This window comes from Clostridia bacterium, from assembly GCA_034926675.1.
In the GTDB taxonomy this organism is placed as follows: Bacteria; Bacillota; DTU025; order DTU025; family DTU025; genus JAYFQW01.
On record JAYFQW010000006.1, the window covers coordinates 1 to 57,671 of the forward strand.

General features: G+C 59.3%; 47 protein-coding genes and 1 tRNA gene (1 of these 48 running past the window's edge). 12 read left to right on the forward strand and 36 right to left on the reverse strand.

The window, feature by feature from the left end:
* On the forward strand, positions 1 to 219 hold a 219-nt coding region (locus tag VB144_02345; GenBank protein ID MEA4882496.1), incomplete at its 5' end, for a hypothetical protein.
* A gap of 92 nt (positions 220 to 311) precedes the next feature.
* Here the strand turns inward: VB144_02345 and yunB are convergent.
* The 3 genes from yunB to tyrS form a co-directional block, all read right to left on the reverse strand.
* Positions 312 to 995 (reverse strand): sporulation protein YunB, encoded by a 684-nt coding sequence (gene yunB, locus VB144_02350; protein MEA4882497.1) that lies wholly within the window; start codon positions 993 to 995, stop codon positions 312 to 314.
* 396 nt (positions 996 to 1,391) lie between these two features.
* Positions 1,392 to 2,321, reverse strand: a complete 930-nt coding sequence (gene fba / locus VB144_02355; GenBank protein ID MEA4882498.1) for a class II fructose-1,6-bisphosphate aldolase — start codon at positions 2,319 to 2,321, stop codon at positions 1,392 to 1,394.
* A 19-nt stretch (positions 2,322 to 2,340) separates the two neighbouring features.
* The gene (gene tyrS / locus VB144_02360) at positions 2,341 to 3,561 is read right to left on the reverse strand and encodes a tyrosine--tRNA ligase (GenBank protein MEA4882499.1); all 1,221 of its coding nucleotides are present in this window, start codon (positions 3,559 to 3,561) and stop codon (positions 2,341 to 2,343) included.
* Between the two features lie 130 nt (positions 3,562 to 3,691).
* Here tyrS and VB144_02365 point away from each other — a divergent pair, with 130 nt between their 5' ends.
* Positions 3,692 to 5,974: a PBP1A family penicillin-binding protein gene (locus tag VB144_02365; protein MEA4882500.1), complete on the forward strand. Its 2,283-nt coding sequence runs from the start codon at positions 3,692 to 3,694 to the stop codon at positions 5,972 to 5,974.
* A gap of 239 nt (positions 5,975 to 6,213) precedes the next feature.
* On the opposite strand, the gene VB144_02370 is transcribed toward VB144_02365, so the two are convergent.
* The 7 genes from VB144_02370 to VB144_02400 form a co-directional block, all read right to left on the reverse strand.
* Complete coding sequence (locus VB144_02370; GenBank protein MEA4882501.1) at positions 6,214 to 8,688, reverse strand: endonuclease MutS2; 2,475 nt, start codon at positions 8,686 to 8,688, stop codon at positions 6,214 to 6,216.
* Between the two features lie 77 nt (positions 8,689 to 8,765).
* On the reverse strand, positions 8,766 to 11,054 hold the full coding sequence (locus VB144_02375; protein MEA4882502.1) for a DUF3656 domain-containing protein: 2,289 nt from the start codon (positions 11,052 to 11,054) through the stop codon (positions 8,766 to 8,768).
* A gap of 88 nt (positions 11,055 to 11,142) precedes the next feature.
* On the reverse strand, positions 11,143 to 11,697 hold the full coding sequence (locus tag VB144_02380; GenBank protein ID MEA4882503.1) for a hypothetical protein: 555 nt from the start codon (positions 11,695 to 11,697) through the stop codon (positions 11,143 to 11,145).
* A gap of 22 nt (positions 11,698 to 11,719) precedes the next feature.
* Positions 11,720 to 12,424 (reverse strand): DUF421 domain-containing protein, encoded by a 705-nt coding sequence (locus VB144_02385; protein MEA4882504.1) that lies wholly within the window; start codon positions 12,422 to 12,424, stop codon positions 11,720 to 11,722.
* Between the two features lie 105 nt (positions 12,425 to 12,529).
* Positions 12,530 to 14,293, reverse strand: coding sequence for a DNA polymerase/3'-5' exonuclease PolX (polX, locus tag VB144_02390; protein ID MEA4882505.1), 1,764 nt, complete (start codon positions 14,291 to 14,293; stop codon positions 12,530 to 12,532).
* Positions 14,259 to 14,828 carry a CvpA family protein gene (locus VB144_02395; GenBank protein ID MEA4882506.1) on the reverse strand — a complete coding sequence of 190 codons (570 nt, stop codon included), beginning with the start codon at positions 14,826 to 14,828 and terminating at the stop codon, positions 14,259 to 14,261. The genes polX and VB144_02395 overlap by 35 nt, the downstream gene beginning before the upstream one ends.
* Before the next feature lie 17 nt (positions 14,829 to 14,845).
* The gene (locus VB144_02400; GenBank protein MEA4882507.1) at positions 14,846 to 15,148 is read right to left on the reverse strand and encodes a cell division protein ZapA; all 303 of its coding nucleotides are present in this window, start codon (positions 15,146 to 15,148) and stop codon (positions 14,846 to 14,848) included.
* Between the two features lie 211 nt (positions 15,149 to 15,359).
* Between VB144_02400 and glnA the strand changes: the two genes are divergently transcribed.
* Entirely contained in the window at positions 15,360 to 16,691 is a 1,332-nt protein-coding gene (glnA, locus tag VB144_02405) for a type I glutamate--ammonia ligase (protein ID MEA4882508.1), read from the forward strand.
* A gap of 79 nt (positions 16,692 to 16,770) precedes the next feature.
* Here the strand turns inward: glnA and pheT are convergent, their stop codons facing one another.
* From pheT to VB144_02445, 8 genes are all read right to left on the reverse strand, one after another.
* Positions 16,771 to 19,206, reverse strand: a complete 2,436-nt coding sequence (gene pheT, locus VB144_02410; protein ID MEA4882509.1) for a phenylalanine--tRNA ligase subunit beta — start codon at positions 19,204 to 19,206, stop codon at positions 16,771 to 16,773.
* 27 nt (positions 19,207 to 19,233) lie between these two features.
* A complete protein-coding gene (gene pheS / locus VB144_02415) occupies positions 19,234 to 20,253 on the reverse strand; it encodes a phenylalanine--tRNA ligase subunit alpha (GenBank protein ID MEA4882510.1) in 1,020 nt (339 codons plus the stop codon).
* Positions 20,246 to 21,145 (reverse strand): TlyA family RNA methyltransferase, encoded by a 900-nt coding sequence (locus tag VB144_02420; protein ID MEA4882511.1) that lies wholly within the window; start codon positions 21,143 to 21,145, stop codon positions 20,246 to 20,248. Before VB144_02420 ends, pheS begins: the two co-directional genes overlap by 8 nt.
* Before the next feature lie 332 nt (positions 21,146 to 21,477).
* Positions 21,478 to 21,554, reverse strand: a tRNA-Pro gene (locus VB144_02425).
* 13 nt (positions 21,555 to 21,567) lie between these two features.
* Positions 21,568 to 22,209 carry an XTP/dITP diphosphatase gene (locus VB144_02430; protein ID MEA4882512.1) on the reverse strand — a complete coding sequence of 214 codons (642 nt, stop codon included), beginning with the start codon at positions 22,207 to 22,209 and terminating at the stop codon, positions 21,568 to 21,570.
* Positions 22,206 to 22,955, reverse strand: coding sequence for a ribonuclease PH (gene rph, locus VB144_02435; protein MEA4882513.1), 750 nt, complete (start codon positions 22,953 to 22,955; stop codon positions 22,206 to 22,208). Before rph ends, VB144_02430 begins: the two co-directional genes overlap by 4 nt.
* A gap of 180 nt (positions 22,956 to 23,135) precedes the next feature.
* Positions 23,136 to 23,981 carry a glutamate racemase gene (gene murI, locus VB144_02440; protein MEA4882514.1) on the reverse strand — a complete coding sequence of 282 codons (846 nt, stop codon included), beginning with the start codon at positions 23,979 to 23,981 and terminating at the stop codon, positions 23,136 to 23,138.
* A gap of 100 nt (positions 23,982 to 24,081) precedes the next feature.
* Entirely contained in the window at positions 24,082 to 26,196 is a 2,115-nt protein-coding gene (locus VB144_02445) for an N-acetylmuramoyl-L-alanine amidase family protein (GenBank protein ID MEA4882515.1), read from the reverse strand.
* A gap of 143 nt (positions 26,197 to 26,339) precedes the next feature.
* On the opposite strand from VB144_02445, the gene VB144_02450 reads away from it, so the two are divergent.
* Positions 26,340 to 27,410: a GreA/GreB family elongation factor gene (locus VB144_02450; protein ID MEA4882516.1), complete on the forward strand. Its 1,071-nt coding sequence runs from the start codon at positions 26,340 to 26,342 to the stop codon at positions 27,408 to 27,410.
* Here the strand turns inward: VB144_02450 and VB144_02455 are convergent.
* Positions 27,407 to 27,823: a hypothetical protein gene (locus VB144_02455; GenBank protein MEA4882517.1), complete on the reverse strand. Its 417-nt coding sequence runs from the start codon at positions 27,821 to 27,823 to the stop codon at positions 27,407 to 27,409. The genes VB144_02450 and VB144_02455 overlap by 4 nt on opposite strands.
* Complete coding sequence (locus VB144_02460) at positions 27,781 to 28,266, reverse strand: hypothetical protein (protein MEA4882518.1); 486 nt, start codon at positions 28,264 to 28,266, stop codon at positions 27,781 to 27,783. The genes VB144_02455 and VB144_02460 overlap by 43 nt, the downstream gene beginning before the upstream one ends.
* 181 nt (positions 28,267 to 28,447) lie before the next feature.
* On the opposite strand from VB144_02460, the gene VB144_02465 reads away from it, so the two are divergent.
* On the forward strand, positions 28,448 to 28,840 hold the full coding sequence (locus tag VB144_02465) for a helix-turn-helix transcriptional regulator (GenBank protein MEA4882519.1): 393 nt from the start codon (positions 28,448 to 28,450) through the stop codon (positions 28,838 to 28,840).
* 14 nt (positions 28,841 to 28,854) lie between these two features.
* Here the strand turns inward: VB144_02465 and glgA are convergent, their stop codons facing one another.
* The 12 genes from glgA to VB144_02525 all read right to left on the reverse strand — a co-directional run bounded on the left by glgA (position 28,855) and on the right by VB144_02525 (position 41,011).
* Positions 28,855 to 30,051, reverse strand: a complete 1,197-nt coding sequence (gene glgA / locus VB144_02470) for a glycogen synthase (GenBank protein ID MEA4882520.1) — start codon at positions 30,049 to 30,051, stop codon at positions 28,855 to 28,857.
* Positions 30,048 to 31,595 carry a phosphotransferase gene (locus VB144_02475; protein ID MEA4882521.1) on the reverse strand — a complete coding sequence of 516 codons (1,548 nt, stop codon included), beginning with the start codon at positions 31,593 to 31,595 and terminating at the stop codon, positions 30,048 to 30,050. The genes glgA and VB144_02475 overlap by 4 nt, the downstream gene beginning before the upstream one ends.
* 107 nt (positions 31,596 to 31,702) lie before the next feature.
* On the reverse strand, positions 31,703 to 32,890 hold the full coding sequence (locus tag VB144_02480) for a PLP-dependent aminotransferase family protein (protein MEA4882522.1): 1,188 nt from the start codon (positions 32,888 to 32,890) through the stop codon (positions 31,703 to 31,705).
* Positions 32,891 to 32,948: 58 nt separating this feature from the next.
* Positions 32,949 to 33,509 carry a 2-oxoacid:acceptor oxidoreductase family protein gene (locus VB144_02485; protein MEA4882523.1) on the reverse strand — a complete coding sequence of 187 codons (561 nt, stop codon included), beginning with the start codon at positions 33,507 to 33,509 and terminating at the stop codon, positions 32,949 to 32,951.
* Positions 33,506 to 34,330: a 2-oxoacid:ferredoxin oxidoreductase subunit beta gene (locus tag VB144_02490; GenBank protein ID MEA4882524.1), complete on the reverse strand. Its 825-nt coding sequence runs from the start codon at positions 34,328 to 34,330 to the stop codon at positions 33,506 to 33,508. Before VB144_02490 ends, VB144_02485 begins: the two co-directional genes overlap by 4 nt.
* 3 nt (positions 34,331 to 34,333) lie before the next feature.
* Entirely contained in the window at positions 34,334 to 35,476 is a 1,143-nt protein-coding gene (locus tag VB144_02495) for a 2-oxoacid:acceptor oxidoreductase subunit alpha (protein ID MEA4882525.1), read from the reverse strand.
* Positions 35,466 to 35,723, reverse strand: a complete 258-nt coding sequence (locus VB144_02500) for a 4Fe-4S binding protein (GenBank protein MEA4882526.1) — start codon at positions 35,721 to 35,723, stop codon at positions 35,466 to 35,468. The genes VB144_02495 and VB144_02500 overlap by 11 nt, the downstream gene beginning before the upstream one ends.
* A 23-nt stretch (positions 35,724 to 35,746) precedes the next feature.
* Positions 35,747 to 37,027: an adenylosuccinate synthase gene (locus tag VB144_02505; GenBank protein ID MEA4882527.1), complete on the reverse strand. Its 1,281-nt coding sequence runs from the start codon at positions 37,025 to 37,027 to the stop codon at positions 35,747 to 35,749.
* A gap of 275 nt (positions 37,028 to 37,302) precedes the next feature.
* The gene (locus VB144_02510; GenBank protein MEA4882528.1) at positions 37,303 to 37,668 is read right to left on the reverse strand and encodes a hypothetical protein; all 366 of its coding nucleotides are present in this window, start codon (positions 37,666 to 37,668) and stop codon (positions 37,303 to 37,305) included.
* A 49-nt stretch (positions 37,669 to 37,717) separates the two neighbouring features.
* Positions 37,718 to 38,407: a histidine phosphatase family protein gene (locus VB144_02515; GenBank protein MEA4882529.1), complete on the reverse strand. Its 690-nt coding sequence runs from the start codon at positions 38,405 to 38,407 to the stop codon at positions 37,718 to 37,720.
* On the reverse strand, positions 38,404 to 39,708 hold the full coding sequence (locus VB144_02520) for a pitrilysin family protein (protein ID MEA4882530.1): 1,305 nt from the start codon (positions 39,706 to 39,708) through the stop codon (positions 38,404 to 38,406). The genes VB144_02515 and VB144_02520 overlap by 4 nt, the downstream gene beginning before the upstream one ends.
* Complete coding sequence (locus VB144_02525; protein MEA4882531.1) at positions 39,701 to 41,011, reverse strand: pitrilysin family protein; 1,311 nt, start codon at positions 41,009 to 41,011, stop codon at positions 39,701 to 39,703. The genes VB144_02520 and VB144_02525 overlap by 8 nt, the downstream gene beginning before the upstream one ends.
* 819 nt (positions 41,012 to 41,830) lie before the next feature.
* Here VB144_02525 and VB144_02530 point away from each other — a divergent pair.
* The 6 genes from VB144_02530 to VB144_02555 all read left to right on the forward strand — a co-directional run bounded on the left by VB144_02530 (position 41,831) and on the right by VB144_02555 (position 49,457).
* Positions 41,831 to 43,765, forward strand: coding sequence for an ABC transporter substrate-binding protein (locus VB144_02530; protein ID MEA4882532.1), 1,935 nt, complete (start codon positions 41,831 to 41,833; stop codon positions 43,763 to 43,765).
* A 128-nt stretch (positions 43,766 to 43,893) separates the two neighbouring features.
* Positions 43,894 to 45,183: a DUF1343 domain-containing protein gene (locus VB144_02535; protein MEA4882533.1), complete on the forward strand. Its 1,290-nt coding sequence runs from the start codon at positions 43,894 to 43,896 to the stop codon at positions 45,181 to 45,183.
* Between the two features lie 4 nt (positions 45,184 to 45,187).
* Positions 45,188 to 46,171, forward strand: coding sequence for an ABC transporter permease (locus tag VB144_02540; GenBank protein ID MEA4882534.1), 984 nt, complete (start codon positions 45,188 to 45,190; stop codon positions 46,169 to 46,171).
* A gap of 11 nt (positions 46,172 to 46,182) precedes the next feature.
* Positions 46,183 to 47,319, forward strand: coding sequence for an ABC transporter permease (locus VB144_02545; GenBank protein ID MEA4882535.1), 1,137 nt, complete (start codon positions 46,183 to 46,185; stop codon positions 47,317 to 47,319).
* Between the two features lie 67 nt (positions 47,320 to 47,386).
* Positions 47,387 to 48,409 carry an ABC transporter ATP-binding protein gene (locus VB144_02550; protein ID MEA4882536.1) on the forward strand — a complete coding sequence of 341 codons (1,023 nt, stop codon included), beginning with the start codon at positions 47,387 to 47,389 and terminating at the stop codon, positions 48,407 to 48,409.
* On the forward strand, positions 48,399 to 49,457 hold the full coding sequence (locus VB144_02555; GenBank protein ID MEA4882537.1) for an ABC transporter ATP-binding protein: 1,059 nt from the start codon (positions 48,399 to 48,401) through the stop codon (positions 49,455 to 49,457). The genes VB144_02550 and VB144_02555 overlap by 11 nt, the downstream gene beginning before the upstream one ends.
* A gap of 97 nt (positions 49,458 to 49,554) precedes the next feature.
* Here VB144_02555 and VB144_02560 read toward each other — a convergent pair whose 3' ends face one another.
* The 4 genes from VB144_02560 to VB144_02575 form a co-directional block, all read right to left on the reverse strand.
* Complete coding sequence (locus tag VB144_02560; GenBank protein MEA4882538.1) at positions 49,555 to 51,288, reverse strand: NADH-dependent [FeFe] hydrogenase, group A6; 1,734 nt, start codon at positions 51,286 to 51,288, stop codon at positions 49,555 to 49,557.
* A 24-nt stretch (positions 51,289 to 51,312) separates the two neighbouring features.
* Positions 51,313 to 54,369, reverse strand: a complete 3,057-nt coding sequence (gene nuoF, locus VB144_02565) for an NADH-quinone oxidoreductase subunit NuoF (GenBank protein ID MEA4882539.1) — start codon at positions 54,367 to 54,369, stop codon at positions 51,313 to 51,315.
* 37 nt (positions 54,370 to 54,406) lie between these two features.
* Positions 54,407 to 54,901 (reverse strand): NAD(P)H-dependent oxidoreductase subunit E, encoded by a 495-nt coding sequence (locus tag VB144_02570; GenBank protein MEA4882540.1) that lies wholly within the window; start codon positions 54,899 to 54,901, stop codon positions 54,407 to 54,409.
* A gap of 283 nt (positions 54,902 to 55,184) precedes the next feature.
* On the reverse strand, positions 55,185 to 57,473 hold the full coding sequence (locus VB144_02575) for a sigma 54-interacting transcriptional regulator (protein MEA4882541.1): 2,289 nt from the start codon (positions 57,471 to 57,473) through the stop codon (positions 55,185 to 55,187).
* 151 nt (positions 57,474 to 57,624) lie between these two features.
* On the opposite strand from VB144_02575, the gene VB144_02580 reads away from it, so the two are divergent.
* Positions 57,625 to 57,671, forward strand: partial view of a diaminopimelate dehydrogenase gene (locus tag VB144_02580; GenBank protein MEA4882542.1) — the beginning only. The gene runs 865 nt beyond the window's last position; only the first 47 of its 912 coding nucleotides appear in the window; the start codon lies at positions 57,625 to 57,627; the stop codon falls past the right edge of the window.

Below are 57,671 nucleotides of genomic sequence, written 5' to 3' on the forward strand. Positions count from 1 at the left end.
ATCAAACTCTCCAAAAAACCATCTCGCGATGACTCTTTCGAGTTTGTCGCGCTCTTATCTTCTCTAGTCGCCCGCAATTTCAAACTCTTGCTATCGACTTCAGGCTCCACGCTGTTTGGTTTTCAAGGAACATCCGCCGCTCATCGCAGGCGGCAATCGTTACTATACCATGCTGGTCTGCGGCGCGCAAGGGGGCCGGTGCGAAAAAGTGCTGAATGATCGAGGAAGCCAAGGCAATCCCTTCCGTCGCCGTCCCCAGGCCCCTTGCGCGAGCGTGCTCACGCATGCCATGAACCTATCACTCTGAGGGCCTACTTGCTGGGTGTTCCTGACCCTCCCGCGCTGCTCCCGTCCACCACCCCCGGATTGAGAACTCCCGGGATGATCTCGCCTACATTACCCGCATGAACGTAGAAGTTAGGAACGTCTCCTAGGATGATGGCCTCGGCAATCGGCATGCTCGATGCCACAATCACACTCGAGCTCACCAGCGGCACTAGTATCTTCACGTATGCTTCGATCTCAAGGAATATCCTGTGTCGGAGCTGGTTGATCCCTGCCGTGTCAAACTGGTCAGTCACTGTGGTGCTGACTACTCCTATGGGTATCATCCTAACCGTAAGCCAGGGGCCCATGTGAGCAAGAAGAGTGCTCCCGAGCACCTGCCCGAACGGAACCGAGATCTTCACGCTCTCGATGCCCCGCAGAGCGTCCTGTACCCTTGTTGTGGTGGTCGCGGCAATTCTGTTGATCTCCCCAGTATTCGGCTGAACCGCCACGATGTTGCCCTGGCCATCAGTTTTCCAGTCCATGAGGTCCTCGTACTTTATCTCCATCGCCCCGGCTTCTGAGAGAGCATCGTTCAGTGCCGATGTGGCGATTACCCTCGCCCGCGCCTCTGCGAGTTCCAATAGAGTCGGTTTCAGCCGGATTTCAACGAATACGAAGCCCGCGAAGCCAATCGCAATCAGTGCAGCGAACGCGAGGACCAGCATCCTCCTCACTCCAGCGCTGCCGCCACGCCGGAATCGAGTGCCTGAGAACGACCGGTCTAGGTCCTCCGTATCTTCGCGAAGACCGCCGCTTCCACTACCTCTGCCTCCGCTTCGTGCTCCATCTCTATGCCTTCCAAACGATCCTCTCCAGTGCATTCCTGATCGCCGCGCCTGTCTCCGCCAATGTCCCCCGCTGCGAAAGCGAGGCCTAAACCGGGGTGTCCTCGTTAGGCAAGACGTCAGCCTGATGAGCCAGGCTGGAGCCGGGAAACCCATCGGAAGTCTCATACACAAAAAAGACCACCCCTCCTGAGCCTATGCCGGAGGGGTGGTTTATCTGCATGTCTATATCCGTGTCTACATGCATGTCTGCGCGGGATCAGACACGCGCGGGGTTTAGGCAGCGCGCCCGCTGCTTCCGAACAGCTTCATCTTCGATGCCGCCACCGATTTGACCATGGCCATCGCTGGCTTCATGATGTCTCGGGGATCGGTCACCTCTGGCCTGACCGACAGGATCTCCCTGATGCTGGCAACGAACGCAAGCCTCATATCAGTGTCGATGTTGACCTTGTTTATGCCGCGCGAAATCGCCTCGACTATGCTGCTGTCGGGAATACCCTTGGAACCGGCCCAACGGGCTCCGAACCTCTCAGCAAGCTCCGTCACATCTGTCGGAACCCCTGAGGCGCCGTGCAGAACCAGAGGCATGCCCCCGACTTTCTCTTTGATCCTGGAGACCAGCTCAATGGCAAGAATAGGCTCGCCTTTGAACTTCCGTGGACCATGGGACGTGCCGATCGCCACTGCGAGAGAATCGACGCCAGTCCTGCTCACGAACTCCCGAGCCTCATCAGGATCGGTAAGGAGAGCATCACGCTCCGCCACCGCTACATTGTCCTCAATCCCCGCGAGTTTCCCGAGTTCCGCCTCTACGCTCACTCCGACCGCATGCGCGATCTCAACGGTCTTCTTTGTGATAGCCACATTCTCCTCGAAGGGTAGGTGGGAACCGTCGATCATCACAGAGGTGAACCCGTGCCGGATGCACCTGATGATAGTATCGAAATCGCGACCGTGATCCAGGTGAAGCACAACTGGCACATCCGCGCTCTCTGCGAGAGACCTGACCAGCCCGGATAACTCCCGAATTCCTGCGTAGGCAATGGCGCCCTCCGAGGCCTGAATTATCACCGGCGACCTCTGCTCCACGGCCGCCGCCACGACTGAACGGGCGAACTCAAGGTTGTTTACGTTGAAAGCGCCCACTGCGTACTTTCCCTCGTTCGCGCAGCGGAGAACCTCCACACCCGACACTAGACCCATGTTTCGCCACCCCCGTTGGTTATTTCGCGATGACCTTGGCGAATCGCCTTTTCCCCACCTTGATTATCATCCCATCCCTGGGCTCGATCTCAGAGGCAGGATCATCCACGCGAGTGTCATCGATCCGCACCCCACCCTGATCGATCAGGCGCCTGGCCTCCCCATTGCTAGCAGCAAGCCCGACTGCCACAATCAGCTTGGCAACGGGAATCTTCCCATTGGCGTACTGATCTTTTCCTAGGCTGACGGAAGGAATGTCCTCTGGGAGTTCATGCTTGCAGAACACCCTGTCGAACTCCTGCTCCGCCCCTCGGCTGGCCTCGACTCCGTGGAACTGCATCACTAACCTCGAGGCTAGCCGCCGCTTGGCCGCCATGGGATGAAGCGATCCCGACTTCAGGCCCTGCTCTATCTCTATCTTCTCCTCTAGCGGCATCGTGGTCGCAGAGTCGACGTACGGCACGATCAGCTGATCGGGAACGGACATGGTCTTGCCGAAGATCTCAGCGGGGGACTCGTTGATCCCGATGTAGTTTCCCAGGCTCTTGCTCATCTTCTGGACACCGTCAAGGCCAGGCAGGATCGGCGTCAGGACAACGCACTGCCCTTCCTGTCCATATTCACGCTGAAGCGTCCGGCCCATAAGGTTGTTGAACTTCTGGTCGGTTCCGCCGAGCTCCACATCAGCCTCGAGCGCAATGGAATCGTATGCCTGCATGAGCGGATAGAAGAACTCATGAATCCCTATTGGCCTGCCCTCTCGATACCTGTTTTCGAAATCGTCGCGTTCGAGCATTCGGGCCACAGTCACTTTGGCAGCAAGCTCAATCACATCGGCGAACGTAAGCTTCGCAAGCCATTCGGAGTTGAACACGACCCTGGTCCGCTCGCAGTCGAGGATCTTGAAGATCTGAGTCTCATACGTCTTGGCATTCGCCTTCACTTCATCCTCAGATAGCTGCCTGCGGGTCTCCGACTTTCCAGTCGGATCTCCGATTCTGCCTGTGAAATCACCGATTACTATGATGGCCTCATGCCCCATGTCCTGGAACTGACGCATTTTCTGGAGCACAACAGTGTGGCCTATGTGGATGTCGGGCGCTGATGGATCCAGGCCCAGTTTCACTCGGAGAGGCCTGCCACTCTTCTGCGACTTCCTGAACTTCTCCGCTAGGTCCTCTTCAGAGATGACCTCTGCAGCGCCTCTCTTGATTATGTTCAGCTGCTCTACGGGATCCATAAACTGACACGCCCCCTGCACCCCAACTGTATCCTTAGTCTAGCACAGCGCTGCGCTGAGGGTCAACGAAAGCGCCCTGGCTATGTTATAATGGGTCGTAATTCTAAGCTGAGGAGGCCCCGAGTCAATCATGCATTCCAACACGCGGGGTTCATTTCAGATAATCGGGATAATGCTTGTGATCTTGCTTCTTGTCACGGTCGGTGCGGCCGCCGCCGTGATGTCGAGTTATCTCAAGAACGCCCCGAGCCTTGACGATGTGCGGGACGTGAAACAGCGTGCTAGCCTTCCTACCGTCGTTTACGACGCGAACGGGAAGGTGCTCACTAAGCTGATGATCGAAAACCGGATCTGGGTGCCGCTCTCCAGCATATCCCCTGATCTGATCGACGCAGTGATCGCAGTTGAGGACCATACGTTCTATGAGCACCACGGAATCAGCGTCAGGCGAATCCTGGGCGCATTGTGGTACGACATCAGGCACATGTCCACTGACCAAGGCGCAAGCACTATCACCGCGCAGCTGGCCAGGAATGTGTTCCTTTCCATGGAGAAGACACTCAATAGGAAGATATACGAGGCCATGTACGCGTTCCAACTCGAGCGGAAGTACACCAAGGACGAGATCCTTGAATACTACCTGAACTGGGTGTACTTCGGCCACGGCACATATGGAGTTGAGGCAGCCTCACAGCTCTTCTTCGGGAAGCATGCAAGCGAACTGAGTACGAACGAGGCAGCGCTTCTCGCTGGAGTCCCGAAGGGCGCCGAGATCTACTCTCCATTGAAGAACCCCGAGAAGGCCAATGGGCGCCGCAAGGTAGTGCTCCGCCGCATGGTGGAGGTATTCCAGGACGATCCGAGGCCAGCCAAGCGGGAAGCGGCCCAGCGGGCAGCCCTTGCGCTGGCAGCCGATAAGGATCCTGTATTGGCTGACCAGAAGAAGCCGAACACCGTGGGCAGGTACGCGGTATTCATGATCCGTGACTATCTGATCTCCCAGTACGGCTCCGAACGAGTGTACCGAGGCGGAATGAGCGTAAAGACCACCATAGACCTGAACGCTCAGCGCGCAGCGGAACAGGCGTTCGCGTCTCTCCTGCCTAAGGGCAGGGTCGAGTCGCGCAAGGACGGCCGCGGCGACATCACGTACCCGCAAGGCGCACTCATAGCGATCAACGCCCAGACCGGGCAGATACGGGCCATCGTTGGTGGACGTGGCGAAGATGAGTACAACAGGGCGATTAGGGCAGAGCGTTCCCCTGGCTCCACAATCAAGCCCTTCGTATACTCCGCCGCGATTGACGCCGGGTACACCCCTGCAAGCATAGTGACAGATCAGCCCCTCTCCTTTCCGATGGGCGATGGAGGGGTGTGGGCCCCCAAGAACTTCAGCGGGAAGTTCCAGGGGCAGATGACGCTCAGGCATGCTCTGGAGCAGTCGGTGAACATGATTGCGATCCAACTGCTCCGCGACTTAGGCCCCAAGCGTGTGATCGATCTAGCCAAGAAAATGGGCATAACGTCCCTCGTTGAGTCGGGCCAAAGGAACGACGTCGGGTTGGCCCTGGCCCTTGGAGGCCTCACCCGAGGAATCAAGCCTATAGAGATGGTCGAAGCCTACAGCGCCCTCGCGAACGGCGGAGCCAAGGTGAAGCCGTACTTTATCATCGAGGTCCGCGGCGCAGACGGCGGATTGCTAGAATCGTCAGTTCCCAAAAGAGAGATAGTGCTCGACGAGCGCACCGCCTACATCATGGTGGACATGATGAAAGGCGTCATCTCCAGCCCTAAGGGGACCGGGAAGCGCGCCAGCATTGGCCGACCCGCAGCAGGGAAAACCGGCACGAGCGACAGCAACACCGATGCCTGGTTCGTGGGTTTCACCCCGGACATGGTGACAGCGGTCTGGATCGGCGAGGATACCACGAGGGAAATGAGATACCCCGGCATAGGGGTAGTGGGTAGCTCCAAGGCAGCGGAGATATGGGCGGCATTCATGAAGAAGGCCCTCAATGGAGTTCCGGCCCGCGATTTCCCGATGCCACAGGGCATATCCACCGGGGTTAGGATATGTGAAAGCTCTGGCAAGCTCGCGTCTAGCAACTGCCCTGCCGACCGCGTGGTCGAGGAGAAGTTCGTGTCAGGCACTGAGCCTGTAGAGGAATGTCCAATTCACGGTCGTGGCGGGTATTCGGGTACGCCAGATGGCAATACATGGGGTGATAGGAGTGTACCAGGCCTCAATCCTTCTCAGCCCCAACCCACTTCGCCGACTGATGCTCTCGAGTCTGATAAGCAGCCCGTTGCCGAGCTGGCTCCGAACCCTCCCGCCGAAAGCGAAACGTGGACTCTTGGTCAGCCACTATCTGAGCTGAACCAGCAGACCACAGTTCCGCCCACAGAGCCCTAGGCCAGCGGGATCAGTCACCTGCTAAGTGATTCAGCCAAATCCCGTCCCGATCCCATCTTCGGCGCCCTTGATGGGATCGGGACGGACGTTCTTTCACCCGAAATACTTGGAGCCAGACAAAGCGAGATAGGGATTCAGCAAGCTGCAGCCGGGAGCTGTATACGGGGCTTCCTGGCTGCGCGGCTGTGAGCGGCGGGAGAATGGACGACGTGCGTGTGCTTCGCCCATCTCCATCCATGCTACGACCGCTGGAATGATACGACAGTGACGCCATCGCCGCCTTCGCCCGCCTCGCCGCTCCTGATGCTCACTGCCCTGCGGTCCCCGGCCAGCTGCGAGCGGACAGCCTCACGAAGTGCTCCTGTGCCCTTCCCGTGTATCACCCTCGCTCTGGGAATGCCCGAAAGCACCGCATCGTCTAGATACTTGTCCACCGCGTCGAGAGCCTCGTCTACTCGCATCCCTCTCAGGTCAAGTTCTGAAGAGATGGTACGGGCGCGATCAATCTCCAGCATCGCGACGCCCCCCACTGGCTCGCGGGGCAATCCGGCGCCTCTCTCGCCCCTAGCTCGCGGGAGTGGCTTGGCCCTCCTGAGAGATGCGCGCGCAACGTTCACGCGCATCGGACCCATGGCGACGACGAACTCGTCCTGCCCAGATGCGTCCAGAACAACGCCACGCTGACCCAAGGAGATGATCTCCACCTCATCTCCTGGCTGGATCCGCGTGGACTCATCCCACGCGCCTTCAGCCTCGGCTGAGAGGGCCTCGTCTGACGAAGATGTCGCGATTCCGCCCTCATTCCCCGGGGATAGCTCTCGACCTATGTCACGCAGGGCATCGAGATCCCGTCTGCTTGCACGTATGGCCTCATCCAGGTCAGCCCGGCTGCTTCCTGAGCCCGCTGCAGCAATCGCGCTTGCCCGTTCTGTCTGCACGGCACGGATCTGCGCGATGATCTGCTCGGCCTCCCTCCGGGCATACTGAACCACCGAGTCTGCCTCGGCCCGCGCCTTCCTGGCAATCTCGGCCTTTTCCAGCTGGAGCTTTCTCATCTGCTCCTCGTATTTGTCCTTCAGCTGAAGGTATCTTGAGCGGAGCCCTTCCGCATCGGATCGTGCCGCGGCCGCCCGGTCGTGCTCCTCTTTGAGAGTGGTTATCATCTCCTCTACTCTCTGACCACTGGCGCCAACGTGCGATCTGGCGGATCCGATTATGTCACCTGGGAGCCCCAGCCTCTCAGCAATCGCAAAGGCATTGGATGAACCGGGAACCCCAATGGACAGCCGATACGTGGGCCTGAGTGTCTCAACGTTGAACTCGACGCTGGCGTTGCTCATTCCCTCAGTCGTGTGGGCAAACACTTTGAGCTCGCTGTAGTGGGTAGTCGCTACAGTCCGAGCTCCGGCGGCGTGAAGGCGTTCAAGTATCGACATGGCCAGAGCGGCGCCCTCCTGTGGATCGGTTCCCGCCCCAAGCTCGTCGAGGAGCACGAGCGAACTGCCTTCCACCCTGCCGAGTATGTCCACGATATGTGTGAGATGCGAGGAAAACGTGGACAGGCTCTGCTCTATGCTTTGCTCATCCCCGATGTCCGCAAATACCTGCTCGAACACAGCGGCTTCACTGCCCGGCTCTGCCGGGATATGCAACCCCGACTGAGCCATGAGGGTGAGCAGCCCGATGGTCTTCAGAGTAACCGTCTTTCCTCCAGTATTCGGCCCAGTGATGACGAGCGTGTTGAAGGTCTTCCCTAGGTACGGATCAATTGGGACTACATCCCCTCTCAGGAGAGGGTGACGCGCCCCGACGAAACTGATTACGCCCTCCTCGTTGATCTCGGGCCGGACTCCATCCATATTCTGAGATAGCTTGCCTCGGCCGACCATGAAATCGATGCGTCCGACAGCCTCCAGGGTCCTCGTAAACCGGTCTCCCATGGCCGCCACTCGGCTGGAGAGGTCAGCAAGAATCCGCTCTATCTCAGCCTCCTCTTCAGCAATTGCCTGCCTCAGGTCATTGTTCAGCTCCAGCACAGACATTGGCTCCATGAACACAGTCGCCCCTGATGCCGACTGGTCGTGGACAATTCCGGACACTTGCCCGCGCATCTCTGAGCGAATCGGGACAACGAAACGGCCATTCCTGATGCTGACGACCGGATCCTGAAGGAGTTTGCCCCACTCGGGGGATCGTACGATAGAGTCCAGAGTCTCCCGAACCTTGCTGTTCAGGTTGCGAATCTTCAGCCTTATGCTTCGGAGCGCAGAACTCGCAGAGTCAAGCACGTCTCCAGAATCAGATATGGCGGCGCCGATGGCGTGCTCGAGGTCTCCGAAGGTCTCGATTCCCGCGGCAGCATCCACAAGTATTGGGTAGTCAGGCCCCAGCTCTGCAAGGGACTTCTTCAGGCGCCTCGACGAGGAAATGGTGGACTCCACCTCCAGCAGTTGTCCACCTGTGAGCGTAGCGCCTCGGATTGCCCTTTCCACGTCTTCGCGGATATCGCGAATCCCGCCAAGAGGTATCTGCTTTCCTAGGTCCAAAACCGCCCTGGCCTCTGTGGTCTCCGACTGCATCTCATCAATCATGGCCCGCTCAGCCAAGGGCAAGAGCTCCCGTGCGCGTTGCTTGCCAAGCCCACAGGCCATGCACTCTTCGAGCATTACCTTAACCTTCTCGTATTCCAGAACGCGGAGTGAACGTTCGTCCATTCGACTCCCTCCGTACTCCAAGCTAGACGCATCTAAAGCGGCATTGCCCGACCGCGCCGCCGCTTCGTGTCACATAATCAAACCCCCGGCTCCAACGTAAGTCCCCCGCCGGGCTCCGCCTTCCGAGCCTCCACATACGCACTTGCGACAGCCCTTACCAGTGATGAGCTGCAACATCGCAGATCTAGCCACGCAGAGCCTATCCCCATATTCCGTAACCTGGGAATCTGCTCCACAATGCATAGATCCACGCTGTTTCGCAGGTGCATCCTGCATGATAGATCACACAGAATAGGGAATCGCGCCCCAGTCCGGTCCATCAGTGAGTATCGTGCTTTGGTGCATGGCGCGGAACATGGGTTGCTGCCCGTCCTTCCCCCGAGCACTGCGCCAAGCACGCACTGCTCCGACACCATGAGCTCCAGCGCTCCATGGGCCATCACTCCACACTTCCATGGGACAGTGGCCTCGGCGATCACCCCAACGTCGTCCAGTGTGAGCCCAGGCGGGAGAAGGAAGTACTCCACACCGCGCTCCGCAAGCTCTCCCATGGCCACTGAGTTCATCACCGGCATGGTCCAATCGGAAACGACAAAGCCCCCGTATAGCTCCGACGCGAAGCCAACCAGGCCAAGGTTCGCCACGAACGCTCCATCTGCCCCTGCGTCGTGCGCTCTGCGCATGTCTTCGCGGACCTGTGGAATCTCGCAATCGCTGACTATTCGCGGGGTAGCCCACAGCAATCTCGCGCCATCACGTTCTCGGTGAACCGCATCCACAGCTTCCGCGATATCCGCTGCGGTTAGCCTCTGCGCCGGCTCGAACACCTCTCCGCCGACGGAAACCCAATCCGCGCCTGCATCAACCGCAGCGTGCACACCACCTAGATCTGAGACACGCACCGCAACCGTCAGTTGTTCGTCAGCACCCCAGTCGGCATCACGGCGTTCACGACCGTCCCTCGCGATTCCGGTGACCAAGCGCGCCGCCGCCTCCGCCGACTCGCTCTCAGGGATCGGCGCCCGCCTGTGCCGGCAGATTCTCAAGTCAGCCAGGGACTTCACAGCTGTCCTCCTGACCTCATTGATCTCACGTATCGGGACTATCACGCGTCCATCCAGCTCGCACAGAAGCTCGTGGAGGACAAAGGGGGTATTGCCAAGGCGCGATAGCTGCTTGTGCACGTAGTCGTATGTCAATGGGGTGCGATCCGCAGCGATGCCCTCGATGCTGCCCTCAGTTGTGACGCAGTTTCCGTCGGAATCAGTGACACTCAGCAACAGCCTGTGCCCAACTGCCGCCTTCGCCCGTGCACTTATCGGGACCTTCCTATCTGATTCGCCGACTCCGCTTGCCCTGCCGAACGACTCCACCCGGTCAACACGAACCCCGCTGCCGCCGCACCTGCTCACGCTCATCATGTCGGCGCCCTGGTTTCGGTCGAGGTATCCAGTGGTAAGATCGCAGCCACATGCCGCTTCCAGTTCGTCCACTTCGGCTTCGATGACCCCGAAATCATCCGGCGCCTCCGCGAGCCGGTCAAGGGCCGCCCGGTACACTCGGGTTGCGGCCCATATCTCCTCAGGGTTTCCGGAAGCTCCTTCGAGCGTAATCCCTGCCACTCCGGAAACAGCAAGCTCTCTGAGCAGCGGCAATGCAGCAAGATGCTTGGCCTTCAGCAACTGAGTTCCAGGCTGTCGCAGATCAGAGCAGGCATCTGAACCGCACACCAGCGAGTAATCCTGCCGGCATGGAGCGGCACATCGCCCACGGACTGCTCCACCGTGGCCATTGGCGCCGCCAATGAGGCATTGCCCTGAGTAGCCCGCACAGAGACCACTGTATATGGGCGCCTCAAGCTCCATGGACGTACTTCGGCAGAGCACGGAGATCTGGGCTATTGAGAGTTCAGCGCCAAGAATCGCCCTGACAAATCCCATGCCCTCAAGAGACGCAAGAGCATCAGAGTTGTTGACCGTCATACCGGCGCTTGCATGCAGAGGCAGCTCTGGATATGCCGCCCTCACAATCGCAGCCATGCCCAGATCCCGCAGCACCAGGGCATCTGCGCCCCATGTGTGGAGCAGCCCTGCAAGGCGCCTCGCGTCATCGAGGTCGTTCTGGCTTATCAGAGTGTTCAGAGCGATGTATGCCCGAACGCCGCGGAGGTGGCAGTGGTTGATGACCTGTTCCACTTCCCCTTCCCTGTCACCGAAATCGGCTGCGCCGTGCACCCTGCCGGGTAGAGTGACGCCTATGAGAATGGAGTCTGCTCCGGCGGCCACAGCCGCTGCCATGGAGTCCCACGATTCCACCTGCGCCAGGAGTTCCGGAACTGGCTGAACCGCGCAATGCATTATCCCCATCCAACTCGCCTCCGGATGAGCGTCCATATGAAAAACGGGCCAGGGCAGACGCCCCGGACCCGTCATGAGTCTGAGAGGCTCCACTACATTATAGCAGAACACTCGCCGCCCGACGGACATCATCCTCCCTGGCATTCTGGCTGAGCCACTCCACGTACCCTCTATCAGCAGAGAGAATCTCCCCCAGAGTGCGTCCGGAGTATTTGCCGAATCTGATCATGGTGTCCTCAGGAGAGGAGTCGCCGTCGCCTGCGTCGACAGGGGAGTCGTCAATGGCGGCGTCATCCTCAGGTTCGGAACCGCCCAACTCCTCTACTGCTGCCATGTCAACTCCTACCGCGTCCCGCATCGCCCGGGCCTTGGCCCTTGTGGCGGCCATGCGAAGCAGGTGCGGCTGAATGGACCTTGACACATTCTCCGGAGATGCATCGCCAACCTCCGTGAACACGCCATCGCTTGTCTCGACCTCAGCCGCGACCACCGCATACATCGAGTTCTCTTTCGAAGGCAGTTGCACTATCCTCGTGGTGATTCGCCTGAGCCCTCGCTCCCGGGCAAGCTGCAGCACTCCCCCGTAAAGGATGAAATCGCGTCCTGAGAGACTCCTGACGAACTTCTCCCGAAATTCGTGCGTCAGTTCCATTCTCCCCACCCCGCCTTCATCTCTACTGGCCTCGTTCTAGCTCATCCAGGGATATCTCGTTCTTCAGGGTAACGTACAGCTCTCCGTCGCTGGAAATGCTTGCGAGGAAGACATCACTTAGGTCATGAACATCCTTCTGCTCCAGCCTGTCTTTGAGCTGCTTCACGGTGAGATCCACCATCTTCAGGTAGTGATACTGAATCCTGCCATCGGCGACCAGGGGATATGCCGGCCCCTCGTAGTCAGTCGCCATGGATAGATCCTCCGGAGTCACTGGCCTCTTCTGCGACTTCAGCAGAACGGACAGCCTCCCGGATGGCTCAAGGAAAGCGGACTCCACGTCAGCCACATCGAACACGTCTTTGTCGCGGAGCTGAGTCATGAGGTCGTTGATATTATACCGGAGCTTCCGCATGTTCCCTTCCATGAGTTTCCCATCCTCGACTATGACGGTCGGCTCACCGATTACAATCTTCCTGATCCCCGGGCACTTCAGGCATGTCGCAGCCACCAGCACTTCTACAGCTGCGAGTATCCCTATGGGAACAAGGCCATGGCCCAGGGGAATGTCGTGATTCTGAAGGGGAATGGCGCCAAGCTCAGCAATCATGATCGCAACAACTAGGTCGAATGGGGAGAGGTTGCCGATTTCGCGCTTGCCCATGAAGCGCATGGCCACCAGGACGAAAAAGTAGACCACAAGTGATCTTACTATCGCGTGAAGCATTCATGCCTCCAGAAAGAAGAACTCGCGCGCAGCGCATACAATGAGTATGCCCATACGCGCACCGGGGGCATTCCAGGGAAAGCGCAGCCTGTCCCTCTCCTCCTGCTACTGGCCTGACGTAGATCTGTGCGATGACAACCATGCCAAGAGGTCGGGGCAGCTTAAGGTGTTGAGCACGTTCCGAGGCTCGAGCCACGCCCTCCTCCCAACCCACACTCCGTATTCGATGTTCCGAAGCTCATCAGGCGAGTGGGAATCGGTATCGATGGATATCATGACCCCTGCGTCTCGGGCGGCCTTCGCATGTTCATCGGAGAGATCGAGCCTGTCCGGATAGGAGTTGATCTCCAGAGCGGCGCCCGTGGCTGCGGCCTCCCTAATGATAGCGTCCATGTCCACGTCATATCCAGGCCGCTTGCCCAGGAGTCGTCCAGTGGGGTGCGCAATGATGTCCACATTTGGGTTGTTCATCGCTCGGATGATGCGTCGGGTGATCGTGTCCCGATCCTGCTGGAATCCGCTGTGTATTGATGCGATCACTACGTCGAGCTGCGAGAGGATCTCATCGGAGAAATCCAAGCCGCCGTCTTTGAGGATATCTACTTCCGTTCCTGCCAGCACCCGTATTCCTCCGGATCCCTGCTGGCCTGCCCTGTCGCCCGCACGCCTGTCCATCCTTCGAACCTCGTCAAGCTGTTCGAGAAGGCGCTCCCCTGCCAGCCCATGGGCTACGCCCAGAGAATGCGAGTGATCCGTGATGGCCAGGTATTCATGCCCCATGGATCTGGCTGCCTCCGCCATTTCCGAGATGGACGCGACTCCATCACTCCAGCTGGTATGTGCGTGGAGATCACCACGAATGGAGCTCCTCTCAATCAAGTGCGGAAGCGCGTGCGATGCGGCCGCCTCGATCTCACCCCTGTCCTCACGCAGCTCCGGAGGAATGTAGTCCATCTCGAGGAGTGCATACAGCTCCTCTTCGCTTTCGACCGGCAGTCGCTCGGCGACGCCATCCCGAAATACCCCGTATTCGTTGATCTTGAGCCCGCGCCGTCCGGCTACTCCCCTCAGCCTCACGTTGTGCTCCTTGGACCCTGTGAGATGATGCAAGGCTGAGGCGTACTCCTCTAGGGAGACGACTCGCAGGTCGCAGCTGATCCCTTTCTCGGTGACCCCTGTCGCTTTCGTCTCGCCCATCGCAGTGATCTCCCGGAACACGTCGATGGAAGCGAAGGCCTTCATGGCGGATCCACCATCGCTTCCGGCCGCCACCACATCGATGTCGCCGACTGTGTCCCGCCTCCTCCTGAGGCTTCCAGCAATGCTGACACGTTCAACGCCAGCCGCAGCTGCAAGATCTGCCACAATCCGTTCTGCCAATGGGATCACGGAGTACAGCGGGTGGCGTCCTCCAGTTGACTGCATTGCTCTGATGGCCCTGATGATGTTCGCCTCAGTCTTGGCGCCAAATCCAGGAACCGCCCGGATTCTGTGAGCGCGCGCTGCCTCGGCAAGCTCGGCCACATCCTGGATTCCGAGGGCCTCATGCAGTTTCCAAGCTGCTTTCGGCCCAATCCCTGGCGCCGCGGTCAGTGCGAGTATGGCCGCTGGGACCTGCGAGCGCAGCTTCTCAAGGTACTCCAGTCGTCCCGTAGTGCTGATCTCCCTTATCTTCGAGAGCAAGGCCTCGCCCACTCCCGGGATGCTCTTCGGGTCCTGCTCGAGCACCTCAATAGCAGGCTCTGCCAGGGCCGTCAGGGCCTCCGCAGCCCGTGTGTACGCTCTGACCTTGAACTGATTCTCACCCAGAAGCTCCAGGAGATCCGCGATCTGCTCAAAGTACGCTGCGATTGCCCGGTTTGATATCAAAGCCCTTAGTACCTCCAAGCCCGGGTATGGTGAGGTCTGGTGGGATGAACCGCTCCAACTCGCCCCACACTGCCGGTGCAAACCTAAGGAGTTGCACGGCCAGGGGAGACCTCTCAATCGTTCGGTTGACATCGGGAAGGCCGACTGATACCGCCACTACAAGCACGATGCTTATGAGCAAGCATCCGCGGGCCACTCGCAACGCCGCCCCTCCCAAGCCGTTCAGAGCGGAGAGCCCTGGAGCTTTCATCACCGTGGAGAGCCCGTGACCTATCAGGTCGACGATAATCATTATGGCAACAAACACGCCAAGAAATCCGAGAACATCCGGAGCAGGCTGGCGCAGCTTGGGAAACCATGCAAGAAGCACAGTTCCTACCGCCCGGTAGAACCGTGCACCGGCAAGCACCGCGAGCACGGCGCCTATCAACCCTGCGGCCTGCCTCACCAGCCCACGGCTGAACCCGACCACGAAGTCGGAAGCCAGGATAAACAGAAGCACGGCAGACAGCCAATCGATCGATGAAAGGCTCAAGTGCGTTCACCCCGCCCTCAGATCTGTTCCAGAAGCCTTAGAAGGTCGGCAGCTCTTCTCTTCGACGATTCGAGCTCATCTGCGATATTGAGCGCGGCGAGCACCGCCGCCTGCTGCAACGACAGCCTCTGGTTCGACTCCGCAATCCGTCGCATCCTGGCATCGACATTGCGCGCGATGCCCTCGATGTAATCGGAATCAGCATCTCCCCGAATCACATACTCCTCGCCCATGATGAGCGCACTTACTTTCGCGGCATCCTTGCCTGCCTTCGGCGCCACGTCTCCCAAGTAGACCACCCTCTCGTTGGTTCGTGCCATAGAGTGTTATCCACGTACGCCCATAATCCTCCTTGCCCAGATGGGTTCACACTGCTCGTCCTGGGCATTGACGTTTCCATTCGGGCCCGGATCCGCACGGCGCATACAACTGGGCCGACTTCGGACCAGAAAATGGGTTGACACCGAATCCGCCCGGTGATAGTATCGACCTCATAATAATCCGCACCGGTCATACGTGAGGTGACAACAGATGCCAAATTACACGCGAAGCGACATCCTTTCAATGGCAAGAGAGCAGAATGTCCAGTTCATAAGGTTGCAGTTTACTGACATGCTCGGATGCGTCAAGAACGTCGAAATCCCCGCTACCCAGCTTGAGAGGGCAATAGATCGGGGGGCCATGTTCGATGGCTCCTCAATCGAAGGGTTCGCCCGAATCCATGAGTCAGATATGAATCTCAGGCCCGACCTGTCGACGTTCGCAATATACCCCTGGAAGCACGGCGAACGCGCAATAGCCAGGCTGATCTGCGACGTATGCAACAATGACGGCGCCCCGTTTGAGGGAGACCCCAGGCGAATCCTCCACCGTGCTGTTGCAGACGCCGCCAGCATGGGATATGAAGTGATGGTCGGACCAGAATGTGAGTTCTTCCTCTTCACTCAGGACCAGGCTGGCCTTCCAACGGTGCACACAGGGGATCAAGCTGGCTACTTCGACCTGTACCCCCGCGACCACGGCGAGGATGCCCGAAGAGACATCGTCCTCGCACTAGAGGACATGGGTTTCCGCGTGGAAGCGGCCCATCACGAACTAGCGCCCGGGCAGCATGAGATAGACTTCGAGTATTCCGATGCCATGACAGCGGCTGACAATGTGACCACTCTCAAGTTCATCACCAAGGTCGTGGCGCGCAACCATGGCCTCCACGCCACATTCATGCCAAAGCCGATAACAGGGATAGCAGGATCAGGAATGCACGTGAACTTGTCTCTGTTCTCGCAGGGCGCAAACGCCTTCTTCGATCAGTCCGCACTCCACGGCCTGTCCGATACTGCCCTCTTCTTCATAGAAGGGCTGCTATCTCATTCGAAAGCACTCGCCGCCGTGACCAACCCCACCGTAAACTCATACAAACGGCTGGTGCCCGGGTACGAGGCCCCGGTCTACGTGTGCTGGTCAGAGGGGAACCGTACGTCTCTTTGTCGAGTGCCATCGAGCCGCGGAGCTAACACAAGAGTTGAGCTTCGCTCCCCGGATTCGTCGTGCAACCCATACATGGCTTTCGCGGCGATCATCGCATCAGGGCTTGACGGCGTCAGAAAGCAAACGCCCCCTCCCAGTCCGGTGCGGAAGAACACTTACCGGATGTCGCCTGATGAGAGGGCGCAGGATGGAATAGCGAGCCTGCCCGGGTCCTTGAGTGAGGCCCTCGACTGGCTCGCAAAGGATCAGATTCTGGTCTCGGCAATAGGAGAGCCTCTGTATCATCGGTTCGTGAAAGCTCGCAGGCTCGAGTGGGAAGGCTATCAGACCAATGTGCACCCATGGGAGCTCGACAGGTATCTGACCACTCTATAGGCAAGATGCACTCAGGTCACACGGGGGGCGCCGTCAGGCGCCTCCCCGGCCCCGGACCAATGGCGCGCCCCGCGCCTTACTAGCGAAGCACGGCCCCAAGCTCGTTAGCAAGGGAGTTTCTCACCGCATTGTGAACAACGTTCACCTCATCATCGGTGAGCGTTCGATCGGCCGCCCGATAGGTAATGGAGAATGCCAGGCTTCTCTTACCGAGCCCCACCTGCGGACCTTCGTACACATCGAACAGCTTGGCCGACTCTGCCAGCTCACCGCCGACACGCCTGATCAATCCGACGACTTCCGCGGCGGATGCCTCTCTGCCCACAAGCATAGCCACATCCCTCTCGATAGCCGGGAACCTAGGAAGGGGAGAGTAGCGGGATTCCTCGCAGAGAGTGGCCAATGCATCGAAGTCGAGCTCGAATAGGGTCGTGTGCAAAGGCACGCCATACGCTTGCGCGACATCCGGGTGTACCTGGCCGACGACGCCCAGGGGGGCGCCGCCGAGGACCACGCAAGCTGTTCGGCCAGGGTGGAAAGTGGGCAGAGAGGATCGGACGAACGCGGCTCCATCCACGCCCAGCTCAGAGAGGAGCGCCTCCACAATTCCCTTGGCATCGAACCAATCGTATTCGCGCACTGGCGTATGCCACGCGGGTTCGGAAATCGATCCCGCCATTCCCCCGATGAGGACGGATTTCTCATTTGCCGGCGTCATTCCCCGCCCGATCTCGACACCCTTGATAAGAGCCTCACTTGGAGTGTACACGCGGCCTATCTCAAACAGACATACTCCGAGGTTTCTCCTGTTGACATTCGTAGCAATCGACGCAAGCATGGATGGAACCATAGTCGTACGCATCAGCGACGCCTCGTCCACCATCGGGTTCGCGATGGCTATCCCGTTGCGTCGCAGATCATCAGAAGGCAATCTCATCATGTCGAAATCCAGCGGCGACATGAACGGAATGGTCAAGGTTTCGCTCGCGCCTGCAGATGCAAGGATCTGCCTGGCCTTCTGAGCTAGGCGCTGCAGAGGGCTGCGGCCGCCGGACATGGACCCGGCAGGGACCCGCGCCGGCACATTGTTGTAGCCCCATATCCTCGCGACCTCCTCAACGAGATCGATCTCCTCCCGGACATCCCCACGGAAACTGGGCGCCTCCACCCTCATGGAGTCTCCATCCTCGCCGAGCTCGGAAGGGAATTCGAGTCGTTCGAGGCAACTCGCTACGTTTTCACGCGAGAGGGCCAGCCCCAGCTTGGCGCTGATTCTGGATGCACTGGTGCTGATGAATCTCCTGGTTGCAGGCGCCGGATATGAGTCGACGATCCCGTGGAGAGGCTTCCCCGCTCCGACCTGTCCGATGAGAGCAGCCGCCCTGTCGAGGGCAGCCGGAACGATCTCCGGGTCGAGGCCTTTCTCGAACCTCGACGACGCCTCTGTCCGCAGACGCAGGCTTTTTGATGTCCGCCAAACACTCTGCCTTGCGAAGTTCGCCGACTCCAGCAGCACCAGGCGGGTCCCCTCTGAAATCTCAGATGCGGCGCCGCCCATCACCCCCGCGATTGCCAGGGCCGAGTCGGAGTCTGCTATCACCAGCATCTCCGGGCTCAGTTCCCGTTCCACGTCATCGAGAGTCGTGATTCGTTCACCTGCCCACGCGGTCCGCACGATGATTCCGCCGCCATGCACCTGAGTGCAGTCGAATGCATGCAGCGGCTGGTTCAGTTCAAGCATCACATAGTTGGTGATATCAACAACGTTGCTGATTGGGCGCACTCCCGCAGCGCGAAGGCGAACCTGCATCCAAAGGGGGGACGGTGCAATCGATACATCTCCAACCACCCGCGCCGCATATCGCCGGCACAAGTCCGGCGCCTCGATCCCCACACTCACCAGGCCATGAGCGTCTCCATCCGCCTCGCGGACTTCAGATACTGGCATGTGAAGCCTAGAGCCTGTGACGGCAGCCACCTCGCGCGCCACACCCACCATGCACAGGCAGTCAGGCCTGTTGGGAGTTATCTCAAGCTCCAGCACAGTATCGGCAAGCCCCAAGGCTTCCACCACATCGGCCCCTGGGGCAACATCCGGCGGGAGCAGGAGGATGCCTGAGGCGTCTGTCGAAATCCCGAGCTCCCGAGCAGAGCAGAGCATCCCTTCCGATCTTACTCCCGCTAACTCCGCCTCTCCGATCACGGTTCCGTCATCGAGCCTGGCGCCATCCAGAGCCACCGGCGCCACATCGCCCTCAGCCACATTGGCGGCAGCTGTGACCACTCGGCGCGGCGCCTCCTTCGCTCCGAGATCAAGCAGCACCACTCGGAGCCTTCCTGAGCTTGGATGAGGGGTAGCCGACAGGACCCTCCCGGCCCTGATCCTTCGGAGGTTCGCTCCGATCATCCGCACAGCCTCGACCTTGGCGCCTGTCATCGTGAGCCTTTCGGCAAGTTCGTGCGGGTCCAGCTGGATGTCGACATAGTCGGAAAGCCAGTTCATAGGCACAAGCATCTAGATACACCTCTCTTGGGCGGCCCGCTAGAACTGGGAGAGGAACCGCACGTCATTCTCGAACAGCAGCCTCAGATCATCGATGCCGTACTTCAGCATCACAAGCCTATCGATGCCCATTCCAAATGCGAACCCGGTCAATTCCTCCGGATCGTACCCAACTGCCCGGAGAACATTCGGGTGAACCATGCCAGCGCCGAGAACCTCTATCCATCCCTCTCCCTTGCAGGTCCTGCAGCCTGCGCCTCCGCAGATCCCGCAGGACACATCCATCTCGGCAGATGGCTCTGTGAAGGGGAAGTAATGGGGTCGAAAGCGCACCCTTCGCTCTGGACCATAGAACTTGTTGGCGAAGGCCGTGAGCGTCCCCCGCAGATCCGAGAACGTCACGCCCCTATCCACCAAAAGCCCCTCAAGCTGGTTGAATACTGGCGAGTGCGTAGCATCCACCTGATCGCGCCTGTACACTTTGCCCGGAACGACCACCCTAACAGGAGGCGCCTGCGATTCCATCTGCCTCACCTGCATTGGAGAGGTCTGCGTTCTGAGCAGCACGGAATCTGTGATGTAGAAGGTATCCTGCACATCACGGGCAGGGTGGCACTTCGGAGTGTTCAACGCCTCGAAATTGTAGTAGTCTGTCTCTACCTCCGGCCCTTCGACTACCTGAAAGCCCATCTCCACGAAGATCTCGGTGATCTCCATGGTTCCGCGAGTAAGTGGATGCATTGCTCCAATGCGCGGCGCCCTTCCGGGCATGGTAACATCGACCGATTCCTGCGCAAGCCTGGCAGCCTGTTCCTCCGCCGCAAGCACCTGAATCCTCGACTCCAACTCCCGCTCGAGCAGATCACGGGCAGCGTTGACCAGAGCGCCGAAAACCGGCCTCTCCTCGGGCGCCATCTGCCCCATCTGCCTCAGGAGCAGAGTGAGCTCACCCTTGCGCCCAAGGATCGACACTCTGACCTCGTCAAGGGATTTGGTGGATCTTGCAGCCTTAACCGCCGCGATGGTCCGCTGCACCAGCGATTCCAGCCTGTCACTCATTATCCTCACCCCTAACCTTACGTCCAGCCGCATGAAGAACGGCGGTCCCGTCGTCAATAGCCCTCTCGATTATCTGAGCAAGCACTCCGCTCTCTGGAATCCTCGAACCCGCGCCCGGCATGTAGTGAGCCAGGAACTCGAGAGTCCCTCCTGATCCAAGCACTGGAGAGGCCATGAGTCCATCCACGCCGCAGCCCGCCTCGACCCCAGCAGCGCACGCGCGCTCAAGCGCCTGCCGGTATTGAATGGCGCTAAGATCGGGGCCTGCCGCAGCCACCTCGAACAGCGGTTTCACCAAGGCCACGATGTCAGGCCCGTGCTCGGCCTCGCCCGGATCTGCCAGAAGCGCCGCGACAGTAGGCACTCCCACTGATAGCGATAGGTACGATAGGTCCATCACACCAAGGTCAGGCCTGGGCACTAGCAGCTCGCGCGCCACATCGCCGATATTGGTCCTCTCCATATTCACGACTCTGGGATCCTGCCTCAGGCTTCCGGCCAGCTGACCGAAGCCCACATCCACCGAGTAGACGCGAAGCGCGCCTCGCTTCAGCAGGCAGTCGGTGAAACCTCCTGTCGAGGCGCCCGCATCAATCGCGACCCGGTGCGCGACCTCCAACCCGAAGGCATCCAGAGCCGCCGCGAGTTTCAGGCCGCCCCTGCTCACATATGGGATCTCAATGCCTCGCACCCTGATGCTGGCTTCTTTACGCACCGCAGCCCCAGGCTTGTCGACGCGTTCCTCGTCAACAATGACGCTGCCCGCCATCACCCATGATGCGGCGGTTTTCGCATTAGGAAACAGTCCGCGCGCAACGAGCAACTCGTCTAGGCGCGTTTTCCCCTTACTGCCGGCGCAGCGCCTGCTACGTCCCATTGAGTCGTCACTCAACTTCATACTACCCCCAGAAAACGAAAGAGCCACAACTTCGCGTATGGGACGCAAGTCGTGGACTCCGTGGCACCACCCATATTCGCCGTCTGGCCTCATCTCGGGCACACATGATGCCCTGCCCCTGTAACGGAAGGCCACCGGCCGCGCCTACCCGCAGACACCGGGCAATGCCCGACCGGTCCGTTTCAGCGCACAGTTCGGGAGTGAATTCGCGCCGGGTGCGCCCGAGGTCGCTCGCAATCACAGCGTACCCTCCCTGCGCAGGCCCAACACCGGCCTACTGCTCTCCGTCATCACCTTTGGAGCGATATTCCTTTAAGCAAAAGCAATGGTCGGGGCGACAGGACTTGAACCTGCGACATCATGGTCCCAAACCATGCGCTCTACCAAACTGAGCTACGCCCCGAAGCATTCTGAGTTTACCATACGCCTCTTCTGGAGTCAAACGCGTCCGAGCCGCGGTCCAGGGCCTCTCTGAGCAATGGAATGGATTTCGTCAATGCCCGCGCCCTGTGGGATATGGCGTTCTTTGCCTTGGAATCCAGCTCCCCGAAGGTCGCGCCCAGCTCAGGAAGGAAGAACACCGGGTCATAGCCGAACCCGCCCTCGCCCCGGGGTTCTCTTTCGATGACGCCCTCCACAGACCCCTCCACGATCGCGACTCGGCCATGTGGGACGGCCACCGCCACGGCGCACACGAATCTCGCAGTCCGAAGGCCATCGGGAACATGCTCCATCTCGCGGAGGAGCCTCTCATACCTGGTCTGATCCGAGGCGCCAGGCCCGGCATACCTGGCTGACATGACCCCAGGCGCTCCACCTAGTGCGTCAACCACGAGGCCCGAGTCGTCGGCAAGGGCCAGCTCATTGGCATGCTCAGCTGCCGACCGAGCCTTTATGGCAGCATTCTCCGGGAATGTGGCGCCTGTCTCCTCGACCTCGGGCGCCTCTGGATACTCATCAAGCGAACACACACTCACATCAAGCCCGCTCGACCTGAGCAGTTCAGCAATCTCACGGAGCTTGCCCCTATTCCTCGTGGCGATCACGAGCCGCCTCAAGCCGATGCACCACCACACCCGATCCTCGCGCCCAGCTCGCCGAGGGCACATCGCTGTGCCGCAGCAAGCTCTTTGATGCCCGTCTGGGCAAGATCGAGCATGGCAGAGAGATCCTCCCTGGAAAACGGCTCACCCTCTGCAGTGCCCTGCACTTCCACAAGACGTCCTCCAGATGTCATGACCACGTTCATGTCGACTCCCGCATGGGAATCCTCAGCATAGCACAGATCCAGCATGAGATCCCCGTCGACCATTCCCACACTCACGGCGGATAGGAAGTCGGATACGGGAAACGGCTTACCCTCGTACCTGCCCATGGAGCCCAGAAGATCAGCGAGAGCTACGAACGCGCCGGTGATCGATGCAGTTCTTGTGCCTCCATCAGCCTGTATCACATCGCAGTCAACCCATATCGTGCACTCGCCGAGCCCGTGCAGATCCACCACAGAGCGAAGCGACCTTCCGATAAGCCTCTGTATCTCCTGGGTCCGTCCGGAGATCCTCCCAGAGCCCCTCTCGCGGGGAGTCCTCTCCTGAGTCGCCCTAGGCAGCATGGCGTACTCAGCAGTCACCCAACCCTTGCCAGTTCCTCTTGTGTGAAGAGGAGGCCGCTCATCGAGGGTCGCGGTGCACAGCACTTTGGTATCGCCCATTTCCACCAGGACGGATCCAGGCGCATGTTTTATGTAGTGCCTTGTCATTGTCACCGGGCGCAATTGGTCAAGCGCCCTGCCGTCTATTCTCATCTGAATCCCCCGTTCCGATCAATGAGACCTAATCCCTAAACCGCCAGGGTAAGGCCTGGCGCCCCAACATGGACAGGCCTTCCGAATCCCGCCCCGCCCTCAGCTGCCGATATCCTAGGATCGTTCTCAGGATGCAGGTGAGTCAGGATGAGAGCATCCACCCCTGCCGCGCGCGGCAAGTCAGATCGTGGCCTGTCGGCGAAGGCCTTCTCGATAAGAGCTGCCGCAGGAAGCGAGGTCTACATGCTCGGGCAGATCTATCTCCCATCCCATCAAGGCGTGCACCAGATCCGCGAAACGCTCCGGATCACCACTGGTCACATAGTGAGCAGGGGAAGGAGACCCATGGGACAGCCCACCACCGTCCAGCAATGCCGCCTTTGCTGCCTTTGCCACTCGCACTGCAGGATCGACAAGCTGAATCGATGGTCCCGCTACCGCCCGGATCTGGGAATCTAGGAACGGGTAATGAGTGCAGCCGTACACAATCGTATCCACACCCGCATCTAGGAGTGGCGCCAGATAACCCGAAATGGCCTCCACAACCCTAGGCCCCGACACCTCACCCTGTTCCACCATGGGGACCAATGCAGGGCAGGCCTGCTCGATCACGACTGCATCCACGAGAAGCCTCTCGATCGCTGCACGGTAGGCCCCGCTTTTCACAGTGTTTGCCGTTGCGATCACGCCGATCCGATGTGACCCAGATACCTCAGCCGCCGCGAGCGCGCCGCAGTCTATCATGCCAATGATCGGGATATCGAATTCGCCCGTTATGAGGGGTACGGCCAGAGCGGAGGAGGTATTGCACGCAGCCACCGCCACCGCGGCTCCTCTCCTCGAGAGGAATGATACGATCTCTCTCGCGAATCTGATGATCTGCTCACGCGGCCTGTCCCCGTATGGCGCCCTAGCAGTATCGCCGAAATACGTAATGGGCTCGTTCGGCAGAGCCTCCATTATTGCTCTCGCAACGGTCAGTCCGCCAATTCCGGAATCGAAGATGCCTATACTTCCATGTTGCATGCGCCTATTATACTCTTCCTTCGCGGCGAGTGACAACAGACCGAAGAAGCGGATGAACGGGATGAACCGCGCTCTCATGCATTGCTGTCAGCTGCCCAGATCAGGGCGTCGACGTAGGATCCCCGCTGATCGGCGCAGTGCTCACACTGCCCGCCGATGGCTCTGTATCCACCACAGGGTAGGAGGAGCTCTGCGGGGGCACAGGCGGCACGGTTACCACCGCTGCAGGAGGTTGTTCGCTCGCCTCCTTCGCCTGCCCCGCGACCGGCGCAAGGGCGGGTGCGGCCTGGACGGCCTGCCATCTGGCGAACATCTCACTCCCAAGATACATTGATATCCCAGTGTACAGTCCGGTTGCCGCCTTCTCACGGAACAGAGGGTCGCGCAATTTCACGTTCTCGACCTCATTCGACAGGAAAGCCACCTCAACAAGGGCAGACGGCACTTGGGTCTCCCGGATCACGTAATAGTCCTTGCGCGACACCTTCCGGTCGATCAGCTCTATCTCCTTTAGCAGGGCGGAGTGCACCAGGGCCGCAAGCTCCTGGCTGTATGGCAGGTTGTTATAGTAAAAGGTCTCAGTCCCGGCCGGGAAGACGTTCAACACGGAGTTGCAGTGTATCGAGAGAAACACATCTGGTTTCACTGAGTTCGCAAGCCTCGACCGCTCCGAAAGCTCAACATTACTATCGTTCATGCGCGTCATGACCACTGACGCACCTGCTCCTTTCAGCAAAGCGCGAAGCCTCAACGCAATGTCGAGATTCACGTCCTTCTCCATAAGGCCGTCCTTGCCTGTGCCAGGGTCCGTCCCACCGTGCCCCGGATCGAGCATCACTGTGCGCCCGAAAACCGGGGATTCAGCCACCTTCACCTTCAGAGTCTTCCCATCAGCAGAGGTTTCAACCGAGTGGGCGCCCCCTCCGAGCAGGTCGATCACGGACCTGCCAGTCGCTAGGTCGAACTGACCCATTCGCACACGAGCAACAGACGGCGAAGACACCTCGATTGTGCTGCAAGGAAACACCCACACCCCCGGGAGGTCGATGCCTATCCTTTCGGGATCCTTGAGTCGAAACGTGCGAAATGCCACCGGCGCAGAAGTGGCAAGTTCCACAACGGTGCAGCCTGGCTCGTGATATGTGCGCACGCCCGACACCACGTAGGCAAACCCCACTGAGACCCCGCACCCACTGGCAGAGTCAGCTCTCTGGAAAGCGCGGAGCCCTTCCCGAAGCAACATCGATACCCGAACAGTCCACCCATCAACCTGCTCCGCACGAATCCGCACGGCCCCATCTGAACTGGCAAACTCCTCGGCGCCCACTCCTATGGCAGCGCCGGATATGTCGAATGACTGCACCCCATCAGGGCGATCCTCGAGCTGTCCGAGCCTGATGTTCCCGTCAGCTTTCACGACGAGTTTGCGCAGCCCTGCCGACTCGTCAAGCTCGAATCCGCTAATCGTGGAACTGAAGCGGACCACAAGACGTGCAGGAGAGCCTGGTTCATAGGTTGCCTGGAATCCGGTTGGTGAAACCATATCGGCAACGACCCTGACCAGGCCGGGTCGGTTCATCGCGGACCGCACCCTTCTTGCCGGAGCATCCTCCACCTCAATAGCAGGCACTACTGCTGCCGCGAGTTCTGAATCGTACAGGTCAACCACGACCCGATCAGGAATTCCCAGCGTGAACACCTTGTAGGCGAAATCGAAGTCGGCTTCGATGACCATGGCCCTGTCTCCGAGGGCCGAAGACCATGAGACCGCGGTGACGGACACCCGCTCGGCTCCTACCCTCACAGTGTGAGCTGCATCATCCACCTGAACATGTAGGCCCATGGCCGCAAGATCCCGTGCATTCACGGCCAGCCTTCCAGTGGACATGTCGGCAGCGGACGAAAGCGCAACCTCATCACCGTTCACCCATGCGCGTTTTTCGCCGGCCTTGAATACTGCGGAAACACGCCGCCCGGCCAGTGTGGCCTCCCTGCCTGGCTGGGACCAAGTGGTCTCGTATCCGAATGCGGCGGCGACTGCGCGCAGGAAGACATAGGGCTGGCCACCGAGCTCGTAGATCCCGTCAGAAATGCCCGTTATTGAACCAGCTCTGTCCGCATCCAATAGCCAGGAAGCTGCCGCCGCCGGGCATGCACACACACCCAGCATCACCAGCATGGATAGGATGACCACGATCACCACCGCCGACCGCATGAACGCCCCGACCTCCCGTTTCCCTGATGCTGTTCTCTTTTCTACTTCATTCGCGAATATCCTCTGAAGCAGCCCACGCCGGGATAGAAGAGTATTTCCAAGCCTCATAGGGCAATCTAGCCCATGAATGGGAGGTGAAGCTGATGAAAGTGGGGTTCTCAGGACGCCCATCGATGCGCGCACCCCGGTCTGCAGTCGTCGTCCAGTCGGAGCCTTTGACCAGGTACGTCGACGTCTGCAACAATATGGGGCTCGGATGCCTCGAGATACCCTCGGCTCTCGTGTTCGGCAAGAGCGGATGGCGGAACCAGTTCCTCGCTGCATGCACCGGTCCAATGCCGCAACGCGTTCCCGCCGTGTCGACGTCGCCGCACGTCGAGATCCTCATACGGACAAGGGCGGACGAGGTCGCTCTTCCCCGCTCCATCAATGCTGCGGCGCCTGGTCAGTCCGCACTCACTTACCTGCGCCACCTCGTTCACATGTCCGGCGGACGAATCGTCACGCTGCAATTCCGAGCGTCGCGCGGATTCCTGTTCGAGCAGAGCAATGCTTCGCCAAGCCTCGGGGCAGCGCCGCTGGGCCTCGTGGTGAGCTGGTCCGATCAAGTGTCAATCACTGAAGCCGCCCGGGCTGTGAGGCGTTCGCGCCAGTACATGATGTTTCCGATGGTTCATCTTGACATGGAGCGAGGCCAGAAGTTGCTCCGAGCCCTCGTGCGAGCGCTCACCGTCTGCCATCGCGAAAACGGGGGCGGCGGTCTTTACGTCTTTGTGTCCGTAGAACGGATGGACCCGTCTACAACGAAGGCCCTTCCCCAGGAGCTCCGGATTCTGATGGACGCCGCGTCCGAGTTCGAGATTGGATCAGGAGAGGAGGTAGGAGTCATCTTTTCCGGACAAGGCGGAGAGGTGCGCGCTGTTCAGATGGCGCGCGCAGTTGCTTACCAGAGAAAGGTGCAGGAGGCAGTGGCCGTAGGCGGCGCGTCATCCAGCCCTAGAGTGGGATCGACAGTGAGGATCCGCGACGTTGAACTCGGCATGGACATGCAGTATGCCATAGTGCCCCCTGAGATGGCATCGGCGACTAAGGGCATGCTCTCGAGCGAATCGCCCGTAGCCCGCGCCATAATCGGGCAGCAGTGCGGAGCACGAGTGGAGGTTTCGGCGCCGGGAGGAACCGTCGTTTATGAACTTTTGGAGGTGCACGACTAGTCGGCGGCCGCCTCATCGGCCGCCTTGAGGGCCAATAGGAGTTCTGCCCCGTCGAATGGCTTTCTCAGGAACCGAACTGCCCCGCACTCCACGAAGCTCTCAGCCGATGCACCCAGCGGTTCTGAGGACATGATCACCAACCGGGCGCCAACGTTCTGGCACTCGCGGACTAGTTCCGGCAATGCGAGCGCCCCGAACATCGTCGCTTCCAAGAGCACTCTCGACGGTCGGAACACGCGCACCAGGGATACTGCCTCTTCGGGCGCGCATTCAATGATTGTCAGCCTATCAAGGGCATCCCACACCGCCAAGAGCAAAGCCCTCAGCACCTCACGCACGCGCGAATCCCCCTCAGCCAGCAGCAGTATCGTCATCCCATGCCAACCCCGGACACTCCACAAGAGGCTTGACATCTTGCGCACCTGCTCCGCCTCAACCCCGCCATCTCCTCCGAAACCAGTTCCTCAATGGAAAGATATGATCGCCAGCCCTCTGACGACGTGTGCGCCAGCAACTCCGCCTCAAGCTGGGCGAGACGGCAGTGTCGCCTATGTCTCCGGTTTGCGCCGAGCAGAAAGCGGGCTTCATCCTGCAGGTCGCGCACCGAGCGATACTCCGGCCAGGCGATGTCGGGAGCCACAGCCAGAGCATCGAGCTCATCGAGGACGGAGATGATGGCATCCTCAATCGAACGGGCCTCAGATTCGCCTTCCCTCAACATGATCTCCCCAAGGCGCTCCAATTCGGCGGCGCACTGTGCTATGGCTTCCCCAGTGCGATCCGGCTCGACCATCACACTCACCTCCAACACCTTCTGACAGGATGGTATCATCAGAACATATGTTCGCACAATCACCTTCTTATCATCCCTCTGAGTGAGAAGAAGGGTGATTGCGGTGGTTCATCGTGCCATAAATGCCAATCTGTTCAGGCCGAGAATAGCACATATAGCACAATTCTGCAATCGCATTGCTGCTGTATGCTGCTTCCCACCGCACCTGGAGCAAGGTACGATAGTCTAGGGGAGCGTGAGCGCAGTGGACCGAGAGTGGGCTGTGATAGGAGCGAGGATACGCGAAGCTCGCAAGAGCAGGCGCATGTCCCAGAATCATCTAGCGGAAATGTGCAATGTCAATGCCAGCTACGTTGGGCAAATAGAGCGCGGCGAGAGGCGCCCGTCCCTTCGGACTCTAGCCGCGCTCGCCACCGCGCTGGGCACCGACGCCTCTTCCCTGTTGCTGGCGCCCAAAGGGCCGAGGGACTTGGCCCTTCAGCGCCTCGTCGACGCGGTGTCGAACTGCCCGCCCGAGGTCATCGACGCAGTCGCCCTCCACGCACAGGTGGTGGTCTCCACATTCCGCAGCCTGTCGGAGTGTGCAGTCGCAAATGCCGCCAGCCCTGGGGATACGCCAGAGACCAGCGGCGTTTAGGGCGCCATAGCGCCTCATCGCTCCGAATCGGATCTGATGTCCGCAGCCTGGGTTATCCTTTCATACAGCTTCACTGTCTGCTTGGCTATTGCGTCCCACGAGAACGTCTCTTCGACTCTCTTTCTTCCTGCGGCGCCGAACCTCCCGGCTAGCTCTCCCGAGCTTAGTATCTGATTGAGCGCCGCAGCAAGCGCCGCGGGATCACCCGGAGGGACCGTAAAGCCTGTCTCTCCGTCGATAACCACTTCGGGTATTCCCCCCACTTCCGAAGCCACAACAGGTATGTTGCACGCCATTGCTTCCAGGTTGATTATGCCGAACGGTTCGTACACCGATGGACAGGCAAACACTGATGCGTGGCTGTACAGCTGGATCACGTGCTCCTTCGGAACCATCCGGTTGATCCAGACCACATTGTCCATCTGCCGGACCCTCGCTTCCAGTTCGTCCTGAAGCTCCTGGGTATCTGGCGCACCTGCGCACAACACCAGGCTCACTCCTTGACGGACCATTGGCATGGCATCGAGCAGGTGCATTATCCCCTTCTGCCGTGATATCCTCCCAACAAACAGCACGTACGGCTGCCGCACTCCATAGGCCTCAAGTGCACTTGCGTCCTGCGTGGGTCTGTATTGCGACAGGTCTATGCCATTGTGCACAACTGCGATCCTTTCCGGCGATACGCCCGAGTGTTCAATTATGTCGTCTCGCATTCCCTTCGAGACCGCAATCACACAGTCGGAGTTGTCGAGCCCGATCCGCTCCATCCAGGAGCTGAGCTGGCGCCCACGGCCCAACTGCTCCTCCTTCCACGGCCGCAGAGGCTCAAGGGAGTGCACAGTAGTAATGAGCTTCTTCCCGTACAGCACCTTCGCGAGATATCCCGCAAAGAATGTGTACCAGGTATGGCAGTGGACAATATCGGATTGGATGGGGTCTTTCACCATCGCAAGGTCAACCGACATCGGATCCAGCACTTTCTGCAGACGGGGATCTGATCCCCTGGACATCTCGATCCATGGGCCGTAGCTTTTCACCTGGAATTGGTCACTCTCTGACGGCGGCCTTTCTCCGAAACACCTGACCTCCACTGGAATCAGCCTTGCGAGGCTGGATGACAGATAGTCAACATGCACGCCCGCCCCTCCGTATACGTTAGGCGGATACTCACGAGTCATTATGGTCACACTCGGCGACGCAGCCACCTTCATTCGGCTCCACCTCCAGCTCTGTCAATCAGTCGGCACACTCCCGTGAGAGGGATGATACTCCAGTCAGGCCTGTTGTTCAGTTCGTAGTTGACCTCGTACAGGGCCTTCTCTATCTCAAATCTTCTGATCAGCGCAGTCCGGTCCACATCATCAGGGGGAAGGAGCCGTCGTCCACCGCGTCGCTCCTCCGCCAGATAGCCACTGAGGAAGGCCTCACGGCTCTCTCTCTCCCATGCGTCAGCTATCTCGTACGCATCCTGGCTGCACTTTGGCATCCGCACGACAGCGCCCTTGGCTGCGTAACTCAGAGATCGGAGCATACCCGCGATATCCCTGGCCGGGCTCGCAAGAGCGCGTCTCTCCTCTACCGGAGCGAGAGGCTCGCCTTCGAAGTCGATGACCGCATAGCCTCCGTCAGGCTTTACAAGGATCTGTCCGAGGTGAAGATCACCGTGGCACCGCATGACATGGCCCAAGTCCATCGGGACCGCCCCTTCAGGAATGCTCGCACCGCATACAAATGACCTCACGCTGGACTGGGACTCCAGCACCCGCGCTGCCGCGTGCTGAGCCTCTGGCCCCAGTGATCCCATGCAGTCTGCAATGGCGTCCACGGCCAGATCCGCTCTGGTTCTGGCTGCCTCATCCCATCGCTCCACATCACTCTCATCAGCCCGTCTGCACCCAAAACCAGGCGCATCAACCGACGCAAGGGCGGCATGGAGACGTGCTATCGTGGCGCCAAGCTCGCTAATCGCAGCACACGATGCTGGGCCCACGGCGAATGGGTGTTCCGCTTCGGGTATGCGCAAAGCCCCATCAAGGGCCGACGCAATACCTTCCCATGCATCTCCCACGCTGGGCACTTCCTCAGTCTGCACGGCCACCGAGTATCTGACCCCATCTGCCCCAACGTAAGCAACCTCAGCCTCAACCCTGGGAGTCTCGCGGAACTCCGTCATCTTGGCGAGAGCCACACCAATCTCGACGTCTGGGTTCGTCCCAGGTGTGAGCAGCCTGAAGGTCTTAAGCGCAGACCCGCGGCGTGCAATAGCGATCGTGTTGGTGTAGGCATCTCCCACCTTCTTCACTCGCCATCCGTGACCGCCCCCTCCCACAAGGCGAAATTCGAACCTTCCATGTAGGGTAGGAAGCTGCCTGCCGGCCCCTGCAAGCCACGGGATGAGATTCGCATACTCATCCGACACAGCCGCGTCCCGAACATCCCACCTGTGCCCTGCTACTGTGCCGAGGAGTGGAAGGCTCTCCGCCATCATCCCGGATGGCCCGATCAAGGCCGGGACGAAGTAGTCGCCCGCCCCTGGGAATCGCAGGATTGCCAAGACCATACGGGGAACGCCCGGCTCATCCTGGACGTTCAGCCCTCCGTCGACGGCAGGGGCATCGTGTTCGCTCTGAATGACCGCGAAGTCAGAAAGCTCGAAGCTATCCGTCTGCAATGCCTTATGCCGGTACCAGCGAACACCTGTGAATGCCGACGCATCCATCTCTCGGAATACAGCCTCTACCGATGCAGCGTCCATCCCATCCCTCCTAGCCTGAGACGAAATGGACCCGGACGCGCCTCGCTCAACGCGCGGGCGCACCCGGGTCCGATAACCGTCCAGTCGTGCATTGCGGGCTTACGAACCTATACCCCCAAGGCCTCTGCGATCGTCGAGCCCAATCGGTGCATGCCCTCATCGATCGCCTCGATGCTGGCATTCGTGAAATTGAGCCTCATCGTGTTTCTCCCGGAACCATCAGCGTAGAACGGAGAGCCTGGTATGAACGCCACCTTTCTCTCAGTCGCACGCTCAAGTAGGAGCGTAGTATCGATAGACTCGGGAAGCTCCACCCAGATGAAGAGGCCGCCGTCTGGCCTTGTGAACTTGGCGCCCTTCGGGAAATGCCTCTCGATTGCCCTGATCATCGCGTCACGCTTGACCCTGTAACCCTGTCTTGTCGCGTCGATGTGCGGCACTAGCTTGCCACGGTTACAGAATTCATAGACAAGACGCTGTGACAGATTGCTCGTGTGCACATCGGTGGCCTGCTTGCCGATGGTGAGCTTCCTGAACACGTCAGGCGCTGCAGCAGCGTAGCCCACGCGGAGCCCTGGAGATATCACCTTAGAGAAACTGCCCAGGAACACCACGAAGCCTTCCTTGTCGAAGCTGGCGATGGATGGCAGAGCCATCCCGTCATACCGGAGTGCCGCATAAGGGTCGTCTTCCACGACCGCCACCCGGCGCCTCGCCGCAATCTCGGCGACGGCTCTGCGTCTTTCGAGCGAGAGCGTGACGCCAGTCGGGTTTTGGAACGTTGGAACCACGTAGATGACCTTGGGGCGATAGCGAACGACGGCGGCCTCGAGTGACTCCGGGATCATCCCGTCTCCATCGGAGTCCACAAAGCCGAACCTGGCCTCGTAGGATCTGAATATGTGGAGTGCCGCTAGGTAGGTGGGCCGCTCGACGATTACGTAGTCCCCGGGGTTTATGAACACCTTCGCCGACAGATCGATGCCCTGCTGAGCGCCTGAGATGACCAGAACCTGCTCCGCACCAACATGAATGCCGCGCTCGGCCAGAGAGGCCGCGATCAGCTGCCTGAGAGGCCCGTAGCCCTCCGTTGTGGAATACTGCAGCACCTGTTTACCTGAAGTCCGCAGAATCTCATCAGACAGCTGCCTTATGTCCTCGGCGGGAAGCGCATCTGGCGATGGCATTCCGCCTGCGAAGGATATGATGTCCGGCTTGTCGGTGATCTTGAGAATCTCTCGGATCACGTTCCCGCTGAGGTTCTGCACTCTAGTAGCGAACGCGGAGTTCTCCAATGGATCATCACTCCCCCTTGCCACTCGGCGTGTTCGGCTCTACCGTACTGTATATTCCTCAGTTGCCCAAAGATCCCTGCTTCGCCAGGTAAGCCCGGGCAGCTGCCCTACCTGCCCTGAGTGCCTTCAGGTTAGCCTCGGTCGTGCCCTTGGGAACGCGCCGGGCCACCGCTTTCTCAAGAGAATCAGCCGATACGAGCTTGGCCACTTCGTTAAGGATGCCGAGGGCGACTATGTTAGCCATAATCGGCCTGCCGGTGGTCTCGACAGAGATATCAGTAATGGGGAACCCATGAACTACACCGCGGTTTGCCGGCACGGCCGCCACAAGCCCTGAATCTACTATCACGATGCCGCCAGCCTCGATGGTGCAAGCATAACGGGCACAGGCGGCGTCTGACATCAGCACCAGGATCTCTGGCTTGGTCACCTTGGGATAGTCGATGGGCTCATCAGCTATGACAACCTCCGCCTTCGAAGCTCCGCCACGGGCTTCCGGCCCGTAGCTCTGCGTCTGTACAACCTCGTGCCCGTCGAGCATACCGGCTTCAGCCAGGATTATCCCTGCCAGGATCAGACCCTGCCCTCCGAAACCCGACAGTCTCAATTCCCGTCTCACTTCCCGGCCGCCTCCTTCGCTCTTTCCATAACCTTCGCGTACAGCTCGGTGTACTCAGGCGCATTCCCGCGATACAGCTCTCCTATGACGATCTTGCCCGCGAGTTCCGCCGGATCGAGCTTGGCAGCGGCGGCCATGGTGACAGAGTTCTTCTTGAACCACTCGATCATCTCCACTGGTCCGCCCATCTTGTTCTTTCTTCCGAAGTAGGTCGGGCACTGGGTGGGCGCCTCCACAAAAGCGAACCCCGGAGTCTCTATCGCATGCTCGATATATGTGGAAAGCTGCCTCGCGTGGGCGGTGGTCGCCCGGGCCACGTAGTTCGCACCGCAGGCGCGCACCAGCTCACACAGATCGAAGTTCCGCTCGATATTGCCGTAGGGCGCTGTGGTGGCATACCTGCCAGACGGGGTCATCGGCGAGTACTGGCCGGAAGTCATGCCGTAGATTGAGTTGTTCATGCACACAACAGTGATGCCCATGTTGCGCCTGGCGGCGTGTATCAGGTGATTGCCTCCGATGGCAGATGCATCGCCGTCGCCAGTAAGCACTATCACGTGCAGATCAGGTTTTGCTATCTTGATCCCCGTAGCGAAGGCAATTGCCCTCCCGTGTGTCGTGTGAACGGTGTTGAAATCGATGTAGCCAGGCGCCCTCGATGCGCATCCAATCCCCGACACGACGCAAACATCGTCGTTGTCAAGATCCAACCTGGCGATGGCCCTGAGGACGGCGTTCAGGATGATCCCGTGGCCACATCCGGGGCACCAGATGTGTGGAAGAAACCGACTACGAAGATAACCATCTATCTCTCTGGCCACTGCCTACACCCCCTCTATTCGGGCAAGAATCTCCTCAGGAGCGATTGGCTCTCCATCGACCCTGGAGTAGCCGACGACCTCGCACTTTCCATTGGAGGCGCGCTGCACTTCCCTCACTAGCTGTCCCATGTTCATCTCCGGAACGATTATCCTGTCAACCCTGCTCGCGATGTCTTCGATGAGCGCATCCGGGAACGGCCAAATGGTCTTGGGCTGGAAGATGCCGGCCTTGATGCCCCGCTCCCTGGCAACTCTTACAGCGCACCGAGCGGACCGTGCAGTGAATCCGCAGGCAACAACGGCGGTCTTCGCGTCATCGATGAACTCGCTAGCAGTGAATGTGATCTCCTTCACCCTCGATTCCACTTTCGCATGCAGTCGTCTGATCAAATAGTCGACTTTCGCAGGCGAACTCGTGGGGAAACCGGTCTCATCGTGGTAGAGCCCTGTCACGTGCCAGCGGTACCCGGACCCGAAATCCGCCATGGGAGGCACGCCATCAGGGTCCGCCAGGTACGGCAGATACTCCGCCGGCGGCATCTGGGGACGCGGCCGGTTTTCGGCAACCACGTCCGACGCGCACGGGATGACTACCCTCTCCCTCATGTGAGCGATGACCTCGTCCATTAGGAGGATCACAGGCACACGCAGCCGCTCAGAGATGCTGACTGCCTTCACTGTAAGATCGAACGTCTCGGAAACACTGGACGGATACAGCGCGACGATGGGGTGATCGCCATGAGTCCCCCATCTGGCCTGCTGCAAATCGCCTTGAGCTGGAGATGTGGGAAGCCCAGTGCTAGGGCCGGTCCGTTGCACGTTGACTACGACGCATGGGACCTCTGTGAACGACGCGAATCCGATGTTCTCCTGCTTAAGAGAGAATCCAGGGCCTGAAGTGGCCGTCATGACCTTAAGCCCCGCGAGAGACGCGCCGACGATAGCAGCCATACTGGCGATCTCGTCTTCCATTTGGATGAACTTGCCGCCAACCTGCGGCAGACGTTCGGATAGGATCTCGGCGATTTCCGTGGACGGGGTTATGGGGTAACCCGCGAAAAACCGCACGCCTGCGAGCAATGCAGCCTCCGCGCAGCTCTCATTGCCCTGAAGGAGCCTTACACCGGTGTTGCACTTATCTGGCACCAACAGCCTCCCCCTTCCCCTGCGCCGGTCCTCGCGACCGTGATGCGACTACTCGCACCGCTAGGTCCGGGCACATGATCTCGCACATCTCGCACTTGATGCAGTCTTCGGGTCTTGCCACAACAGCCTTCCCGCCCGGACCTGCTTCGAGAACCTTCTTTGGGCACATGGCGATGCATATCCCGCATGCCTTGCACCACTCCGTCCTCACCACGACCGGGGTCTCGGGGCACTCTGGCGAACTCATGGACTCCCCTCCACATCACTTGGTTAGTGAGCAGAGAATGTCTGCTCCCGTCTGGGACCTACCGAAACAAGCCCTATGCGCGCCCCACACAGCTCCTCGATTCTGCGAAGGTACGCCATGGCTGGCGCGGGCAAGTCCGCTGACGACCTCACGTTGGAAATATCGCTGCACCAGCCCTCGTGCTCTTCATATATGGGCGTCACATGCCCCATCAGTGCAGGAGGGGGTGGAGTATCACGTATCACTTCGCCATCCCGCGTGTTTACCCTGTAGGCCGTCGCCATCTTCAGCCTCTCAATTCCGCCCATAACATCGAGTTTAGTCACAGCGATATCGGTGAAGCCCGAAAGCCCTGAGCTGTATCTCACCGCGACTGCATCGAACCATCCGCATCTTCGGGGCCTGCCAGTGGTCGCACCGTACTCCCCGCCCACCCGGCGGAGCCGCTCACCCATCTCGTCGTTGAGTTCAGTGGGCATCGGCCCCTCGCCCACACAGGTGGAATACGCCTTCACCACGCCAACCACCCTGGTGATCAGTGCCGGCGGGATGCCCGCCCCCACGGAAGCTCCGCCAGCTATCGGGTTTGAGGACGTTACATACGGATAGGCGCCCCAGTCAAGATCCCTCATGGCGCCGAGCTGCCCCTCAAGCAGGATTCTGTCGCCTCGTCCCATGGCTTTGCGCACTTCGGCATAGCAGTCTACCACATGAGGCCTTACGGCCTTCAACGCCGGCCAGACCTGATCCAGCACATCGTCTGCCGACAACGCCTCAGCCCCGTACAGCTCTGAGAGGATCAGGTTCACTCTCTCCACGTTCACCCTTACGCGCTCAGCGAAGTAGTCCTGGTCCAGCGAATCGAACACCTGAATGCCAAAACGCCCCACCTTGTCGGCATAGGCCGGCCCGATTCCCCTCATTGTGGTCCCTATTTTGGATTTCCTGAAGGATTCCTCCGCTCTATCCAGGGCCACATGGTATGGCATCACCAGGTGAGCGCGATCAGCCACCATCAGCCTGTCCAGGCCCACGTGAGCTCCCGCAAGTGAGTTCATCTCATTCACCAGCGAGATCGGGTTGACTACCACTCCAGTTCCAATGAGGCATGAAGTATCCGGGTTGAATATCCCTGAAGGTATGAGATGAAGCCGGAACTCACCGTACTCGTTGATGACCGTATGCCCGGCATTGTCGCCGCCCTGGAACCTGATCACCATGTCGGAATCGGTCGCGAGGTAGTCTACGATCTTACCTTTGCCTTCGTCTCCCCATTGCGCGCCGAGGACAGCGGTTATGGCCATGGCCAGTCCACATCCTACTCATTTAAGCATTCAAGACAACGTCCCGCCAAGATAATCCCATCGTGTTCAGTGCGATTGGCGCAAAACGGCACAATGACAGGAGGCCCATTCCCCCGCCGATCGGCGTTGGGAGGCCCTCCCGAAGCCATGCCTTCTTAATTCTACCACCCAAGTATACACGGTGCAAATCCGCACCGCCCTGACTGACGCCCTGAAACCCGCGTGTCGCGAAACCCGTGCAGGCGCGAAGCATCACACCATGCCTGAGGGTCGGATCAGGGGATCTCGTCGGTAAGTGAGAGCGTAACCGGACCTACTTCTTTGATTGTGACTGGGAAGTGCAGTTCATGCATGCCATGCTCTAGGGAGACACCCTTGACACGCACCACGAGCTCGATTCCTGCAGGGAGTGACAAGGGCGAAGATGGGGACACATCGCCGGCGCCGAGGTCCGTATCGCCGAGACCAAATCTGATGTCTGCCGGCGGCACATCCCGCCCGTCGACGGCCATGGTTCCAGCACCAGTCAGATTCCCGGAAACCAGAGTATTCTTCAACTTGAACGCGAACCCGGCCTGCGTATTGGAAAGGCTCCCCCTCACGTAGATGCGCCTGACTATAGCATCAGGAACCGTGAACAACCAACATCGCCCCTTTCTCGTAACGCATAGAGCACCCCACTCTAGCCAATTAGTACGCGCGAGGCTGGAAAGGTATGACCTCATCATCGCTGCCGGGCGACCAGAGACTATCCCGTTCAAGGTAGTGCCTATCGTTCAGGCGAAGAAGCTTCCCTCGCACTGGTTCTGCCGAGGAGATCTCGGCAATTGTGAGGGATGCATTGCCCAGCGCGATCCTGCGGTGAGTTCCCACGTCAGCTCCGAGTATGAGGCAAATGAGAGCTTTCAGAACAATGCCGTGGGCCACCAGAACCACCGCCGCGTTTTCATGCTCCTTGATGACCGACCCAAGCATATTGGCGGCACGCGCCTGCACATCGAGAAGGCTCTCTCCCCCGAGATACTTGGTGGACAGAGGGTTGCGCCTATGCGCCTCTGCGAACTCCACATAGGTGGATAGCACCTCATCCCAGGTCAGCCCTGAAAGCCTTCCGATGTCAACCTCCATCAGCCTGTCATCGAACTCGATGGGGACCCTCAAGGCCTCCGCGATCGGTCGCGCAGTCTCTGCGGCCCGGGATTGCGGGCTCGCGTACACCAGAGAAACACGGCCAACCGAACGCGATTCGCCCATGTAGCGGGCGCCGGCCACCGCCTGCGCCCGCCCGAGATCAGACAGGGGCACATCAGAGCGCCCCTGGAGCCTGCGCTCACGATTCCACATAGTCTCACCGTGGCGGATCAGCATCAGTCGCGTCATGGCCTAGCCTCCGGTGGAGAGATCACGGATATCACCATCCGCTCACGGTTGAACACTCGCTTCCCCATTTCAACCACCTCTTCCAGGCTGAGCGCATCTGCAGCAGACACCCGGTCGAGCAGACTCATCTGCCGAAAGTGGTAGGTGAGGAAGTTGTAGGCGATGTATTCCAGAGAATTGAACCCACGAAGCATTGATCCCATGACCTTCCTGCGAGTAAGCTCAAACTCAGATTCACTGACGCCGTGGGCCAGGAAGGCCTCGATTCCCTGCACCACCCTATCTGCAAGCAGATAGGGGTCATGGGTCTTACCCTCAAATGTGACGAGCCCGTATTCCTTCTCGTAGTCGAAATCATCGTCGAAGGATGCGTCAAGCAGTCCCTCCTCGTAAAGCGCGTTGTACAGCTGGGAGCTCCGCCCAAGCATCATGTCGAGAAGCATCTCCATGCCCACGATCCTCCGGAGCAGGGCCTGCCCCTCATGGCCGATGTCATTGTCTTTGTAGCCGAAGCACAGTATCGGCTCTGATACAGCCATCCGCCGCTCTACTCGGGCGCTCCCCACCTCCTGTGGTTCCTCAGGATAAACCCTCTCCAGTGCAGGAACGGGGCCGAAGTCGCGCCCGTCTAGGACCTTGGCGGCAGCTTCAACCACCTCCGCTGGATCCACATCCCCCACCACGAACAGAGTCATATTGGACGGATGGTAGAATGCCCGGTAGCACTGGTACAGGGTCTCCTTGTTGATGCGATTAATGGATTCCACGGACCCCACTATCTCGACCCTAACCGGATTACGCTGGTACATCGACTGCAGCAGCCCATTCACCGCCTGCCAATCCGGGGAGTCGTCCATCATCCTGATCTCCTGCTCGATGATGCCCTTCTCCTTCTCCACGTTCTTGTCGGTGAAATGGGGCCTCATCACGAAGCCGAGCAGCGTATCAAGGGACGGCCAGAAGTTGTCAACGCATGAGAACAGATAGCCTGTCATCGTGTAGTTAGTGAACGCGTTGGAATATGCTCCTAGCTCCGAGAAGACGTCGTCGATGGATCCATCCTCTTCCTCGAAGAGCTTGTGCTCAAGGAAGTGGGCAATTCCGTCGGGAACCTGGATCACCTCGCCTGATCCGTCTATCCTGAACCTGCTATCAATAGATCCGAACCTGGTCGCTAACACTCCATACTTCTTCGCGAACCCGCTCTTTCTCAGGACGCATACCTCAAGGCCGCAGCCGAGCTTCGCCCGGGACACTTCCTCTCGAACCAGTTCTGATCTGTCTACGTGCATGCTAATCATGGCTCTCGCCCCCTTCGTCCCGGAGAAAGTAGGTGGTGTCCAGACGTATGGTCTGGGCCGCACTGACTACGTCCTGGAGGGCAATTGCCTCTATGGCCTGCGACAGCTGAGCGGGCGTGATCGATACCCCGTTCACGTCGCCCATGATCGCGAAATCGACCATCGCCGATGAGCTGTCCCTCATCATCTGGATGTCCCGGAGTATTCCCCTCCTGGTATTCTCCATCTCCTTCTCGTTGATGACGCCGGACTGCATGTCCGACAGCTGCTCGCCAACTATCTCCACTGCACGGTCTAGGGCATCGAAGTCGATTCCCGCGTTCACCCACAGGTAGCCCATGGTCTGATCAAGCGAAGAGTCGGCGAAATACGCTAGGCTCGCCCTCTCTCGAACGTTCTGGAACAACTTCGAGTGGGTATAGGCGCCGAACACCCCGTTGGCGAAGACCATCGCCGGGAAATCGGAGTCAGAGTATGTAGAGCCAATGCGATAGCCCATCACGAGGTGCCCCTGGCTGACGTCCATAGCCTCGACTATCCTGCGCGGATCTCGAGCCCGCTCATCCGCGCCGGCGCCCGGCTTCGCCGACTCGCGCGCAAACCGCACAGGCTTGGGATCGCGGTTCATATCGAACACCCTGGCCATGAGGTCGAGCACTTCCGCGCGGTCCACATCACCTACGACGAAGATGTCCATGGGCGACTCCGATATCACCTGCTGATGCTGGACGAACAAGCGCTCTGGCGTGATCGCCGCAATATCCTCCACCTTTCCAAGCTTGGGGATGGCGTACCGCTCACCGCGGCACATCTCCTCTACACACCGCTTGAAGGCGTAGGCCTGCTTCTCGTCGAGGATGCTCTCGATAAGCCTGCGGAGATTCTCCTTCTCCTGTTCCACATAGTCCGAACGGAGCACACCCCCTTCTAGGGCAGGATCGAATATGAGCTCTCTGAGGGTGACCATCGCCTCGGGCATCAGATCCTCACCTGCAGGCAAGTACTTGCCGTTGGCGACCTCGAGACCGAACACAATGAGCTGCCTCTCGCCCCTCTTGGAAACCCCTGCGCCCAAGGAGGCGCCATACAACCGATCGAGGCTCTGCATGAAATCCGAGGTCCTAGGGTATCTGGCAGTTCCACGCCTAGCAACTTGCGACAGAACTGCGTTCCACGCGGCGGTCTCCGCAGCGAGGTCTGAATGCAGCACAGCGGTGATACTGTTTGTTTTGAACTTCGGAGCACACATCACGTGCACTTCTATTCCGTTTGGGAGACTATCAACAGAGAAGAGCTCATCCAACACTAACCCTCCAGTCGTTCCGGCGCACTCGCGTGAGCGCCAGTGGAGCCAACGTATACTAGTATGACCCATGAAGGCTCGGCACTGCAATAGATGGGGCAGTCGGACGGCTCAAGTGGCGCTAACAAATGCGCATCCTCGACCGGCGTACCGAGTCTCTCAGAGGTCCAGTACGGATTTCGTACGCGCAATACTGGGGACCAGTACGGATTCCGTACGACGCCAAGGGCAAAACCGCCCGATGGCCATCGAAAACTCGGCAGTTCAGCCATTAACAGCATATATGCCCACATGCAGGGGGCGAAACTACCATATATTCGGTGCGTATGCGCCCTCCCCGTCCGCGTCAGCCACAATTCGTGCCTGGCGTTGTACGTATTCCGTACTGGCAGCACGACGAACCAGTACGGATTCCGTACAGCGTGCACGGAATGCACGGAATGCACGGAAGCACGGAATTGCACGGAACCACCGAGGGAAGCACAGAACAATCTTATCGCGAACCGATTCTTGGGGCTTGTTGGCGCTATCGGCAAGACGTGAGAGGAATTGTGGCGCCTTACCAGGGTGGGAATACTTCCTTCCAAAAGCGGACGTAGCGTGAAGGAGTTCTTCCATTGGCGTAGAATCACCATGAAGGATATGCCATCAAACCCAGTTCTCTGCTTGCTTTTTCGAAATGGAAGACGAGGGAGACGGGAAAGGAGGAAGGACTAAGGAGCGAAAGGACGGTAGGTAGGAAGGCAGCACAAGGCAACCGGAGTTGGAGAGTCTTTTGGGACAGGGTCAACCACACTGATGAGGAGGAGGTTGTTTATGATGTCCTGGTCAAGACGGGGGACTGGTGTTCTCCTGATGGCAGCGGCGCTCTGTGTCGCTGGCATGTCCTATGGCTTCGGCGTCACGGCGCTGGCGGCATCCTATTCCGAGGCCCCGATGCTGGCAACCCTGGTGAAGCAGGGGAAACTCAAGCCTCTGGATCAAAGGCTTCCGGAAAACCCTCTGCTGGTGCCTCCGGTGAAAGAGATCGGCGCATACGGCGGCGCGCTTCGCATTGCCATTCTGAGTCCGGCCGACATTGGAAACGTCCATTCGGCGCTTCTGAGTGAGCCACTCCTGCGCTGGAACCGCGATGGCAACAAGGTCGTTCCGAACCTGGCCGAAGCGTGGAGCGTGTCGGGGGACGGGCTGGTGTACACGTTCCGTCTCCGAAAGGGCGTAAAGTGGTCTGACGGCGCCCCCTTCACTGCCGACGATGTGATGTTCTGGTACAACGACATCGTCCTCAACAAAGACCTCTGTCCCACCACGCCTGCATGGATGATATCAGAGGGAAAGCCAGCCAAGGTCGAGAAGGTTGATGGTCACACCGTCAGATTCACTCTTGCCAAGCCAAACGCTGTCTTTGTGGAAAACCTGGCCTTTATGGGCGGAAACGCCGACAGCAACTCCATCATGGCGCGTCCCAAACACTATCTCAAGTCTTTCCACGCGAACTACACCCCCAAGGCCACCCTGGACGACATGGCCAAGAAGCAGGGGCTCGATTCGTGGTACGCGCTCTTCCAGGATAAGTGGGACTTCAGGACTAACCCGGATTGTCCTACGGTCGCCGCCTGGAGACCGCTCAACGCCCTCCGGGGCAAGGACTATCAGGCTCTGGAACGCAACCCCTACTACTGGAAGGTGGACCCCAACGGCAATCAGCTGCCCTACATCGACAAGATCGCGGTTCAGATCGTGTCGAACGTTGAAGTTCTGAACATGAAGGTCGCCGCTGGCGAAATCGACATGGACTGGGGACACATGACCCTCCCCAACTATCCATTCCTGAAAGAGAACGCCGATAAGGGCAACTACAAAGTACTGCTCTGGAACTCCACATTAGGCTCGAACCTGCAGTTCCAGTTCGACCTGAATCACAAGGATCCCGTGCTGAGGGAGATCTTCAACAACAGGCAGTTCAGGGCGGCGCTCTCCCTGGGCATCAACCGCGACGAGATCAACGAGCTGTGCTACATGGGCCTCGCAGAACCCAGGCACGCCACAGTGATGCAGGGATGCCCCTACTACACACCAGGCATTGACAAGCTGTACACCGCATATGATCCCAAGACGGCCAACGCGATGCTGGACGAAATGGGACTGGGCAAGAAGGGCAAAGACGGTTTCAGACTGCGTCCCGACGGCAAGCCCCTGGAATTGCTCATTGAGTATCCTCCGACCACAGAGTTCGGACCGTGGGGAGACGCCATCCAGCTCGTGACCAACTGCTGGCAGGATCTGGGCGTCAAGGCGGTCGCCAAGTGCATCGCCGATGGGACTCACGTCACCCGTTCTTCCACAAACGAGATGGACTTCACGGTTTGGGCGTACGGCAGAGGACTTCACCCCCTGATTCAGCCCACGTATCTGTTCCCCTCCGTTCCCAACCGCTCCACCGGAAGCGTCTTGTACGCCCAGTGGTATGCGACAGGAGGCAAGCAGGGTGAGAAGCCCAGCGGCGACATGCTCAAAGCCATGGAGATGTATGCCCAGTATGTAGTGGCTGTGGACGAGAACGAGAGGCTTCGCATAGGAACAGAGATTGTGAAGATCGCAGCGGAGAACATGTGGGGAATCGGAGTAGTGGGAATCGCGCCGGTTCCGATCGTGGTGAAGAAGAACGTTATCAACGTGCCTGAGAAGTCCACACGCGATTGGCTATTGATCCAGATCGCGCACACCAATCCCGAGCAGTACTTCATCAAGTAGACTGGTTCAGAATCTGTCGGGGTCAGCCCAGATCGGCTCGGCTCAGACCGCTCGTCGGCCGGCCCCGACTCCTCACTTCGGCTCCTCGCGCCAGTGCCGATATCGCTTGCCATGCGGAGGTGATCATGATGGTCGAAGGAACGCGCTGCGCCGCCGATCATGCCAACGATCATGTGAAAGTGAAGCTTGGCATCACGAAATTGCTCGAGGATCCAGGAAAGTATCTTGGCAGAATGTGCCCTGGCAGCGCGCATCGCGGCAGTGCGCATCGCGGCAGTGCGCATCCCGGCAGTGCGCATCGCGGCAGGCCGCGTGTGGGCCTCGTGGCCAACTACAATGCTGTAGACGAGCATGCCAGGCCGATCATCCAGCTCCTTCGCGAGCGCTCCGAAATCAGCCTGCGTGCGATCTACGTGGCCGAACACGGCCTTTGGGGATGCGAGCAAGCCGGCGTGAAACTGGGAGACTCGGTAGACGCATTCACAGGCGCCCAGGTCTTCAGCCTATATGGCGACACTATGAAACCAACACCCGAAATGCTCAGCGACATAGACGTGCTCGTGTGTGACGGAGCCGATATCGGCTCCCGTTACTGGACATGCCTTTCGACCATGGCCCTGTGCATCGAGGCAATGGCCCAGGCAGGCAAGCCCATAATCGTGACGGACAGGCCCAATCCCCTGGGCGGGGCGGCAGTTGAGGGAAACGTCTTGGACATGGAATACCACTCTTTCGTGGGGTTCTTTCGCATACCCATCCGCCACGGCATGACCCCGGGGGAGCTAGCGAGGCTGTTCGCCGGGGAATCGGACCTCGACGCCGACCTTACAATCGTTCCGATGGACGGCTGGACAAGGGACATGCTGTTCCCCGATACCGGCCACTTTTGGACTGCCACCCCGAACATGCCGGACTTCGAAACCGCGCTGCTGTATCCGGGGACGTGCCTGTTCGAGGGGACAGCTTGCTCTGAAGGTCGAGGAACTACGAAGCCTTTCAAACTCATCGGAGCGCCCTGGATCAACGCGATCGACCTCGCCGACCGGCTGAACAACATGGGCATAGATGGGGCGCGCTTCAGGCCGGCGCACTTCAGGCCGGCATTTTCAAAGCATGCCGGCGAGCAGTGTCAGGGAGTCGAGATATACATCACAGATCACGGGCGCATAAGGCCAGTGCATCTGGGTCTTTCCATGTTATGTACGATGAGGGAACAGCGCCCCGACCTCTTCGCCTGGAACGTCCCCTTCATCGACTTGCTGTCGGGCGGCGCCGATTTGAGGACCTGGATAGACGATGGTTCAACACCAGAGCAGATATTGAGCCGGTGGAGGCCGGGCATGAACCAGTTCCTGGGCGTTCGCGAGCGTTACCTGCTGTATGACGGCAGCAGCGGCGCGGGAAACAGGAGGCGATGATACGTTGGCCGGCTATGTCCTACGGCGCGTTCTCTACGCGATGCCAACTCTGATACTCATATCGATAGTGTCCTTCATAATCATCCAGCTGCCTCCGGGAGATTTCCTTACGTCGTACATCGCTCAGCTCAGTCAGACCGGCCAGACCGTGGATGAGGCCGCGATCGCGTCATTAACCAAGCGATACGGTCTTGACCAGCCGATGCACATACAGTACTTCAAATGGATGTGGGGCATGCTGCACGGTGATTTCGGCCAGTCCTTTGAGTGGAACATGCCTGTTAGTTCGCTGATATGGGAAAGACTGGGGCTTACAGTGGCGATCTCCGCTGCAACTATGCTGTTCACGTGGGCAGTGTCCTTCCCGATAGGCATCTACTCAGCGACTCATCAATACTCGTTTGGAGACTACTTTGTTTCCGCAGTTGGGTTCATCGGCCTGGCGACCCCTTCTTTCATGCTAGCCCTGATACTTATGTGGTTCGCGTACTCACATTTCGGGCAGAGTGTTGGCGGACTCTTCTCGCCCGAGTTCATGGAAGTCGGCTGGAGTTGGGCGAAATGTGCGGATATGCTGAAGCATCTGTGGATCCCGGTCATCATCATAGGTATGAGCGGCACAGCCGGCCTCATCAGGACGTTAAGAGCCAATCTCCTCGACGAGCTGGGCAAGCCCTACGTCGCCACAGCCAGAGCCAAGGGAGCGCCTGAGCGAAGGCTGCTCTACAAGTATCCTGTGAGGATCGCCATGATCCCTTTCATCAGCACAGTAGGATGGTCGCTCCCCACTTTGATCTCGGGCGAGACTATAACCTCAGTTGTGCTCAGTCTTCCCACAACAGGGCCGCTGCTTCTCAGGGCGCTTCAGAGCCAGGACATGTACCTGGCAGGCAGCTTCCTGATGCTTCTCAGCTCCCTTACGGTCATCGGGACTCTTACATCCGACATTCTGCTTGCCTGGGTGGATCCCAGGATCAGGTACGAGTAGGAGGCGAGCGCATGCGCGACGACAGGGTCCCCGTGCCGGGAGAGGAAGGCGAATTTGAGGGCGACGAGAGGATTTATGTGGCGTCTCAGTGGCAACTGACATGGTGGAAGTTCAGGAAGCACCAGCTCGCGAAGGTCAGCGGCATACTCCTCATCCTCATCTACCTGTCTGCGATATTCTGCGAGTGCCTGGCGCCTTACGATCCCAACACCTATAGCGCAGCGTGCATATACGCCCCTCCGCAGCAAATGCGCTTCGTTGACAGCCAGGGCAGATGGCACTGGAGGCCCTTCGTATACGGGTATCGAAGAGAGATCGACCCCGACACTCTGAGGAAGGTGTACATGCCAGATGAAGGCAAGATATACCCTATCTACTTCTTCACCAGAGGACAGCCCTACAAAATGTGGGGCTTCTGGCAGACTGACGTTCACCTCATGAGCGTTAAGGAAGGAAGCCTGTTCCTCTGGGGCGCCGACAGGATGGGCAGAGACCTGTTCTCCAGGGTGCTCTACGGATCGAGGATATCCACTTCAATAGGGTTGATCGGAGTGTTCATAAGCTTCGTCCTCGGAGTCATGATAGGCGGGTTTTCCGGCTACCTGGGAGGGGTATTCGACGTGATCGTCCAGCGCTTGATCGAGTTCCTCCGGAGCATCCCCACCACGCCGCTGTGGATGGGTCTGAGCGCTGCCCTCCCGCCACACTGGCCCCCTCTTCGGGTATACTTCGGCATTACAGTAATACTGTCCCTGATGAGCTGGACCGATCTGGCTAGGGTCGTAAGAAGCAAGTTCCTCTCTTTGCGAGAGGAGGAGTTTGTGGTGGCTGCAAGACTAGCAGGCGCCAGCGAATTCAGAATTGTGTTCCGGCACATGGCGCCGTCGTTTCTGAGTCACATCATCGCTTCCATCACCCTTTCGATCCCTGGGATGATCCTCGGAGAGACCAGCCTGAGCTTCCTCGGACTTGGACTGCGTCCGCCCGTCGTGAGCTGGGGTGTGCTGTTGCAGGAGGCTCAGAACGTGAGGTCAGTCGCCCTGGCGCCCTGGCTGCTGCTGCCGGGGCTGATGGTGATCGTAACGGTGCTGGCGTTCAACTTCCTCGGAGATGGACTCCGCGACGCGGCAGACCCGTATTCCAGGTGACATGACACAGCAGCAGCCAGGCCAGGTAAGGCCAACTCAGGTAGGGCCAGGTAAGGCGGGAGATGCCATGCATGACGAGTTGCTAGAGGTTGACGACCTCAGAACATATTTCTTCCTCGACGAGGGCGCCGTGAAGGCGCTCGACGGCGTGAGCTTCACGGTCAGGCGAGGAAGAACCCTGGGCATAGTCGGGGAGAGCGGGTGCGGAAAGAGCGTGGCCGCCCTATCTATCCTCAGGCTCCTGGGGCATAAGGGCAAGATCGTGAGCGGCAGCGTGAAGCTATACGGAGATGAATTCGGGCCGTTGGGCCATGTGGACCTGGCCAGGCTCAATCCAACCGGTCCCAAGATGAAGGCCATCCGCGGCAAGGACATCGCCATCATATTCCAGGAGCCGATGACATCCTTCTGCCCTGTCTACTCCATCGGCAACCAGATCATCGAGGCCATACTGCTCCACCAACACGTCCGCCCCGAGCAGGCCAGAAGCCGCGCCGTCGACATGCTCCGAAAGGTGGGCATTCCCCAGCCCGAACTGCGAATCGACGAGTATCCTTACCAGCTCAGCGGCGGAATGAGGCAGAGAGCCATGATCGCCATGGCCCTGTGTTGTCATCCCAAACTCCTCATAGCCGATGAGCCCACAACAGCGCTCGACGTGACCATTCAAGCCCAGATACTCGATCTCATGCGTTCACTGCAACGCGAGTTCGGGATGGCGATCATGCTGATCACACACAATCTGGGCGTGGTGGCGGAGATGGCGGAGGACGTGATCGTGATGTACCTCGGCCGAATCGTGGAGCGCGGCCCGGTGGATGAACTCTTCCACAACCCGCTGCACCCGTATACAAGAGCACTCATGAAGTCCATTCCGAGAATGGGAAGCGGCGCGAAAGGACGTCTTGAGTCCATAAAGGGAGCGGTGCCCGACGGCTACAACATACCTCACGGGTGCTCGTTTCATCCAAGGTGCCCCGAGTACCGGAAGGGGCAGTGCAATATGCGTGTTCCTGTACTCGCCGAGATGTCGCCGGGCCACCAAGTAGCCTGCTTGCTGTTCGGGGAGGTGAGCGCAGATGGATGCTGACGCCCTCGTGCAGGTGCGCAACTTGAAGAAGCACTTCCCCATTCGCAGAGGGGCCTGGAAGAGAGTCGCCGGATGCGTGAGGGCCGTGGACGATGTTAGCTTCGATATAAGGGAAGGGGAAACGCTCGGGCTCGTGGGCGAGAGCGGTTGCGGCAAGACCACCGCCGGGCGGTGCATACTGCGGGCCATCGGTCCCACAAGCGGAAAGATCCTCTTCAGGCGGAGGCGCGACGAAGAGCCCGTTGATCTGGCAGCACTGAACAAGAGCGAACTCAGGGCGGTACGTAGAGACATGCAGCTTGTGTTCCAAGACCCCTACTCCTCCCTCAATCCGCGCATGACCGTCAAGGATATCATAGGCGAACCGCTCCTAGTTAACAGAGCGGCCAGGGGCGCAGAACTCGACGCGCGCGTGGCCGATCTCATGGAAAGGGTGGGGCTCAGGCCCGAGTATATGGCGAGATATCCCCATGCTTTCAGCGGAGGTCAGAGGCAACGGATCGGAATCGCGAGGGCCTTGGCCCTCAACCCGAAGCTGATCGTATGCGACGAGTCAGTGTCGGCTCTCGACGTGTCGATTCAGGCGCAGATACTCAATCTCCTTCAGGATCTCCAGGATGAGCGCCGTCTGACGTACCTGTTCATCGCCCACGACCTCAGTGTCATCGAGCACATAAGCGACCGAGTGGCCGTGATGTATGTTGGTAAGATAGTGGAACTAGCCGAGTCGTCCGAGCTATTCACATGTCCCAAACACCCATATACTGAAGCCCTGCTCTCCGCGGCGCCGAAACCGGATCCCCGGCTCAAGACCGCTCGTATCCTGCTCCAAGGAGAGGTGGCGGATCCGGCCGACCCGCCATCGGGATGCTACTTCCATCCGCGATGCGCCTACGCCAGCGAGATCTGCAGCAAAGAAGCGCCCGAGTTGAGAATGGTCGGCGCGCGCGCCAGTGGCGCCGGCATCGGAGGCGGAAGCGAGCGCCTCGTAGCCTGTCATCTCGCGGAAACTCTCGAGCTGGCTGGGATGGGCGCGTCGCGCGAGTGATATGGCAGTATAGACGACCACGGGAACGGGCACGCCTGAAGGCGTGCCCGTTCATCAGTTCTTCGCACGTATCGTACTGCCGCGCGACTCCCCATCGCTACACGGTTTTCCACTTTCCGCGCGCAACGTAGTGCGTGTGCAGCAGTTCGTGGGAGCGCTCTCCCAGCGGAGCCTTCAAGAACTCCTCGTATAGCTGCTTGATTGCTGGGTTCTCATGGGACTTCCTCATGGGCATGCCCCGGTCGGCCTGATATGTGGCCGCGATCCGTTCCAGCCGCCTCTCGGTGTTGGTCCCGATGGGCTGCCCGCCTCCGCCGATGCACCCGCCTGGGCATGCCATGATCTCGATGAAATCGTAGGCCGCCTCGCCTGAGCGCACCCTGTCAAGGAGCTTGCGGGCGTTTCCGAGGCCGTGGGCCACCGCAACGCGAACGGTTGTGCCTGCCAGGTCCACCTGCGCCTCCTTGATTCCCTCGAACCCTCTCACCGCTTCGAAATCCAGCGAGGGCAGTTCCTTGCCTGTGACCACCTCGTACACCGTTCTGAGGGCCGCCTCCATCACACCGCCGCTGGCGCCGAAGATCACGCCTGCACCAGTGCTTATGCCCAGAGGAGCATCGTAATCCTCGGGTTCAAGGCATGACACGTCGATCCCCGACTCCCGTAGCATCCTGGCGAGCTCGCGGGTGGTAAGCACGGCGTCGACATCCTTGTAGCCGGAGGAACGCATCTCAGGCCTCTCGCACTCGAACTTCTTCGCGGTACATGGCATGATCGAGACCACGAACACATCCTTCGGGTCGATTCCGGCCTTCTCAGCGTAGTAGGTCTTGGCCAGGGCGCCGAACATCTGCTGAGGCGACTTGCACGTCGACAGGTTCGGCAACATCTCAGGGTAGAAGTGCTCGATGAACTTGATCCATCCAGGGCTGCAAGAGGTGATCATGGGCATTGCGCCTCCGTGTTTGATCCTCTCGAGCAGCTCGTTGCCTTCCTCGATGATTGTTAGGTCAGCTGTGAAGTCGGTGTCGAACACCCGGTCAAACCCGAGCGCCCGCAGGGCCGCTACCATCTGTCCGGTCACGATGGACCCTGGAGCAAGCCCGAACTCCTCGCCAAGGGACACCCTGATGGCGGGGGCAGTCTGGACCACAACGTGCTTCTTCGGGTCTGCAAGCGCGTCCCACACCGTTCGCGTGGAATCCACCTCAGTCAGAGCCCCGGTTGGGCACACAAGCACACACTGGCCGCAGTTGGTGCAGATGGCCTCTCCAAGAGGCAACTCGCCTGCTGGGCTCACCACGCTCGCGAACCCGCGACGAGCGAGGCCTATGGCCGACACTCCCTGCACGTTCTCACATACCGATATGCACCTGCGGCAGAGGATGCACTTGTTAGGATCACGGACAATCGACGGCGACGAGCGGTCAACAGGGTGCTGTCCCTTCTCGCCCTCGAATCTTATCTCCCTGATCCCCATGGACTCCGCCATGCTCTGCAGTTCGCAGGATCCACTTCTCGTGCACGTAAGGCACTCATATGGGTGGTTCGAGATAATGAGTTCCAGCACCGCACGGCGGGCGTCCCGCACCGTCTTGGTATTGGTGTGGACAACCATGTTCGGAGCAACTGGAGTCACGCACGAGGCGGCCAACGTCCTGGCGCCCTCGATCTCCACGACACACATACGGCACGAACCTATCACGTTGATGTCCTTCAGGTAGCAGAGGGTGGGGATATTCACGCCCGCCTGCCCCGCAGCCTCGAGAACGCTAGTGCCGGCGGGTACCGTGACTTGGCGCCCGTCTATGGTGAGAGTAACATCGCCCATTCGTATCACTCCATTCTCGCGGTCTTAGGACTCGCGGACATCGCACTGGAAACAGCGCGACGCCTCCGCCACCGCCATATCCTCGGAGAGCCCAATCTCAACCTCTCTGAAGTTCCGCTGCCGCTCCGATACGGGTATCTCAGGCATGACACATCTTCTGCACTGCTCCTCAATGAGAGTGCCCACAAGAGCCCTGTCGGCATCGTCGCTGATCGCCTTCGCCTCAACCCACGAACTCCCGCCGAGGAACTCGTCGATTCTCATCGCCACGTCCCTGCCTGCACCTATCGCGCCAACCACACTCCATGGGCCGGTCACGCAGTCGCCACCGGCGAACACCCCTGGGATGCTCGTCTCCATGGTCTCGGGATCAGTGACCATCAGCCCGGATTTCGTAGTAAGCAGACCCTCCTGCCCCGGCGCTGCCACAGGCATGAACCCGCCCTCAACCGCCTGTCCGATCGCGGGTATCACGGAATCCACATCAATCACGAACCGCGAGGCCTCAACTGGGACTGGGCGTCTGCGCCCTGACCTATCGAACTCCCCCAGTTTCATCCTGACGCACTCCATCTGGGCCACTCGGCCGTCGCGCCCAATGATCTTGGTAGGCGCGGTGAGGCAGTGGATCTGGATCCCTTCCTCGATCGCAGCTTCGATCTCAACTGGGTCAGCAGGCATGTCAGCCTGTAGCCTCCTGTAGATGATGTGCACCTCGGATGCGCCCAGCCTGAGAGCAGTGCGGGCAGCATCGATCGCAGCGTTTCCACCGCCCACGACCGCTGCCTTCTTCCCGACCTTGGCCGGCTTGCCCAGAGCCACATCGCGGAGGAAACCCACTGCTGGATAGACCCCCTCGAGCTCCTCGCCGGGAACACCAAGTTTCTGATTGCCATGAGCGCCGATTGACACGAATACGGCATCGTACTCCGCCCGCAGCTGATTGAAGGCTACATCCTTCCCAACCTTGGTGTTCAGGCGTATCTCAACGCCCTCGTGGACGATCGCGTCGATCTCCGTCTGTAGCATGTTCTTGGGCAGTCGATAATCGGGAATGCCTACCGCAAGCATGCCGCCCGCAACGGGCAGGGCCTCGAACACGACAGCCTTGTGTCCGAACTGGGTCAGGTAGTGAGCCGCTGAGAGACCTGCAGGCCCTCCACCTACTACAGCCACTCGCTTGCCAGTTGGAGGCGCTAACTCAGTCTTGTAGCCGTGCCCATGGGAGATCTCCCAATCGGCTGCGAACCTCTTGAGCGCCTTGATCGCCACAGGCTCGTCGAAGGTTCCACGCCGGCACTTCGATTCGCACGGGTGATCGCACACTCTGCCGCAAACCGCGGGGAATGGGTTGGTGGCCCTGATCATCGCCACAGCCTCGTCGAACTTCCGCTCCTTGATCAGAGCGACGTACCGCGGGACATCGACACCTGCTGGGCACGAGTTCTGGCACGGTGAGTAGAACAGTGTCGCACAGGAAGATGCAGGGCACTTCTTATGCCTGATGTGCTCGTCGTACTCATCGCGGAAGTATCGGATCGTTGACAGCACTGGGTTCGGCGCGCTCTGTCCGAGTCCGCACATGGCTGTGGCCTTGATCTGCTCACCTAGGTCGATGAGGAGTTCCACATCGCCCTCGCGCCCACGACCTTTCGTTATCCGGTCGAGAATCTCAAGCATCCTCTTGGTGCCGATGCGGCATGGAGCGCACTTCCCACACGATTCGTCTTGGATGAACTGCATGAAGAACTTCGCCAGATCCACCATGCATGTGTCTTCGTCCATGACGATGAGCCCTCCGGAGCCCATCATCGTGCCTAGCTCTTTGAGAGATTCGTAGTCAATCTGCGTGTTGAGGAACTGAGCGGGAATACAACCGCCCGACGGACCGCCGGTCTGAGCGGCCTTGAACTTCTTACCGTTGGGTATCCCGCCGCCGATGTCGAAAATGATGTCGCCTAGAGGAGTCCCCATGGGAACCTCAACAAGGCCGGTATTGTTTATCTTCCCAGCCAAAGCGAACACCTTTGTTCCCTTGCTTGTGGCCGTGCCGATTGATGAGAACCACTCGGCCCCGCGGAGGATGATCGGAGCGATGTTGGCATTGGTCTCAACGTTGTTGATCAGCGTGGGCTTGCCCCAGAGCCCGGCGACCGCTGGGAACGGCGGCCTAGGCCTTGGCTCACCGCGGCGGCTCTCAATGGAGGTCAGAAGAGCAGTCTCTTCGCCGCACACGAAAGCTCCAGCGCCAACCCTGATATCGACATCGAAGTCGAACCCCTTGCCGAAGATATCGTGCCCCAGCAGCCCATACTCCCTGGCCTGCTTCATAGCATGCTGCAGGTGGGCCACCGCCAGCGGGTACTCGGCCCTAACATAGACGTAGCCCTGGTTCGCCCCTACTGCGTACCCGGCGATGGACATCGCCTCGATGATCGAGTGCGGATCGCCCTCAAGCACCGATCGATCCATGAACGCGCCTGGGTCACCCTCATCCGCGTTGCACACGACGTACTTAGGCGTGCCAGTGGCCTTGTAGGTGAACTCCCACTTGAGCCCGGTAGGGAACCCTGCGCCGCCGCGCCCACGGAGGCCGGATTTCTTGATGGCATCGATCACCTGCTCGCGCGTCATCTCTGTCATGGCCTTGCCGAGAGCAGCGTAGCCATCCCGCGCGATATACTCATCGATGTTCAGAGGATCTATCACTCCGGTGTTTCTCAGAGCTATCCTCTCTTGCCTGCTGAAGAAGCCAATGCCCTCCTGGGTCTCTACCTTCTTCCCCTCGGTGGGATCCTCATAGAGAAGCCTCTTCACTATGCGCCCCTTCACTAGATGCTCAGTTACGATCTCCCTGACGTCTTCAGGCGTAACCTTGCGGTACAGAACCCCTTCTGGGTAAACCACAACAATCGGGCCAAGGTCGCATGGACCCATGCACCCGGTCACTACCACCTGTATCTCTCGCCCGATGCCGGCGAGCGCGATCTCCGCCGTGAGCGCCTCCTGCACCGCCTTGCACCCGGAGGATATGCACCCAGCGCCGCCGCACACCAGCACGTGCGCCCGAACAAGATCCATTCGTATTCCTCCCTCGCACAGTAGGTATGGAGTAGTGCTAAGAGTATTTCTTCAGAATCGTGGCCACGCGGTCAGGCTTCATCCTGGCGAATATGTCTTCGCCCACAGTCATCACAGGACCAAGACCGCACGCGCCCATGCACCTCATCACCTGAATCGAGAAAAGACCGTCTGGAGTGGTGTCGCCAGCCTTGATTCCGAGAACACCCTCGACCTTATCGAGGATCTTGTCGCCTCCCCGCACGTAGCAGGCGGTCCCAAGGCACACGCCGACTTGGTGCTTGCCCTTTGGCTTGGTAGAGAACAGAGCATAGAACGTGATGACGCTGTACACGTCGGCCATTGGAACATCGAGCCCCGCAGCCACCCTCTCCTGGACCTCCATGGGAAGGTAGCCAACTACCTGTTGGACCTCATGAAGGCACGGAATGAGAATGCCGCGTTGACCACTGTACTTGGCGATGATCTGATCCACCCGGCTCCACTGCTCGGGCGTGATCTCGCCGGCGCACTTGCATTCAGCGCAACCCATAGTCCCCAAAACCTCCTCCGCAGACCATACGAACCTCGAAACTCCATTGCATGTTTCGTGCCAATTCCGGATGCCCCACATAGGCCAGCCCAGAGCGGGTTGAAGCAATGCCCCGCTCAACCGCATGATGCATCCTTGCATCGTTAGTGATGCCTTTCACGTGAGTATGCGTGCACGTTGTATACAGAATACGTCACTACGCACTGCTACCGAAGGTTCCAGATGCACAAAGGCGGCTCTTCCACTGCCGATGCTGCCGCGCATTACCAGATGCGAACCTGCATCAGCCCCGGTCAGGTGCGTCGTGTTTCAGGTATTTCTGCATCTTCCGCACCACCGTTGACTGGTTCACTCCGAGCGCTCTTGCCATCGAGTAGGTGCTTCTGCACGATTCGGAAGCACGCTCTACAAGCTGCCTCTCTACCTCTTCCACGGCCGTGCGAAGTGGCACAACCTTCGAGATCTTCACGCCAATGTCCTCTACGCAGAACCCACTCCTGATCTGCTCCGGAAGGTTGCCTATCCCGACCACGCGCTGATCCACCGTAACCACCAGAAACTCAATGGCGTTCTCCAGCTCACGAACGTTTCCCGGCCACGCGTATCGTTCCAGCGCCTCACGGGCCTCCCGGGATAGCTCGCGCTCGCGTCCGTGCTTGGCGTTGTATTTCTCGAGGAAGTGGTAGACTAGGGGGGCGATGTCCCCAACCCGATCTCGAAGCGGCGGTATGTGGATTGGGATCACGTTCAGCCTGTAGTAGAGGTCGTTCCTGAAGAGGCCCTCCCTCACCGCCCGCTCCAGATCTCTGTTGGTTGCAGCCATCACGCGGGCATCCACCTTAACCTGTTTCGTGCCTCCCACCCGGACAAATCTCCTGTCCTGCAGCGCCTGAAGCAGCTTTACCTGAAGCCCCATCGGCATTTCGGAGATCTCATCGAGCAGCACCGTGCCGCCTGAGGCTAGCTCGATCAGGCCGGGTTTGCCTTCCTTCCGCGCGCCCGTGAACGCGCCTTCCTCATACCCGAATAGCTCAGATTCCAGCAGAGCCTCGGGTATGGCGCCACAGTTTATCTTCACGAACGGACCGTTTGCCCGGTTGCCAGTGCGATGGATGTACCTCGCAACGACCTCCTTGCCAACGCCGGATTCGCCGGTTATCAGAACGGTTGAGTTCACATTGGATATCTTGTGAATAAGCGCAAGAATCTGCTCCATCGCTGGGCTGTAGGCAACCATGTCGAGCGCATCCGCGCCTGCCTCGAATCCCGAGGTTCCGACCGGAACCCCTCCGCCAAGAGCGACTTCGCATCCATGCTGTCCCTTTCCAGCCGTCGCCTCAGGCCGCTCGGCTCTTGCCCTGATGAGGTGAGGTAGGCACGCCCCCGCATCTGCACGGCCCATGGCAACTGCACAGGCCTTCTCCCGGCAGGATGAGTAGCCACACGCCCCGCAGTCTAGTTCGTCAGCTGAGGTAAGTCTCCCCATGGAAACCAAGGCGGCTCGAATATCCGACTCGGACGGAGGCTTCCCGTCAAGGGCCAGAGGAGCGAAATCCCTGGCCACGACGATGTGCTTCGAAAACACGGCCTCACTTCTGTAGGACGTTTCCCTCACCGACGCCACGTACCTCGAAACCGCCTCGCGCCTCTCCCAAGTGGAGCAGGCGCTGGGGTAACCCGCTCCTTCCATGCAGCTCACGCAGAACGACAGGTGCACCACCGCCCCGCCGAGTCGATTCGCGGCGATTGCGTCCAGAGCCTCCAAGCATGCATCCCTGCCAGCTGCCGCAATGATCCCGGGAGGCGCCTGAGACTCGATCAGCCCAAGAGCGCGGATCAGTCCCTGTGGGAAGTCAAGCTCACGCCCTGGCCCCCGGGCCATGACGTCCGGTGCAGATGGCTTGCACTGCTCTGGATCTATGCCGTTCTTCTCGAACATGTGTGAAAGATCCGAATATAACAAGGCTACATCCGGACTGCCGTTAACGCCAGATTCTGACAATTCCAGTTTGGCGGCGGGACACGGCCCTATGAACACAACCCTTTCCTCTCCGGCAGCCCTCGCAGCCCGCGACGTGGCTGTCATCGGCGAGACCACTGGGGCGAGCGATTTCGCAAGCTCCGGTCTGTGCAGCTCGATCAGGGCAACGGCTGCGGGGCACACGGAGCTGATCACCACATCGCTGCGGCGTCCAGCTGCCCCAATCCACTCCCTGTACGCCGGCAGGATGAGTTCTCCACCGAGCGCAGCCTCCCAGACCGAAGCGAAGCCAAGCTTACGCATTGCCCCAATGATGCGCTCAGGATCGACCGTGGGAAACGCGCCTGCAAAGCCAGGCGCCACAATGGCAGCAGTGTGGCCCCTGCAGATCAGGTTCTCCGCCATTGCCGAATCATCGGCGATCTGCTTGGCGCCGGAGTGGCACACACGGACGCAGTTGCCACAGCCTATGCACTCCCCGCTGATGACCCGAACAACGCCATCCTGCAACTCCAGAGCCTTCACTGGGCATGCTCGGACACATGCGTAGCATTGCCTGCACTTGTCGTCGCACGTGGTAATAAGCTGCAATGACCTGCCCTCCAGTCTCGCGGCGGCCTGATGCGAATTCGCATCGGCGCCCTGAGGACATTATACCATGGTCCCCAATACGACGCAGCCAGCCTTGGCCCGCTGTGCTATAATCCGTATATGCATCCACAGTTGGGAGGTTGGAGATCACATGCAGCGGACAAGGGTGGCAGTAATCGGATACGGGAATGTCGGGCG

Excerpts from the sequence above, each read along its gene's own strand:
- yunB (MEA4882497.1), bottom strand. The coding sequence starts at position 995 with ATGCTGGTCCTCGCGTTCGCTGCACTGATTGCGATTGGCTTCGCGGGC.
- fba (MEA4882498.1), bottom strand. The coding sequence starts at position 2,321 with ATGGGTCTAGTGTCGGGTGTGGAGGTTCTCCGCTGCGCGAACGAGGGA.
- tyrS (MEA4882499.1), bottom strand. The coding sequence starts at position 3,561 with ATGGATCCCGTAGAGCAGCTGAACATAATCAAGAGAGGCGCTGCAGAG.
- VB144_02365 (MEA4882500.1), top strand. The coding sequence starts at position 3,692 with ATGCATTCCAACACGCGGGGTTCATTTCAGATAATCGGGATAATGCTT.
- VB144_02370 (MEA4882501.1), bottom strand. The coding sequence starts at position 8,688 with ATGGACGAACGTTCACTCCGCGTTCTGGAATACGAGAAGGTTAAGGTA.
- VB144_02375 (MEA4882502.1), bottom strand. The coding sequence starts at position 11,054 with ATGGGGATAATGCATTGCGCGGTTCAGCCAGTTCCGGAACTCCTGGCG.
- VB144_02380 (MEA4882503.1), bottom strand. The coding sequence starts at position 11,697 with ATGGAACTGACGCACGAATTTCGGGAGAAGTTCGTCAGGAGTCTCTCA.
- VB144_02385 (MEA4882504.1), bottom strand. The coding sequence starts at position 12,424 with ATGCTTCACGCGATAGTAAGATCACTTGTGGTCTACTTTTTCGTCCTG.
- VB144_02400 (MEA4882507.1), bottom strand. The coding sequence starts at position 15,148 with ATGGCACGAACCAACGAGAGGGTGGTCTACTTGGGAGACGTGGCGCCG.
- glnA (MEA4882508.1), top strand. The coding sequence starts at position 15,360 with ATGCCAAATTACACGCGAAGCGACATCCTTTCAATGGCAAGAGAGCAG.
- pheT (MEA4882509.1), bottom strand. The coding sequence starts at position 19,206 with ATGCTTGTGCCTATGAACTGGCTTTCCGACTATGTCGACATCCAGCTG.
- pheS (MEA4882510.1), bottom strand. The coding sequence starts at position 20,253 with ATGAGTGACAGGCTGGAATCGCTGGTGCAGCGGACCATCGCGGCGGTT.
- rph (MEA4882513.1), bottom strand. The coding sequence starts at position 22,955 with ATGAGAATAGACGGCAGGGCGCTTGACCAATTGCGCCCGGTGACAATG.
- murI (MEA4882514.1), bottom strand. The coding sequence starts at position 23,981 with ATGCAACATGGAAGTATAGGCATCTTCGATTCCGGAATTGGCGGACTG.
- VB144_02445 (MEA4882515.1), bottom strand. The coding sequence starts at position 26,196 with ATGCGGTCGGCGGTGGTGATCGTGGTCATCCTATCCATGCTGGTGATG.
- VB144_02450 (MEA4882516.1), top strand. The coding sequence starts at position 26,340 with ATGAAAGTGGGGTTCTCAGGACGCCCATCGATGCGCGCACCCCGGTCT.
- VB144_02455 (MEA4882517.1), bottom strand. The coding sequence starts at position 27,823 with ATGTCAAGCCTCTTGTGGAGTGTCCGGGGTTGGCATGGGATGACGATA.
- glgA (MEA4882520.1), bottom strand. The coding sequence starts at position 30,051 with ATGAAGGTGGCTGCGTCGCCGAGTGTGACCATAATGACTCGTGAGTAT.
- VB144_02475 (MEA4882521.1), bottom strand. The coding sequence starts at position 31,595 with ATGGACGCTGCATCGGTAGAGGCTGTATTCCGAGAGATGGATGCGTCG.
- VB144_02500 (MEA4882526.1), bottom strand. The coding sequence starts at position 35,723 with ATGAGTTCGCCAGAGTGCCCCGAGACCCCGGTCGTGGTGAGGACGGAG.
- VB144_02505 (MEA4882527.1), bottom strand. The coding sequence starts at position 37,027 with ATGGCCATAACCGCTGTCCTCGGCGCGCAATGGGGAGACGAAGGCAAA.
- VB144_02515 (MEA4882529.1), bottom strand. The coding sequence starts at position 38,407 with ATGACGCGACTGATGCTGATCCGCCACGGTGAGACTATGTGGAATCGT.
- VB144_02520 (MEA4882530.1), bottom strand. The coding sequence starts at position 39,708 with ATGATTAGCATGCACGTAGACAGATCAGAACTGGTTCGAGAGGAAGTG.
- VB144_02530 (MEA4882532.1), top strand. The coding sequence starts at position 41,831 with ATGTCCTGGTCAAGACGGGGGACTGGTGTTCTCCTGATGGCAGCGGCG.
- VB144_02535 (MEA4882533.1), top strand. The coding sequence starts at position 43,894 with ATGGTCGAAGGAACGCGCTGCGCCGCCGATCATGCCAACGATCATGTG.
- VB144_02545 (MEA4882535.1), top strand. The coding sequence starts at position 46,183 with ATGCGCGACGACAGGGTCCCCGTGCCGGGAGAGGAAGGCGAATTTGAG.
- VB144_02550 (MEA4882536.1), top strand. The coding sequence starts at position 47,387 with ATGCATGACGAGTTGCTAGAGGTTGACGACCTCAGAACATATTTCTTC.
- VB144_02555 (MEA4882537.1), top strand. The coding sequence starts at position 48,399 with ATGGATGCTGACGCCCTCGTGCAGGTGCGCAACTTGAAGAAGCACTTC.
- VB144_02560 (MEA4882538.1), bottom strand. The coding sequence starts at position 51,288 with ATGGGCGATGTTACTCTCACCATAGACGGGCGCCAAGTCACGGTACCC.
- nuoF (MEA4882539.1), bottom strand. The coding sequence starts at position 54,369 with ATGGATCTTGTTCGGGCGCACGTGCTGGTGTGCGGCGGCGCTGGGTGC.
- VB144_02570 (MEA4882540.1), bottom strand. The coding sequence starts at position 54,901 with ATGGGTTGCGCTGAATGCAAGTGCGCCGGCGAGATCACGCCCGAGCAG.